This window comes from Pseudooceanicola sp. (assembly GCF_029213205.1).
Taxonomy (GTDB): Bacteria; Pseudomonadota; Alphaproteobacteria; order Rhodobacterales; family Rhodobacteraceae; genus Pseudooceanicola.
This window is the reverse complement of the sequence record NZ_JARGNH010000012.1, coordinates 57,672-113,264: the sequence shown is the minus strand read 5'-3', so window position 1 is coordinate 113,264 and position 55,593 is coordinate 57,672. Positions and strand designations below refer to the sequence as shown.

The 55,593-nt window shown below is 64.2% G+C and carries 53 protein-coding genes and 6 pseudogenes (2 of these 59 running past the window's edge); 36 read left to right on the top strand and 23 right to left on the bottom strand.

Features of this window, described 5'->3' with window-relative positions; genetic code table 11:
- Positions 1-296 (top strand): annotated as a pseudogene (locus P1U48_RS11075) (IS481 family transposase) (it extends 723 nt beyond the left edge of the window).
- Positions 297-372: 76 nt separating this feature from the next.
- Here P1U48_RS11075 and P1U48_RS11070 read toward each other — a convergent pair.
- A pseudogene (locus P1U48_RS11070) lies at positions 373-546 on the bottom strand (transposase); the annotation flags it as partial.
- Positions 547-833: 287 nt separating this feature from the next.
- Between P1U48_RS11070 and rpmG the strand changes: the two are divergent.
- Together rpmG and P1U48_RS11060 are read left to right on the top strand one after the other, a co-directional pair.
- Entirely contained in the window at positions 834-1,001 is a 168-nt protein-coding gene (rpmG, locus tag P1U48_RS11065) for a 50S ribosomal protein L33 (protein ID WP_301069042.1), read from the top strand.
- Positions 1,002-1,106: 105 nt separating this feature from the next.
- The gene (locus P1U48_RS11060; RefSeq protein ID WP_301069041.1) at positions 1,107-1,616 is read left to right on the top strand and encodes a GNAT family N-acetyltransferase; all 510 of its coding nucleotides are present in this window, start codon (positions 1,107-1,109) and stop codon (positions 1,614-1,616) included.
- Between the two features lie 56 nt (positions 1,617-1,672).
- Here P1U48_RS11060 and P1U48_RS11055 read toward each other — a convergent pair whose 3' ends face one another.
- From P1U48_RS11055 to dgcN, 3 genes are all read right to left on the bottom strand, one after another.
- The gene (locus P1U48_RS11055; RefSeq protein WP_301069040.1) at positions 1,673-2,536 is read right to left on the bottom strand and encodes a D-amino-acid transaminase; all 864 of its coding nucleotides are present in this window, start codon (positions 2,534-2,536) and stop codon (positions 1,673-1,675) included.
- 15 nt (positions 2,537-2,551) lie between these two features.
- Complete coding sequence (dgcA, locus tag P1U48_RS11050; RefSeq protein WP_301069039.1) at positions 2,552-3,517, bottom strand: N-acetyl-D-Glu racemase DgcA; 966 nt, start codon at positions 3,515-3,517, stop codon at positions 2,552-2,554.
- 128 nt (positions 3,518-3,645) lie between these two features.
- Positions 3,646-4,647 carry an N-acetyltransferase DgcN gene (gene dgcN, locus P1U48_RS11045; protein ID WP_301069038.1) on the bottom strand — a complete coding sequence of 334 codons (1,002 nt, stop codon included), beginning with the start codon at positions 4,645-4,647 and terminating at the stop codon, positions 3,646-3,648.
- Between the two features lie 247 nt (positions 4,648-4,894).
- Between dgcN and P1U48_RS11040 the strand changes: the two genes are divergently transcribed.
- Positions 4,895-5,857, top strand: a complete 963-nt coding sequence (locus P1U48_RS11040) for an L-malyl-CoA/beta-methylmalyl-CoA lyase (RefSeq protein ID WP_301069037.1) — start codon at positions 4,895-4,897, stop codon at positions 5,855-5,857.
- A 60-nt stretch (positions 5,858-5,917) separates the two neighbouring features.
- Here the strand turns inward: P1U48_RS11040 and P1U48_RS11035 are convergent, their stop codons facing one another.
- The gene (locus tag P1U48_RS11035) at positions 5,918-6,520 is read right to left on the bottom strand and encodes a hypothetical protein (protein ID WP_301069036.1); all 603 of its coding nucleotides are present in this window, start codon (positions 6,518-6,520) and stop codon (positions 5,918-5,920) included.
- An 80-nt stretch (positions 6,521-6,600) separates the two neighbouring features.
- Entirely contained in the window at positions 6,601-7,029 is a 429-nt protein-coding gene (locus P1U48_RS11030; RefSeq protein ID WP_301069035.1) for a peptidylprolyl isomerase, read from the bottom strand.
- Between the two features lie 166 nt (positions 7,030-7,195).
- On the opposite strand from P1U48_RS11030, the gene P1U48_RS11025 reads away from it, so the two are divergent.
- The 17 genes and pseudogenes from P1U48_RS11025 to P1U48_RS10945 all read left to right on the top strand — a co-directional run bounded on the left by P1U48_RS11025 (position 7,196) and on the right by P1U48_RS10945 (position 19,851).
- On the top strand, positions 7,196-7,882 hold the full coding sequence (locus tag P1U48_RS11025) for a haloacid dehalogenase type II (protein WP_301069034.1): 687 nt from the start codon (positions 7,196-7,198) through the stop codon (positions 7,880-7,882).
- Positions 7,882-8,709: an alpha/beta hydrolase gene (locus P1U48_RS11020; RefSeq protein ID WP_301069033.1), complete on the top strand. Its 828-nt coding sequence runs from the start codon at positions 7,882-7,884 to the stop codon at positions 8,707-8,709. The genes P1U48_RS11025 and P1U48_RS11020 overlap by 1 nt, the downstream gene beginning before the upstream one ends.
- Positions 8,706-9,689 carry a threonine/serine dehydratase gene (locus P1U48_RS11015; protein ID WP_301069032.1) on the top strand — a complete coding sequence of 328 codons (984 nt, stop codon included), beginning with the start codon at positions 8,706-8,708 and terminating at the stop codon, positions 9,687-9,689. The genes P1U48_RS11020 and P1U48_RS11015 overlap by 4 nt, the downstream gene beginning before the upstream one ends.
- A 9-nt stretch (positions 9,690-9,698) precedes the next feature.
- Positions 9,699-10,136 (top strand): MaoC family dehydratase, encoded by a 438-nt coding sequence (locus P1U48_RS11010; protein ID WP_301069031.1) that lies wholly within the window; start codon positions 9,699-9,701, stop codon positions 10,134-10,136.
- A 95-nt stretch (positions 10,137-10,231) separates the two neighbouring features.
- Complete coding sequence (gene pobA / locus P1U48_RS11005; RefSeq protein WP_301069030.1) at positions 10,232-11,401, top strand: 4-hydroxybenzoate 3-monooxygenase; 1,170 nt, start codon at positions 10,232-10,234, stop codon at positions 11,399-11,401.
- Complete coding sequence (gene pcaD / locus P1U48_RS11000) at positions 11,401-12,189, top strand: 3-oxoadipate enol-lactonase (protein WP_301069029.1); 789 nt, start codon at positions 11,401-11,403, stop codon at positions 12,187-12,189. Before pobA ends, pcaD begins: the two co-directional genes overlap by 1 nt.
- A complete protein-coding gene (pcaC, locus tag P1U48_RS10995) occupies positions 12,182-12,571 on the top strand; it encodes a 4-carboxymuconolactone decarboxylase (protein WP_301069027.1) in 390 nt (129 codons plus the stop codon). Before pcaD ends, pcaC begins: the two co-directional genes overlap by 8 nt.
- On the top strand, positions 12,561-13,292 hold the full coding sequence (gene pcaH / locus P1U48_RS10990; protein WP_301069026.1) for a protocatechuate 3,4-dioxygenase subunit beta: 732 nt from the start codon (positions 12,561-12,563) through the stop codon (positions 13,290-13,292). Before pcaC ends, pcaH begins: the two co-directional genes overlap by 11 nt.
- A 1-nt stretch (position 13,293) precedes the next feature.
- Positions 13,294-13,893, top strand: a complete 600-nt coding sequence (gene pcaG / locus P1U48_RS10985; RefSeq protein WP_301069025.1) for a protocatechuate 3,4-dioxygenase subunit alpha — start codon at positions 13,294-13,296, stop codon at positions 13,891-13,893.
- On the top strand, positions 13,890-14,600 hold the full coding sequence (locus tag P1U48_RS10980; protein WP_301069024.1) for an alpha/beta fold hydrolase: 711 nt from the start codon (positions 13,890-13,892) through the stop codon (positions 14,598-14,600). Before pcaG ends, P1U48_RS10980 begins: the two co-directional genes overlap by 4 nt.
- Entirely contained in the window at positions 14,600-15,931 is a 1,332-nt protein-coding gene (locus P1U48_RS10975; RefSeq protein ID WP_301069023.1) for a lyase family protein, read from the top strand. Before P1U48_RS10980 ends, P1U48_RS10975 begins: the two co-directional genes overlap by 1 nt.
- A gap of 136 nt (positions 15,932-16,067) precedes the next feature.
- Positions 16,068-16,370 (top strand): hypothetical protein, encoded by a 303-nt coding sequence (locus tag P1U48_RS10970; protein WP_301069022.1) that lies wholly within the window; start codon positions 16,068-16,070, stop codon positions 16,368-16,370.
- Positions 16,371-16,462: 92 nt separating this feature from the next.
- On the top strand, positions 16,463-17,548 hold the full coding sequence (locus P1U48_RS10965; protein ID WP_301069021.1) for a zinc-binding dehydrogenase: 1,086 nt from the start codon (positions 16,463-16,465) through the stop codon (positions 17,546-17,548).
- Positions 17,545-18,333 (top strand): annotated as a pseudogene (locus P1U48_RS10960) (mandelate racemase/muconate lactonizing enzyme family protein); the annotation flags it as partial. The gene P1U48_RS10965 and the pseudogene P1U48_RS10960, both read left to right, overlap by 4 nt.
- 2 nt (positions 18,334-18,335) lie before the next feature.
- Positions 18,336-18,437 (top strand): annotated as a pseudogene (locus P1U48_RS10955) (transposase); the annotation flags it as partial.
- Positions 18,438-18,616: 179 nt separating this feature from the next.
- A pseudogene (locus P1U48_RS10950) lies at positions 18,617-18,775 on the top strand (transposase); the annotation flags it as partial.
- A gap of 248 nt (positions 18,776-19,023) precedes the next feature.
- Positions 19,024-19,851: a universal stress protein gene (locus P1U48_RS10945; protein WP_301069020.1), complete on the top strand. Its 828-nt coding sequence runs from the start codon at positions 19,024-19,026 to the stop codon at positions 19,849-19,851.
- 59 nt (positions 19,852-19,910) lie between these two features.
- On the opposite strand, the gene P1U48_RS10940 is transcribed toward P1U48_RS10945, so the two are convergent.
- Positions 19,911-21,059 (bottom strand): cytochrome C, encoded by a 1,149-nt coding sequence (locus tag P1U48_RS10940; RefSeq protein ID WP_301069019.1) that lies wholly within the window; start codon positions 21,057-21,059, stop codon positions 19,911-19,913.
- A gap of 243 nt (positions 21,060-21,302) precedes the next feature.
- Here P1U48_RS10940 and P1U48_RS10935 point away from each other — a divergent pair, with 243 nt between their 5' ends.
- Genes P1U48_RS10935 through P1U48_RS10895 form a run of 9 tightly spaced genes read left to right on the top strand, consistent with a single transcriptional unit; the run spans position 21,303 to position 28,131 of the window.
- Positions 21,303-22,505: a Na(+)-translocating NADH-quinone reductase subunit A gene (locus P1U48_RS10935; RefSeq protein WP_301069018.1), complete on the top strand. Its 1,203-nt coding sequence runs from the start codon at positions 21,303-21,305 to the stop codon at positions 22,503-22,505.
- An 8-nt stretch (positions 22,506-22,513) separates the two neighbouring features.
- Complete coding sequence (locus P1U48_RS10930; protein WP_301069017.1) at positions 22,514-23,284, top strand: RnfABCDGE type electron transport complex subunit D; 771 nt, start codon at positions 22,514-22,516, stop codon at positions 23,282-23,284.
- A complete protein-coding gene (locus P1U48_RS10925; RefSeq protein ID WP_301069016.1) occupies positions 23,277-24,077 on the top strand; it encodes an FMN-binding protein in 801 nt (266 codons plus the stop codon). The genes P1U48_RS10930 and P1U48_RS10925 overlap by 8 nt, the downstream gene beginning before the upstream one ends.
- Position 24,078: 1 nt before the next feature.
- Entirely contained in the window at positions 24,079-24,741 is a 663-nt protein-coding gene (locus P1U48_RS10920; protein ID WP_301069015.1) for an NADH:ubiquinone reductase (Na(+)-transporting) subunit D, read from the top strand.
- Positions 24,738-25,349, top strand: coding sequence for an NADH:ubiquinone reductase (Na(+)-transporting) subunit E (gene nqrE, locus P1U48_RS10915; RefSeq protein ID WP_301069014.1), 612 nt, complete (start codon positions 24,738-24,740; stop codon positions 25,347-25,349). The genes P1U48_RS10920 and nqrE overlap by 4 nt, the downstream gene beginning before the upstream one ends.
- The gene (gene nqrF, locus P1U48_RS10910) at positions 25,346-26,566 is read left to right on the top strand and encodes an NADH:ubiquinone reductase (Na(+)-transporting) subunit F (RefSeq protein ID WP_301069013.1); all 1,221 of its coding nucleotides are present in this window, start codon (positions 25,346-25,348) and stop codon (positions 26,564-26,566) included. The genes nqrE and nqrF overlap by 4 nt, the downstream gene beginning before the upstream one ends.
- A 4-nt stretch (positions 26,567-26,570) precedes the next feature.
- Positions 26,571-27,578, top strand: coding sequence for an FAD:protein FMN transferase (locus P1U48_RS10905; protein WP_301069012.1), 1,008 nt, complete (start codon positions 26,571-26,573; stop codon positions 27,576-27,578).
- 3 nt (positions 27,579-27,581) lie between these two features.
- Positions 27,582-27,746 (top strand): hypothetical protein, encoded by a 165-nt coding sequence (locus P1U48_RS10900; RefSeq protein ID WP_301069011.1) that lies wholly within the window; start codon positions 27,582-27,584, stop codon positions 27,744-27,746.
- Positions 27,739-28,131 carry a CBS domain-containing protein gene (locus P1U48_RS10895; RefSeq protein ID WP_301069010.1) on the top strand — a complete coding sequence of 131 codons (393 nt, stop codon included), beginning with the start codon at positions 27,739-27,741 and terminating at the stop codon, positions 28,129-28,131. Before P1U48_RS10900 ends, P1U48_RS10895 begins: the two co-directional genes overlap by 8 nt.
- A 525-nt stretch (positions 28,132-28,656) precedes the next feature.
- On the opposite strand, the gene gyrB is transcribed toward P1U48_RS10895, so the two are convergent.
- The 7 genes from gyrB to rpsT all read right to left on the bottom strand — a co-directional run bounded on the left by gyrB (position 28,657) and on the right by rpsT (position 38,869).
- The gene (gyrB, locus tag P1U48_RS10890; RefSeq protein ID WP_301069009.1) at positions 28,657-31,074 is read right to left on the bottom strand and encodes a DNA topoisomerase (ATP-hydrolyzing) subunit B; all 2,418 of its coding nucleotides are present in this window, start codon (positions 31,072-31,074) and stop codon (positions 28,657-28,659) included.
- Between the two features lie 81 nt (positions 31,075-31,155).
- Positions 31,156-33,630: a caspase family protein gene (locus P1U48_RS10885; protein ID WP_301069008.1), complete on the bottom strand. Its 2,475-nt coding sequence runs from the start codon at positions 33,628-33,630 to the stop codon at positions 31,156-31,158.
- A gap of 79 nt (positions 33,631-33,709) precedes the next feature.
- Entirely contained in the window at positions 33,710-34,141 is a 432-nt protein-coding gene (locus P1U48_RS10880; protein WP_301069007.1) for a VOC family protein, read from the bottom strand.
- A complete protein-coding gene (gene recF, locus P1U48_RS10875; RefSeq protein ID WP_301069006.1) occupies positions 34,138-35,250 on the bottom strand; it encodes a DNA replication/repair protein RecF in 1,113 nt (370 codons plus the stop codon). The genes P1U48_RS10880 and recF overlap by 4 nt, the downstream gene beginning before the upstream one ends.
- A gap of 81 nt (positions 35,251-35,331) precedes the next feature.
- On the bottom strand, positions 35,332-36,450 hold the full coding sequence (dnaN, locus tag P1U48_RS10870) for a DNA polymerase III subunit beta (protein ID WP_301069005.1): 1,119 nt from the start codon (positions 36,448-36,450) through the stop codon (positions 35,332-35,334).
- A gap of 238 nt (positions 36,451-36,688) precedes the next feature.
- The gene (dnaA, locus tag P1U48_RS10865) at positions 36,689-38,074 is read right to left on the bottom strand and encodes a chromosomal replication initiator protein DnaA (protein WP_301069004.1); all 1,386 of its coding nucleotides are present in this window, start codon (positions 38,072-38,074) and stop codon (positions 36,689-36,691) included.
- Between the two features lie 531 nt (positions 38,075-38,605).
- Entirely contained in the window at positions 38,606-38,869 is a 264-nt protein-coding gene (gene rpsT, locus P1U48_RS10860; RefSeq protein WP_301069003.1) for a 30S ribosomal protein S20, read from the bottom strand.
- Between the two features lie 196 nt (positions 38,870-39,065).
- On the opposite strand from rpsT, the gene P1U48_RS10855 reads away from it, so the two are divergent.
- The gene (locus tag P1U48_RS10855; RefSeq protein ID WP_301069002.1) at positions 39,066-39,581 is read left to right on the top strand and encodes a winged helix DNA-binding protein; all 516 of its coding nucleotides are present in this window, start codon (positions 39,066-39,068) and stop codon (positions 39,579-39,581) included.
- A gap of 114 nt (positions 39,582-39,695) precedes the next feature.
- On the opposite strand, the gene P1U48_RS10850 is transcribed toward P1U48_RS10855, so the two are convergent.
- From P1U48_RS10850 to P1U48_RS10840, 3 genes are all read right to left on the bottom strand, one after another.
- Positions 39,696-40,994 (bottom strand): TRAP transporter large permease subunit, encoded by a 1,299-nt coding sequence (locus tag P1U48_RS10850; RefSeq protein WP_301069001.1) that lies wholly within the window; start codon positions 40,992-40,994, stop codon positions 39,696-39,698.
- 2 nt (positions 40,995-40,996) lie between these two features.
- Complete coding sequence (locus tag P1U48_RS10845; RefSeq protein WP_301069000.1) at positions 40,997-41,521, bottom strand: TRAP transporter small permease; 525 nt, start codon at positions 41,519-41,521, stop codon at positions 40,997-40,999.
- A gap of 101 nt (positions 41,522-41,622) precedes the next feature.
- Positions 41,623-42,582, bottom strand: coding sequence for a TRAP transporter substrate-binding protein (locus P1U48_RS10840; RefSeq protein ID WP_301068998.1), 960 nt, complete (start codon positions 42,580-42,582; stop codon positions 41,623-41,625).
- 105 nt (positions 42,583-42,687) lie between these two features.
- Here P1U48_RS10840 and P1U48_RS10835 point away from each other — a divergent pair, with 105 nt between their 5' ends.
- Complete coding sequence (locus tag P1U48_RS10835) at positions 42,688-46,293, top strand: hydantoinase B/oxoprolinase family protein (protein WP_301068997.1); 3,606 nt, start codon at positions 42,688-42,690, stop codon at positions 46,291-46,293.
- Positions 46,294-46,368: 75 nt separating this feature from the next.
- Here P1U48_RS10835 and P1U48_RS10830 read toward each other — a convergent pair whose 3' ends face one another.
- Together P1U48_RS10830 and P1U48_RS10825 are read right to left on the bottom strand one after the other, a co-directional pair.
- The gene (locus P1U48_RS10830) at positions 46,369-47,181 is read right to left on the bottom strand and encodes a hypothetical protein (RefSeq protein ID WP_301068996.1); all 813 of its coding nucleotides are present in this window, start codon (positions 47,179-47,181) and stop codon (positions 46,369-46,371) included.
- Positions 47,182-47,470: 289 nt separating this feature from the next.
- Positions 47,471-47,752: pseudogene (locus P1U48_RS10825) on the bottom strand (LOG family protein); the annotation flags it as partial.
- Between P1U48_RS10825 and P1U48_RS10820 the strand changes: the two are divergent.
- A complete protein-coding gene (locus tag P1U48_RS10820; RefSeq protein WP_301069045.1) occupies positions 47,715-48,002 on the top strand; it encodes a hypothetical protein in 288 nt (95 codons plus the stop codon). The pseudogene P1U48_RS10825 and the gene P1U48_RS10820 overlap by 38 nt on opposite strands.
- Before the next feature lie 27 nt (positions 48,003-48,029).
- On the opposite strand, the gene P1U48_RS10815 is transcribed toward P1U48_RS10820, so the two are convergent.
- Complete coding sequence (locus tag P1U48_RS10815) at positions 48,030-48,893, bottom strand: amidohydrolase family protein (RefSeq protein WP_301068995.1); 864 nt, start codon at positions 48,891-48,893, stop codon at positions 48,030-48,032.
- A 285-nt stretch (positions 48,894-49,178) separates the two neighbouring features.
- Between P1U48_RS10815 and P1U48_RS10810 the strand changes: the two genes are divergently transcribed.
- From P1U48_RS10810 to P1U48_RS10800, 3 genes are read left to right on the top strand one after another with little or no spacing between them, the layout of a single operon-like run.
- The gene (locus P1U48_RS10810; protein ID WP_301068994.1) at positions 49,179-49,628 is read left to right on the top strand and encodes a tripartite tricarboxylate transporter TctB family protein; all 450 of its coding nucleotides are present in this window, start codon (positions 49,179-49,181) and stop codon (positions 49,626-49,628) included.
- Positions 49,628-51,145, top strand: a complete 1,518-nt coding sequence (locus tag P1U48_RS10805; RefSeq protein WP_301068993.1) for a tripartite tricarboxylate transporter permease — start codon at positions 49,628-49,630, stop codon at positions 51,143-51,145. The genes P1U48_RS10810 and P1U48_RS10805 overlap by 1 nt, the downstream gene beginning before the upstream one ends.
- Before the next feature lie 23 nt (positions 51,146-51,168).
- The gene (locus tag P1U48_RS10800) at positions 51,169-52,119 is read left to right on the top strand and encodes a tripartite tricarboxylate transporter substrate-binding protein (protein WP_301068992.1); all 951 of its coding nucleotides are present in this window, start codon (positions 51,169-51,171) and stop codon (positions 52,117-52,119) included.
- Between the two features lie 57 nt (positions 52,120-52,176).
- On the opposite strand, the gene P1U48_RS10795 is transcribed toward P1U48_RS10800, so the two are convergent.
- The 3 genes in view from P1U48_RS10795 to P1U48_RS10785 are tightly spaced (each overlapping or abutting the next) and all read right to left on the bottom strand, a layout consistent with a single transcriptional unit that may run on beyond the window.
- Positions 52,177-54,291, bottom strand: coding sequence for an acetate--CoA ligase family protein (locus tag P1U48_RS10795; RefSeq protein ID WP_301068991.1), 2,115 nt, complete (start codon positions 54,289-54,291; stop codon positions 52,177-52,179).
- Entirely contained in the window at positions 54,291-55,361 is a 1,071-nt protein-coding gene (locus P1U48_RS10790) for an acyl-CoA dehydrogenase family protein (protein WP_301068990.1), read from the bottom strand. The genes P1U48_RS10795 and P1U48_RS10790 overlap by 1 nt, the downstream gene beginning before the upstream one ends.
- A protein-coding gene (locus P1U48_RS10785) for an acyl-CoA dehydrogenase family protein (RefSeq protein WP_301068989.1) crosses the window boundary here: on the bottom strand, positions 55,358-55,593 show its 3' end. It continues 967 nt past the right edge of the window; the window shows 236 of its 1,203 coding nt (coding positions 968-1,203); the start codon falls outside the window, past its right edge — the gene reads right to left on this strand; the stop codon is at positions 55,358-55,360. Before P1U48_RS10785 ends, P1U48_RS10790 begins: the two co-directional genes overlap by 4 nt.

The window sequence follows — 55,593 nt, the reverse complement described above, 5'->3', positions numbered from 1 at the left end:
ACTTCCAGCTCTTCCTGGCCATCAATGACATCGACCACACCAAGACCAAGGTGAAATCGCCTCAAACGAACGGCATTTGCGAGCGGTTCCACAAAACGATCCTGCAGGAGTTTTACCAGGTCGCGTTCCGCAAAAAGCTCTACGACAGCATTGATACGCTTCAGGCCGATCTGGATGAGTGGCTGCATCATTACAACCACGAGCGTACGCATCAGGGCAAAATGTGTTGCGGCAGAACGCCCATCGAAACTATGATCGAGGGTAAAACAATCTGGAAGGAAAAGTTCGTGAACTGAACTTGACCTGACAGACGCCGCCAGAAAAATGGCCAACTGTCAGATCACATCTGAACCACTACACTTCATGTCGATCGCCGAACACCCCGGCCGCGCCCTCAAGCAGCTGGTCGCACCACTGCTTGATCTGCTTCGGATGGCTGTCGAACTCCTGCGCCAGCTCGATCGGGGTCGTCTTGCCCTTGATCGCGACCACCGCCACTTTCGCCTTGAATGCCGGGCTGTGGTTCCGGCGCGGCCGTCTTGCCATGGTCTTCTCCCTGCTCGCAGCATCCTGCCGCTGTTGCACGGAAAATCCACTTGTCCCGACCGTTCAGATGTCCGGAACCACCTCTGCAAAACCTGAATTCTTACCGCTTCTTCTGGTCCAAAATACCTCGGTGGGGGGCGGCCGGAGGCCGACGAGGAGATGCCCCCCCCCAACCGGTTTCGGTATTTTCCCCTTCCTTTGCAGTTGACTCCCCCCCGCCTATCGCTAAAAGGCAGGCTTCGTGAGATTTCGCGGGCCGCAGCTGGCCCCACCGCAGGAGAAGACCAATGGCGAAGCCGACCACCATCAAGATCCGCCTGAACTCGTCCGCGGGCACTGGCCATTTTTATGTGACCAAGAAAAACGCACGAACCATGACCGAAAAGATGGCGGTGCGTAAATACGACCCCGTGGTGCGCAAGCATGTCGAATACAAGGAAGGCAAGATCAAGTAACGATCGCCCCCTTGCAAAGACCAAGCCGAGCCGCGCCATCCCAGCGCGGCTCTTGTCTTTTTCAGGGTCGCGCGCCTCTCCCTTCTCGGGATCAGGACCACGACCATGTGCCAGAGCATCACCATCCGTCCGACCATCCCCGCCGATGCGGCGCGGGTCACCACCCTGCTGGGACGCTCCTACCGCGCCCTGCTGGCCTCTGACTACCCGACCACCGTACTCGCCGCCGCCCTGCCGCTGATGACCCAGTCACGCCCGCGGCTGCTGCGCTGTGGCACCTATTTCCTCAGCGAGGATGACACCGGTCGCACCCTGGCTGTCGGCGGCTGGACCGACAGCTCGCCGCATGGCCGCGCCGGTCGCCGAGGTCAGGGCCATATCCGCCATGTCGCCACCGACCCCGAGCATATCGGCCAGGGCCATGCCCGCCGATTGATGACCGAGGTGCTGCGCTCTGCCGCCGCCGCCGGGCTGACCCGGCTGCATTGCCAAAGCACGCTCACCGCCGAGCCGTTCTATGAGAGGTTGGGATTTACCCGCAGTGGCGGCATCGAAATCCGCCTGGCCCCCGGGGTGCTGTTCCCGGCGGTGCAGATGTGTGCGCAGCTGGACTGACCCTGAGCGCCCCGCCTATGCGGCGGGGCGCGGCCCTTGCTCGCCAGCGGTCAGTATCAGCGCGCCGCCTTGCGGCTTTCCTCAAGATAAATCTCGCGCAGCCGCAGCGCCACCCGCCCCGGTGTGCCGCTGCCGACCTTGGCGCCGTCGATCTCGACCACCGGCATCACGAAACTCGAGGCCGAGGTGATAAAGGCCTCATCCGCCGCCTGCGCCTCGTCGATGGAAAACGACCGCTCCTCGACCTCCATCTGCGCCTCACGGGCAAAGCGCAGCACCGCAGCGCGGGTGATCCCGTGCAGGATGTCATGGCTCAGCGCCCGGGTAATGATCTTGTTGCCCTTGACGATATAGGCGTTGTTGCTGGTGCCCTCGGTCACCGCCCCCTCCTCGACCATCCAGGCGTCATCCGCCCCGGCGGCTTTGGCCATCATCTTGCCCATCGACGGATAGAGCAGCTGCACCGTCTTGATGTCGCGCCGACCCCAGCGGATATCCTCGATCGAGATCACCGAAATCCCCTTGGCCACCTTCGGATCCTCGGCCAACCCGGGTTTGGACTGGGTGAACAGAACCAGGGTCGAGGGCACCTGTTCGGGATCGGGAAAGGCAAAATCCCGGTCCCCGGCGGCGCCACGGGTGACCTGCAGATAGATCATCCCGTCGACGAGCGCGTTCTTTTCGACAAGTGCCCGGTGAATGTCCAGCAGCTCCTCAGTGGAACAGGGCGTCGCCATATCCAGTTCGCCCAGCGAGCGTTGCAGCCGCTTGGCATGGCCGTCGAAATCGATCAGCTTGCCGCCCAACACGCTGGTCACCTCATAGACGCCATCCGCCATCAGGAAGCCACGATCAAAGATCGAAATCTTCGCCTCTTCCTCAGGCAGGTAATTTCCATTCACATAGACGGTGCGGCTCATCTCAACTCTCCCAACTCAGCCCCAGAGCGCAGGCTCGGGCGGATACACGCCTTTTTCGTCGTAAAACAGCGGCGTGGCGCGGTCTTCGGCCAACAGAAGCGGCCCGTCAAGGTCTGTCACCATCGCCCCCTGCGCCACCAGCACCGCCGGCGCCATTGCCAGCGAGGTGCCGACCATGCAGCCAACCATCACCCGATAACCCTCGGCCAGCGCCGCTGTACGCAGGCGCAGCGCCTCACTGAGCCCGCCGGTCTTGTCCAGCTTGATGTTCACCACGTCATATTTGCCCGCCAGCCCGGCCAGGCTAGCGCGATCATGGCAGCTTTCATCGGCGCAGACCGGCACCGGGCGCGCCATGCCGATCAGCGCCTCATCCGCACCCGCTGGCAAGGGCTGTTCGACCAGCGCCACCCCCAGCCGCACCAGATGCGGAGCCAGATCGGCATAGACCGCCGCGCTCCAGCCCTCATTGGCATCAACAATAATCACCGATTTCGGCGCCCCGCGCCGCACCGCCTCCAATCGCGGCATGTCATCCGGGGTGCCAAGCTTGATCTTCAGGATCGGCCGATGCGCGTTCTTTTCCGCCTGGGCCTGCATCTCGTCCGGTTCGGCCAGCGACAGGGTATAGGCGGTCACCTCCGGCCCTGGCACCGGCAGCCCGGCCAGTTCCCAAGCCCGTTTGCCCGCCCGCTTGCTTTCCAGGTCCCAGAGCGCGCAATCAACCGCATTGCGCGCCGCCCCGGCAGGCAGCAGATCGGCAAGCGCAGCCCGGTCGAACCGGTCCGGCAGGCCGCGAATCTCGGCGCTCACGCTCTCCAGGGTCTCGCCATAGCGCGCATAGGGCACACATTCGCCCTGGCCGCTGAAACCGCCCTCCTTGATCTGCACCCGCAACACCTGCGCCTCGGTCCGGCTGCCGCGCGAAATGGTGAACACCTGCGCCAGCCGGAATGTTTCGGCCGTGACCTCAATCTGCATCGCCACCCCTTTCCTGCTCTGGTTATCTTCTTCTGGTCACAACTATCTTGGGAGAGCGCGAGGGGGCAACGCCCCCTCGTCAACCCTCAAGAAAGGCGCGCGCGCCGCGCAGATTTTCCTCAGATCGCTCAAACCGCCGCCAGCGCATCCACCAGCCGGGCCGCACCATGGCGGAACGGATCGACGCAGGGCAGACCCATCCGCGCCTCGACCTTGGCGCAATAATCGGCGGCCTCGGCCTCACCCATCTGCTGGCTGTTGATCGAGATGCCGACCACTGTGCAGGCCGGGTTGGCCACCTGCGCCAATCGCAGACCGATGTCGCGCAGGTCTTCCAGGCTCGGCAATTTGTATCCCGGCAACCCGCGCATATGGGTCCGCGTCGGCTCATGACAAAGAATCAGCGCGTCCGGCTGTCCGCCATGCACCAGCGCCATCGTCACCCCGGAATAGGAAACATGGAACAGACTGCCCTGCCCCTCGATCATGTCCCAATGATCGGCATCATTGTCCGGGGTCAGCCATTCGATTGACCCGGCCATGAAATCGGCCACCACCGCATCCAGCGGCACGCCGTTGCCGGTGATCAGGATGCCGGTCTGGCCGGTGGCGCGGAAATTCGACTTCATCCCGCGCGCCTTCATCTCCAGATCCATTGCCAGCGCGGTATACATCTTGCCGACCGAACAATCGGTGCCGATCGCCAGACAGCGCTTGCCGGTCCGCTTTTCACCATTGGCGATCGGGTATTTCACGCTCGGCACCCGCACGTCATGCAGCTGGCGCCCGGTCGCCTCGGCCACCGCCTTCAAGTCCGGCTCCTCGCGCAGCAGGTTGTGCAGCCCCGAGGCCAGATCGAACCCCTCTTCCAGCGCTTCGATCAGCACCTTTTTCCAGGCCGGGCTGATCAACCCGCCCCGGTTGGCGACGCCGATCACCAGGGTCTTGGCCCCCGCCGCCCTGGCCTCGGCCAGGCTCATGTCAGGCAATTTCATATCGGCCAGGCAGCCTGCCATCCGGAACTGGCCGACGGCATTGTCGGGTCGCCAGTCGCGGATGCCCTGGGCCACCTTGGCCGCCAACGGATCGGGCGCATCGCCCAAAAACAAGAGATATGGAGTGTCGATCATGGCTTTGCCCCGGCATAAGTGTTCCGGTCCATTCAAACGGGTGCGACACACAAATGCTTTGCAAGTCTGCGGCTGCCGCCGGCTCTGGTGCAAGTTTTTCCGCGACTGGCCGCTTTTGTGCGAAGATTCTGCGCAATGCGGCCGGGCCTGCCTCACCACAGAGCAAAATGGAGCTTGCGAGGCCGGGCGCAATTTCATACCCCTCGACCCCATCATAACGAAATTTCATTGCCCGCAAGGAGCACCCATGTCCTTCCGCATCCAGCCTCAGCCCCCCGCCCGTCCCAATCGCTGCCAGCTGTTCGGCCCCGCCTCGAATCCCAAACTGCCACCGAAAATGGCCACCAGCGCCGCCGATGTGATCAATCTGGACCTTGAGGACGCCGTCGCCCCCGACGACAAGGAAATGGCGCGGCAAATGGCCGTCGATGCGATTGGCGATATCGACTGGGGCGCCAAGACGCTGTCGGTGCGGATCAACGGGCTGGATACGCCCTATTGGTATCGCGACGTGGTCGATCTGCTGGAAAAATCCTCGGACCGGCTCGACATGATCATGATCCCCAAGGTCGGCTGCGCCGAGGATATCTATGCCGTCGATGCGCTGGTCACCGCCATCGAGCGCGCCAAGGGCCGCACCAAGCCGATCAAATTCGAAGTGATCATCGAAAGCGCGGCTGGCATCGCCCATGTCGAAGAAATCGCCGCCGCCTCGCCCCGCCTGGAGGCGATGAGCCTCGGCGCGGCAGATTTCGCCGCCTCGATGGGGATGCAGACCACCGGCATCGGTGGCACCCAGGAAGATTACTATATGCTGCGCGAGGGGCAGAAATACTGGTCCGACCCCTGGCATTGGGCGCAGACCGCGATTGTCGCCGCCTGCCGCACCCATGGGCTGCTGCCGGTGGACGGCCCCTTTGGCGATTTCAGCGACGATGATGGCTTCCGCGCCCAGGCGCTGCGTTCGGCCACACTCGGCATGGTCGGCAAATGGGCGATCCACCCCAAGCAGATCGCCCTCTCGAACGAGGTGTTCACCCCGTCGGATGCCAAGGTCGCCGAGGCCCGCGAAATCCTCGCCGCGATGGACGAGGCGCAGAAAAATGGCGCAGGGGCAGTGGTTTACAAGGGCCGTTTGGTCGACATCGCCTCAATCAAACAGGCCGAGGTGATCGTCAAGCAATCCGAGCTGATCGCCGCCAACACCTGACCGACCCGGCACCGGGCGCGCGGCCAAAGCCCGCGCCCGGGACACACATGGGCGAGAGGCTCACGCTTCCGGCTTGTCTTTGCCGCTTCTGACGGTTTCCCGGGATTGGGCGAGCCCCTCGGCAAAACCTTCGGCATCGCCGTAATCGACAAAATCCTGATAATGGCCATGCCGCCCGGCGACCCGTTCCGCATGTTTGATCGGGCACCAGAAAGCCTCGGTCCGGCCGGCGACTTCACGGATATAGGCAATCAGCCCGTTCACATAGCCGCAGTAGACGCAGTTCAGCTTTTGCAGCCAGTTGAGATAGGCCAGCCGGTGCCGGTCGATGCGGATGTAATCTCCGCGTTTGGCCTTTTCGATGCCATAGACCGGGAAACAGATCGCCTGATACAGCGAGACCCAGATATCGACGATGACAAAGGGCACGATCAGCGAATAGATCACCGGCGCGACCATAACCACGCTGGGTCGGGTCCGGGCGAGAAAGCTGGCCCAGCCCTCGCGCAGTTCTTTCTGGCGTTCATGCACCCCGGCCTCGAACCGGACCTTGCCGTTTTCGACCCGGTAGCGAAACTTCTCGCGTTGTTGCGCCAGTTCCACCTCCAGATCTTCCTGGAGCGAGGCGATGCGTTTGCGAATGGAGTCAAGTGGTTTGGTCATGGTGAATTCCCGGCCTGTGGCACATAAACTTACGCGCTTCTGGCCGGAAATCCAGAGATCAATCCCGAAGGCGCCAGGCCTCAGGCGATTGCGATCAATTCAATGGCGAAATTCAAATCCTTGCCCGCCAGCGGGTGGTTGGCGTCAAGCGTCACCTCGGTGTCAGTGACCGCGGTCACGGTCACCGGCAGGGTCTGACCATCCGGAGTCTGGACCTGCAATTGCAGCCCTTCCTCGACCGGGATTTCCGCCGGAATCTGATCGCGCGGCACCACCTGTTTGGCATCGGCGTTGTGTTCGCCATAGGCCTCGGTGCAGGGCACGGCGACGGTCTTGCTGTCGCCCACCACCATGCCGGGGATCGCCTGATCAAGGCCGGGAATGATCTGGCCCGAACCGACGACGAATTCCAGCGGGTCGCGCCCGGCTGAGCTGTCGAATTCGGTCCCGTCATTCAGGGTGCCGGTATAGTGAATTCGGACAGTATCGCCCGCTTTGGCCTGTGTCATGAAGGCTCCTGTCATTTTCAGCTGTGTTGGGATGGGTTTGTCGGGGCCGCTGTCTGCGGGTGCCCGAACGGATGCGGAATTCTAGGCCAGAGGCCCGGGCGATGCAAACACCCCTTCCGCCGCCGGTTTCAACATGGCAGGCTCAACCCGAAACAAGGAGCTTGGGATGCCTGTCACCACCTGCATTTTCGATGCCTACGGCACCCTGTTCGACGTCGCCGCCGCCGCCCGTGTCGCCGCCGCCGAACCGGGGCGCGAGGCGCTGGCCGCCTGTTGGCCGAAACTCGCCGAGGATTGGCGGATCAAGCAATTGTCCTATTCCTGGCTGCGCGCCGTGGCCGGGCAATATTGCGATTTCTGGGTCGTCACCCAGGACGCGCTGGACTGGGCGCTGGAGGCGCAGGGGCTGGCCGGAGATGCCGCCCTGCGCACCCGACTACTGGCGCTGTACCGTGAGCTTGCGGCCTATGCCGAGGTGCCCGCGATGCTGCGGGCGCTGCAGGATCGCGGCCTGACCTGCGCGATTCTGTCGAATGGCTCGCCGGGAATGCTGGCCGATGCGGTCGCCTCGGCTGGGATCGGCGAATTGCTCGACTCCTGCCTCTCGGTGGACAGCGTCGGCATCTTCAAACCGGCGCGGGTCGTCTATGACCTGGTTGGCCAGCGCTACGGCTGCGCCCCCGGCGAGGTTCTGTTCGTGTCCTCAAATGGCTGGGACGCGGCAGCAGCGGCGGATTACGGATTCGTCACCGCCTGGGTGAACCGGCGCGGCGAGCCCATCGACCGGCTGCCCGGCCGCCCCGCCCATATTCTGACCGATCTGTCCGACCTGCCGAACCTGGAGATTTTCTGATGCCACATTTCATCGCCCCTGACGGGATATCGCTCTACTACGAAGACGCCGGCACCGGTCTACCGTTGCTCTGCCTTTCTGGCCTCACCCGCAACGCCCGGGATTACGACTATGTCGCGCCGCATCTCAGCGGGGTGCGGATGATTCGGATGGATTACCGGGGCCGGGGTCATTCCGACTGGGCCGACCCGGCCACCTATGACGTCAAGGTCGAGATGGCCGATGCGCTGGCGCTGCTCGACCTGCTGGGGATCGAAAAGGCGGCGGTGCTGGGCGCCTCGCGCGGCGGGCTCATCGGGATGCTGATGGCGGTCAAGGCCAAGGACCGGATGCTCGGCCTGGCGCTGAACGATATCGGTGCGGAGTTGAATAGCGCCGGGCTGGAGGTGATCCGCGGCTATGTCGGCAAACACCCGGAGCAAAAGACCGTGGAAGAGGCGGCCAAGGCACGGATGGCGTTGAATGCGGAGAAATTTCCCGGCGTGCCGCTGGAGCGTTGGCGCAAGGAGGTGACCAACACCGCGGTGCTGACCGACGAGGGGCTGCGCCTGAATTACGACCCCCGCCTCGCCGATGCGCTGGGCAATGGCGAGGCAGCCGCGGTCACCCTGGATCTCTGGCCGCTGTTCGAGAAGGTGGCGCCGCTGCCCTGCGCGGTTATCCACGGCGAAAATTCGGACCTGCTGTCCCGGGAAACCGTCGATGAAATGGCCCGGCGCAATCCTGATCTGATCACCGCCCATGTGCCGGACCGCGCCCATATCCCGTTTCTGGACGAGGCGGAATCGCTGGCGGCGTTGAACCTTTGGCTGGGCCAAATGCAATGACCGGCTTTGCCCTCGACATGTCTGATATCGACGCCGCCGCCGCCCGTCTGGCCGGGCATGTCCGGCGCACGCCGCTGTTGTCCTCGCCGTTTCTGGACCAGATCGCCGGGCGCCGGGTTCTGGTGAAACCGGAATGCCTGCAACACACCGGCAGCTTCAAGGCGCGCGGCGCCTGGTCAGCGATTTCCGCCCTGCCCGCCGATGTCCGGACCCGTGGCGTGATCGCGTTTTCCTCGGGCAACCACGCCCAGGGCGTCGCCTGGGCGGCGGCGGCGCATGGCGCGCCTTCGGTGATCATTATGCCCAGCGACGCCCCGGCGCTGAAGATCGCCAACACCCGGGCGCTGGGTGCCGAGGTGGTGCTCTATGACCGCGAAACCGAAGACCGCGATGTGATCGGCGACACCCTGGCCAGTGAACGCGGCCTCTCGCTGATCAAGCCCTTTGACAATCCGGTGGTGATCGCCGGTCAGGCCTCGGTCGGGCTGGAGATCGCCGAACAGGCGGCGGACCTGGGCGTGGACAGCGCCGAGGTGCTGGTCTGCTGCGGCGGCGGTGGGCTGACCTCGGGCGTGGCGATGGCGCTGGCCGATCGGGCGCCGGGGCTGACCACCCATCCGGTCGAACCGGCGGGGTTTGACGATGTCGCCCGCTCACTCTCCACCGGCGCAATCCAGCGCAATGCCCGGCTGTCCGGATCGATCTGCGACGCGGTGGTGACGCCGCAACCGGGCGAATTGACCTTTCCGATCATGGCCGCGCTCTGCGGTCCCGGAATCACGGTCAGCGACGATCAGGCACTGGCGGCGATGGCACAGGCGTTCCTGCGGTTGAAGCTGGTGGCCGAGCCCGGCGGCGCGGTGGCGCTGGCCGCAGCGCTCTATCGGGGCGACGTCCTTGCCGGCGACACGGTGATCGCAGTGATATCAGGCGGCAATGTCGACCCGGCGATGTTCTCCCGGGCGTTGGCGACGCTGTGAGGATCACCGATGTATTTTGACGACTTTGCCGCCGGTCAGGCCTTCCACACGCCCAGACATACGCTGAGCGAGGAGGAGATCCTGGCCTATGCCCGCCAATATGACCCGCAGCCCTTTCACATCGACCCCCAGGCCGCCGCCGCGTCAATCTATGGTGGCATCATAGCCAGCGGCCTGCAGACCTGCGCCATTGCCTTTCGCCTGACCCTCGACGCGGATCTGTTCAACGAATCGTCGATGGGCTCGCCCGGTATGGATCGTATCCGCTGGCTGCGGCCTGTCCGTCCCGGTGACACCCTCGGCGTTCTGGCCGAGGTCACGGCGGTTACCCCCTCCGGGTCACGCCCGGACCGGGGCCGGATCGATGTCGATTATTCCGTGCGAAATCAATCGGGTGAAATCGTTCTGACCTATGCGATCACGCATCTGCTGAAACGCCGAGGCTGATCCACTGACGCGCCCGGCGGCCGGTACGCCACAAAATTAATTGATGTCGACAATTAAAATACTGAATGTTCTCCCCGAACGGGGAGAGGACATGCATGCGCACACAGGTCGCCATCATTGGCGGCGGGCCATCCGGCTTGCTGCTGTCCCAGCTTCTGCACAGGGCAGGAATCGACAGTGTCGTGCTGGAGCGCAAGACCCGCGACTATGTGCTGTCGCGGATCCGGGCCGGGGTGCTGGAGCAGGGCTTTGTCGGGCTGATGCGCCAGGCCGGTGTGGCCGAGCGGATGGACAGGGAAAGCTTTATCCATGACGGCACCCTGATCGCCAATGGCAACGAACAATTTCGCGTTGATTTCGTCAAACACACTGGCAAACCGGTGGTGGTCTATGGCCAGACCGAGGTCACCCGCGACCTCTATGATGCCCGCGCCGCAAGTGACGGCAAGATCGTGTTCAACGCCGAGGCGGTGGAAATCCACGGCGCCGACAGCGATGCGCCCTATCTGACCTATTCGGTCGATGGCAGCGAACAACGGCTTGAGTGCGATTTCGTGGCCGGTTGCGATGGGTTCCATGGGGTGTCACGGCAAAGCATTCCGGCGAATGTCCGGCGCGACTATGAAAAGGTCTATCCGTTCGGCTGGCTTGGCATCCTGTCGGAAACCCCGCCGGCGGATGATGAATTGATCTATTCAAAATCTGAACGCGGTTTCGCACTCTGTTCGATGCGCAATGCCAACCTGTCACGCTATTACGTCCAATGTTCGTTATCCGACTCTGTCGAGAACTGGAGCGATGCCGCCTTTTGGGACGAGTTGAGGCGCCGGATCCCCGAAGCGGTGGCCGAAAAGCTGATCACCGGCCCTTCGATCGAGAAATCCATCGCGCCGCTGCGCTCTTTCGTGACCGAGCCGATGCGCTGGGGCCGCCTGTTCCTCTGCGGTGACGCCGCCCATATCGTGCCGCCGACCGGGGCCAAGGGGCTGAACACCGCCGCCTCGGATATCCATTACCTGTTTCAAGGGTTGAAGGCGCAGTATCACGACACCGAGGCCGAAGGGCTGGACCTCTATTCTGAAAGGGCGTTGTTGCGGATCTGGAAGGCGGAACGCTTCAGCTGGTGGATGACCAACCTCTTGCATCGCTTCCCTGACCAGCCGGAATTCGACCTCAAGATGCAACAGGCCGAAATCAACTTCTTGCGCGACAATGACGCGGCGCAGAAGGTGATGGCGGAAAATTATGTAGGGCTACCATTCTGATGCATATCGCGAAACTCGACGACATCCATATCCACTATGCCGACGAAGGCGACCCGGCGGGCGCGCCGATTGTCTTTGCCAACTCGCTGGGCACCGATTTCCGGCTCTGGGACAAGCTGCTGCCGCTGTTGCCCGCCGGGCTGCGGATCATCCGCTATGACAAGCGCGGTCATGGGCTGAGCGAGGTGACAGCGGCGCCCTATTCGATGGGCATGCTGGTGCGCGACGTGGAGCGGCTGATGGACCACCTCGGCGTCAAGGACGCGCTGTTTGTCGGATTGTCGATCGGCGGCATGATCGCCCAGGGGCTGGCGGCCAAGCGGCCCGATCTGGTGCGCGCTGTGGTGATCTCGAATTCAGGGGCCAAGATCGGCACCCGCGAGATGTGGGCCGACCGGATCGCGGCGGCCCGCGCCACCGGGATCGCACCGATGGCCGACGGGGTGATGGAGCGCTGGTTCTCTGCCGGGTTTCGCGCCACGGACGAGTTGACCGGCTGGCGCAACATGCTGGTCCAGCAGAATATCGACGGCTATGCCGGGTGCTGCGCCGCAATCTCGGGCACGGATTTCTATACCACCACCGCCGCCCTGCGGATTCCCGCGCTTGGCATCGCCGGGTCCGAGGATGGATCGACACCGCCGGATCTGGTGCGCGAAACCATTGACCTGATCCCCGGGTCCCGGTTCGCGCTGATCCGAGGCGCCGGTCACCTGCCCTGTGTCGAAAAGCCCGAAGACTATGCCCGGGTCCTGAACGATTTCATCACCGGCACCGGCCATGTCTGACAAGCGCGCACAGGGCGAGGCGACCCGCCGCGCGGTTCTGGGCGACGCCCATGTGAACCGCTCTAAAGGCGGGTCGAGCGATTTCGACGCGGGCTTTATCGAGCTGATCACCGAAGGCGCCTGGGGATCGATCTGGTCATCGGAGGCGATCAGCAAACGCGAACGCTCGATGCTGACGCTGGCGCTTTTGGCGGGCTTGGGGAATTTCGAGGAATTCCAGCTGCATCTGCGCGCCACGGTCAACACCGGCGCGAGCAAGGTCGATATCCGCGAGGTGCTACACCACGTCGCGATCTACGCCGGGGTGCCGCGCGCCAATCACGCGTTCAAGCTGGCCAAGGACATCTATGCCGAACTGGAGGAGCAAGGCGATGACCATTGACCTTGGGCCACTCGTGCCCCGCGACCGGACCGCGCATCCGGTGGCCTACGACGTCGATTACAAGACCAGCGTGCCGCGCAGCCCGCAATGGCCGCTGCTGTCGATGGAATCGACCCCCTCCGAGGAAACCGGCCCGCGCTTTGGCCAGTCCCTGCTGGGGCCGCTCGACAACAACCTGATCCTGAACTGGACCGGCGGCACGGCGGCGGCGGTGGGCGAGCGGATCCTTGTGCATGGGCGGGTGCTGGATGAATTCGGCCGCCCGGTGCCGCAGACCCTGGTCGAGATCTGGCAAGCCAATGCGGGCGGGCGTTATCGCCATGTGAAAGATACCTATTTCGCCCCGATCGACCCGAATTTCGGCGGCTGCGGGCGCACCATCACCGATGAAAACGGCTATTACGAATTCCTGACCATCCGCCCCGGCGCCTATCCCTGGCCGAACCGCGCCAATGACTGGCGGCCGATGCATATCCATTATTCGGTTTTCGGGCATTCCTTTGGCCAACGGCTGATCAGCCAGATGTATTTCCAGGGTGACCCGCTGATCGACATCTGCCCGATTGCCGCGACGATCAAGGATCGCAGCCAGCTGGATCGGCTGGTCGCGCCACTGGATATGGCGAAATCCCGACCTTTGGATTTCCTGGCCTACAAGATGGATATCGTGCTGCGTGGACGCCGCCAGACGATGTTCGAAAACAAGATCGAGGGGATGTGAGATGGTTCAGTCACTCAACAACCTGCGCGAAACCCCGTCGCAAACCGGCGGGCCTTATGTCCATATCGGCTGTATGCCGACCTTCGCGGGCAATGCCGGGGCCTATGCGACCGAGATCGGCACCACCCCGATTGCCGACGGGGCCAAGGGCGAGATCATAACAATTCGCGGCCAGGTCATCGACGGCACCGGCTGGGCGCTGCGCGATGCGATGGTGGAGAGCTGGCAAGCCGATGCCGCAGGAAAATTTCCCGGCCAGCCGGGCGCCGATCCGGCAGTCAGCGGCTTTTGCCGCTTTGCCGCCGATGGTGAAAGTGGTGAATTCCAATTGCGCACGGTGAAGCCGGGGGCGACTCCGGCCCGCGGCGGTGGCCTGCAAGCGCCGCATATCGCCCTTTGGGTCGTGGCGCGGGGCATCAATGTCGGGTTGCAGACCCGGATCTATTTCGAGGATGAGAACAACAGCACCGATCCGCTGCTGGCCCGCATCGAACAGCGCAACCGGGTTGAGACGCTGATCGCCAAAAAGACCGGCTATGGGGGCTATCGCTTCGACATCCGCTTGCAGGGCGCCGGGGAAACTGTTTTCCTTGACCTATGACACAGATCCTACTGATACACGGCGCCTGCCACGGTTCCTGGTGCTGGCGCGACGTGATCCCGGCGCTGGAAGCGCGGGGACATGAGGTGCAAGCCCTCGACATGCCCGGCCGCGCAGGCGACACCCGTGACCCGGCTGGCCTGACCCTGGCCGATCAGGCGCAGACGATCCTGGACGTCGCCCGTGACGGCGCCGTGCTGGTCGGCCATTCGGCGGGCGGGTTTTCCATTGCCGCCGCCGCCGAGGCCGCGCCGGACAAGGTGCAGCACCTGGTGTTTGTCGCAGCGCTGCTGCCGCAGGACGGCGCCGCGCTGGGCAAGACCATGGCCGGGTTCGCCCGCGACACGCCGCCGGCGAAGATGGTGGTCAGCCCGGATCGCGCCAGCTTCAGCTTTGATCCGGTCAGCGCCGCGCCGCTGCTTTACAACGGTGTCAGCCCGGAAGATGCGGCCTGGGCTGCCGCGCAGATCTGCTATGAACCTTCGGCGCCGCATCGTGAGGCGATCCACCTGGGCGCGGGCTTTGCCGGGGTTCCGAAAAGCTTTATCCGTTGCACCGAAGATCTGATGATCCCGCCGGAAGATCAGGCCCGAATGGCGCGCGCAGCTGGCGCGGCGCTGATCGACATGGCCACCGGCCATTCGCCGTTCCTGTCACAGCCGGAAGAACTGGCCGAACATATCCACCGCATCGCGACTCCGCGCTGATGGCCGGATCACTGCACGACAGCCAGCTTTACAGTAAGCTGTTTCCGACCGGCGAGATCGGACGGCTGTTCAGCGACAGCGCCGAACTCCGCGCGATGCTGCTGGTCGAGGGCACCCTGGCCAAGGTCCAGGGCGCGGCCGGGGTGATCCCCGAGCTTTCGGGCACCTTCATCCACCGCGCGGCGCTGGAACTGCCGCTCGACCCCGGCGGCATGGCCGCAGCGACGGGCCAGAACGGGGTGCCGGTGCCAGCCCTGGTTGCCGCCTTTCGCGCGGCGATGCAGGCGCCGGAGCATGCGCAATATCTGCATTGGGGCGCCACCAGCCAGGACATCATGGACACCGCGCTGATGCTGCGGCTGCGCCAGGTTCTGGCGCTGATCGACACCGGGCTGGGCGGGCTGCTGACCGATCTGGCCAATCTGGCGGAAACCCATGCCGATCTGCCCATGGCCGGGCGCACCTATGGCCAGCTGGCGGCGCCGGTGAGCTTTGGCGCTGTGGTGGCGCAATGGGGTTGGCCGCTGCTCGATCTGCGCGGCGAATTGGCCAATATCCGCGCCGACGGCCTGCTGGTTTCGCTGTCGGGTGCGGCGGGCACCGGATCCAAGCTGGGCCCGGATCCGGCCGCGCTGCGGCGGGCCCTGGCCGAGGCGCTGGGGCTGCGCGATCCGGGCCGGTCCTGGCATGCCGACCGGGGGCCGGTGCTGCGCATCGCTGCCTGGTTGGCGCGGCTGGCGGCGGCCCTGGGCAAGATTGGCGAGGATCTGATCCTGGCGGTGCAAAGCGGCATCGGCGAGGTCGCCCTGGCCGCGGTGGGCGCCTCGTCGACCATGCCGCAGAAACAGAACCCGGTGGCGGCCTCGGTGCTGGTGGCGCTGGCGCATCAGGTGGCGGCGCTGAACGGCGCGCTGCTGCTGGCCGGCAGCCCAAGGCAACAACGCGACGGCGCCGATTGGTTCACCGAATGGCTGAGCCTGCCGGGGCTGGTGCTGGCCAGCGCCTCGGCGCTGGAAACCGCCCGGGCTTTGGTGCCGGGCATCGTGCCGATCCCCGTCGCAATGGCCGCAGCGCTGACCGCCAGTCGCGGGATGATCCATGCCGAGGCGCTGAGTTTCCGCCTGGCCGCGCATATGCCGCGCCCCGAGGCGCAGGCGGCGGTGAAACAGGCCTGTCAGAACGCGATGAGCCAGGGACGGCATCTGGCCGAGGTCGCCGCCGAGACCTGGCCAGAGATCGACACCGACGATGTGTTCGATCCCGCCCGGCAGATGGGCAGCGCCCCGGCCGAGGCGCGGGCGTTTGTGGCGCAGGCCCGAGGGCACGGCTGAGGCCCCTGCCCGGCGACAGCGCGATCCGGTGCTGTGGGAGCCTCCGGCGGGAATATTTCTGGCAAGATGAAGCCGGGGACGTTGACAGCCCGGAGGCAGTGACCAGTATCTGGCGGGATTTTGCCGCTGGTCGCTGATGCCGAAAAGACTGCCCTTTGCGTTTATCATCATCACCGTGGCGCTGGACGCAATGGGGATCGGGCTGATCTTTGCGGTGGCGCCCGACGTTTCCCAAGTCGCGCTGCAGGGGGTGCTGTCAGCACTGATGGCGCTGACCATGGTCGGCGCGCCGATCCTGTTCACCGCCACCTTTCGCCTGTTCACCGCCGAGACGGCGCCACTCAATCTGCCTGACGCACCATTTGCGTTATCGGTCCTGATCCTGCTGCCCGCATTGGCGGTGTTTGCCCTGGCCCGATCGGAGCGGGTGGCACCGTGACACAGGTTGGTTTCGATCAATGGAATTGAATTTCGGCTTGCATGATATCGGTTCCCCCGACAGGGTTAATCCTTCAATTGCCGGAGGAAATAATGCAAACCATCAAAGCCGCAGTCTGTCACGAGCACGGAAAACCGCTGATCATCGAAGAAATTCGGCTTGCCGAACCGAAAATGGGCGAAGTGATGGTTGAGGTCGACGCGGTTGCGATCTGCCATTCCGATATCTCGTTCCAGCAGGGTGGCTTTGGCGGCCCGGTGCCGGCGGTGTTCGGCCATGAGGCCGCTGGCCGTGTCATCGGCCTGGGCGAGGGCGTGCAAGGCGTGGCGATTGGCGATCACGTTTGCGTCACCCTGATCCGCGCCTGCGGCCATTGCATTTCCTGCGGCTCTGGCCAACCGACGATCTGCGAAACCCCCTATGACGGCTCAAAAGGGCCGCTCAGCACCATCGACGGCGCGCCGGTCTATCAGGCAATGGCCTCGGGCGCCTTTGCCGAAAAGGTGGTCGTGGATCAGAGCCAGATCTGCAAGATCCCCGCCGATCTGTCGAAAGAGGTCGCGGCGCTGATCTCTTGCGGGGTGATCACCGGGGTGGGCGCCGCCGCTCTGGCCGCCGACATTCGGGTCGGACAGGACGTTGTGGTGATCGGCGCTGGCGGCGTCGGGCTGAACGCCATTCAGGGCGCGGTGATCGCCGGGGCACGGCGCGTCGTGGCGGTGGACATGCTGGATGAAAAGCTGGAGATCGCCCGCGAATTCGGCGCCACCGATGTGGTCTCGGCCACCGGCGAAAAGCCCTGGAAAGCGGTGAAGAACATCCTCGGCCGGGGCGCCGATGCGGTGCTGGTCACCGTCGGTGTCGATGCCGTTTACACCCAGGCACCGCAGTATCTGGCGGCGGGCGGTCATGTGGTGATGGTCGGGATGCCGCATGGCGACAAGACCGCCTCTTATTCGCCGCTGATCATGGCCAATCAGGGCCAGGGCTTCATCGGGTCGAAAATGGGCGACGTGGTGATCAAGCGCGACATCCCCTGGATCGTCGACCTTTACCATCAGGGCCGGCTGAAGCTGGATGAGCTGATTTCCGGGCGTTACAGCTTCGATCAGATCAACGAGGCAATCGAAAACACCAAGACCGGCACCGCCCGACGCAATGTCATCGTAATGCGGTGAGGCTCGACTCACTCGATATCATCGTGACCGCCCCGCCCGCTCCGGGCTGGGGCGGGCGCTACTGGCTCCTGGTGAAGGTGACCACCGACACCGGGATCATTGGCTGGGGCGAATGCTATGCCGCCGCTGTCGGACCGGACGCGCAATCGGCGGTGATCCGGGATGTGTTTGACCGGCACATGGCCGGAGAGAACCCCGAGAACATCGAGATGATGTTCCGCCGGGCCTATTCCAGCGGCTTTACCCAGCGTCCTGATCCCACCGTAATGGGGGCGTTTTCCGGGCTGGAGATCGCCTGTTGGGACATTCTGGGCAAAGACCGCGACCGCCCGGTGCATGCGCTGATCGGCGGGCGGATGAACGAAAGGCTGCGCGCCTATTCCTACCTCTACCCCCTGCCCCATCACACCCTGGCCGAGTTCTGGATCAGCGCCGAGCAGACCGCCGAAAGCGCGCTGGATCTGGTTGGGCGCGGCTATACGGCGGTGAAGTTCGACCCGGCTGGCCCTTATACGATGCGCGGCGGCCACATGCCCGCGATGCGCGACATTACCCGCTCCGCCGAATTCTGCCGGGCGATCCGGGCGGCGGTGGGCGACCGCGCCGATCTGCTGTTCGGCACCCATGGCCAGTTTTCCACCGGCGGCGCCGTTCGATTGGCCGAGGCCATCGCGCCCTATGCGCCGCTCTGGTTCGAGGAGCCGGTGCCGCCGGACAATCTGGACAGCATGGCTGAGGTCGCCCGCGCCACCTCGATCCCGGTTGCGACGGACAACCGGCTTTCCTGTGGCTGGCGCGAACGGCGTCGCCGTGGCGAGATTTACCGCCCGAGCCGGGCAACTGGCGAACGGTGCATTGCCGAGTCCGGCGCTGGACGCTGTCAGGCGTTCGGGAGAGTTCTTTTCAGAACGTTAAAGCAGTTCAAACTCAAACCTGAGTCACATAACACGGCCTGAAAGTCATATATTTCAACGCGTTACATGATGGGACATGTTTCAAGTTGAAGTCGAAACGCTATACGCCAAGACCCAGACTTCGAATACGCCCATCGTCGATGCAAGCATTTGCAAGGCCCATGCCGCCGTCGATGCGCTCGGGCTGCCGATCCGCTTCACCATCACCCCCGGTCAATGGGGTGATTGTCCGCAGGCCCCCGACTTGATCGAAGGGTTGGAAGGCGTCGGGCATGTGATGGCGGACGCGGCTTACCACGCTGATCACCTGAGACGTCTCATCCTTCCGAGCCTTTGTGTCTCGCGCATGCGCAATGACCTGGCTTGCTTAAATGAAGACGCCGCCTAGACCATCAGTCGTTGCAGCGTTGAAGTCGGTCAAATCTGACGCGGCTTTATCATGTATATCATGTATAACTTGGAATGCCCGCTGAGAGGTACCTCAGCGCCACATCATTGATGCGAGGCCACAGCTGCCCGCCGACCTTGCTGCCGAGGTCCCAGCCCAGGAGAGGTAGAACAATGCACATCAAGTCCATTCTGATTGCGTCGGATCTTTCAGCACGGTCCGATCGCGCCCTGCAGCGGGGCTTCCTTCTGGCCCATGAACTGGACGCCCAGGTACAGGTGGTGTCGATCATTGACGACAGTGTTCCCGAGTCCTTGGCCCTCGAACTCGTCGACAAATTTCGGGCTCATCTGGAAGCCTCGGCAAAGAGCATAGCCGAAAACCTGCCCTACACGATCCACATCGAAACGGGCGATCCCATCGCGCGGCTGGTCGAGTTTGTGAATTCCGCAGAGGTCGACCTGGTTGTCATGGGCCGGCACCGTGCCAGGCGCGTTTTCGACGGGTTGAGAAAGACGACCGTGGAGAGTGTCGTGTCCCAATCCCTGACGCCGGTGCTGCTCGTCACCGACCCGGTTCAGCATGGCTATGCCCGGGTTCTGGCACCCGTGGCGTTCTCTGCCGCGTGCCGCCAGGCCGTCACCACCGCGCTCAGCGTGGCACCCGAAGCAACCTATCGGGTCTTCCATGCCTGGATGGCGCCGTTTGAGGGGCTGACAGGTGGGAAAACATCGGATTATGCGCGTGCCGTGCAACGCGAAACTGCCGAGCAATCCGCCACGTGGAGCGCAGGCCTTCCCACGAAGCTGCCGAAAGTCGACCTCGTCCAGAATGGTGTCGGAACGAGCTGCTACAATGAGATAAAGACCTTTGCGCCGGACCTGATCGCCGTAGGTGCCACCACCCGCACCCTGTCGTTCACCGGCCTCGGCTCGTTCGCGGCGGAACTCCTGCGGGATCCCCCCGCAGATCTTCTGATCGCGCGCGGGGCCGAGTATTAAGACGGCGTCACGTGCCCGCGAAGGTGCCCGAGGTCAGGTGCCGTCTGTCGGCAGGGCCATCACCGCATCAGTCCGAATGCGGCAAAGTCCTTTCCCTGCGCCTTGGCAAGGGATTCGATCGAATCATGGATCAGTTCAAGCGCGTAATGCGGGTTGTGCACATGGATGCCCGGATCGCTCGTGACCACTTTCCAATTATAGGCCGCCCGCAGCAGCGTCGGCGTCCAGCCTTTGAACGTGACAGGCCGCCCGTCGGTCTGGTCGACAACGCCGTCGCGGTTCGCGTCGGCAAAGAAATAGGGATATCGACCGCTGTCGTAGATCAGCCCGGTCTTGGCAACCTGCGACGCATAGTCCAGCATTTCACGCATAAGCAGGTCACTGTTGGCGCGGATGTCCACCGCGATCCCCTGTGCGGTATCGCCACTGCCATCATAGCTCTGGCGCGAGATTCGGATATCCTGCGCCGCACCGGTCTCGTGACATGTCAGGCAGATCGCCTCGTTCACCGTCAGCGCATGAGGCTCGTGGCAGGACAGGCAGCTTGCGACCGGCTTGGCGTGAAGGAAGCGGCCGGAATAGGTCTTGCCGGGATAATGATATCCGATGCCGCCATAACCGCCGAGCCATGTGGCCCCGGCCACCTTGTAATGCGGGTTCACGAAAGACAATTCCGGGTTCACCGTATCCTCGGCCATGTTGGCGGTCACCTTTGCCACGTTCGCGCCCGAGGACCGACCGGTGTGGCAGGTCAGGCAGGGCACCAGGGCAGTCTCCGTCGGGTGGACAACACCGGAGGGCAAGGTAACGCTGTCGATCTCGGCAAGTCCCGGCTTGTGGCAGGTTTCGCAATCCACGACGCCGCCGGTCGGAATCGGGGATTGCAGGGGCCCGGGCGCGCTCCCGTCCAGGCCGTGGAAGGCGCGGAACCCCTGGCCGGAATGGCAAACGGCACAGGCGCCGGGAATCTCGCCATCGGCATTCCAATGGGCAAAGGCTTCGGCGGCAGAGTTGGCATGGGCCGATCGCGCCCAGCTTTCGATTTGGCGCGCATTCCCGATCACGATTGCTTCCGGCGTGTAGGGGCCAGTTTTCGGGAAGACGTAGGTCGACAATTCCCGGGCAATCTCTTCGATCTCAGAGGGTTTATCGCTCTGAGCAAGGACCGGCCCGGTCGTGGCGATCACGATACCGGCGAAGCCCGCCATCAAGTAAATTGCCCTCAAAGTATTCATGTGCGGCAGATTCATGAATTTTTCCCGTCAAATTAAAAGCTTACGCTTCCAAAACCCTACAGGAAATTTGGATTCGCCACAAATCTTGGATAGCATCACGTTACGACGGTCGATGAAAAGGAACTCGAAGTGGTGTCGCGACATGCCATCGGTCTGACGGTGCCCACGAGCGACCGTTCAAGAGGCCTCCGTCCGTCGGACGCTGGCGCAAACGCCATGACCGAAACACGGATCACCAACGAAGCGCTGATCCGTTCGCCGTTCCGTGGCGACTTTCGGGTCGAGCTTCTGGTCAAGCCCGGCGATCTGGTCGCGCAGGGTCAGCCGGTGCTGCGAGCGACCAAAGCGCATGCCTTCACCATGACCGCCCCGATGTCGGCCCGTGTGGCCTCGGTCGACATGGACCGAGGCCACCGTTTGAATTCGATCCTGTTTTATTACGAACCCGATGCAGGGCGGCATGCCTTCGAGGTGCCGGACAGCCCGAGCGGCGCCGAGATATGGACGCTGCTGGCCAACACCGGGTTATGGCGCGCCTTTCGGCAACGCCCCGGTTTCGCCCCCGCTTTCGGCGAGGTGCGCCCGTCGGCGATTGTGGTGATGGCCCATGACACCCGCCCCGGTGCTGGGTGCCCGCTGGACTGGGTGCAGGAGAGAGGCGCCGAGATCAAGGCCGGGCTGGCGGCGCTATCCACTCTGACACAGGGGCCGATATTTCTGGTCAAACCGCGCGGCGCCGAGATCGACATGCGCAGCGCCGGCGGCCGGGTGAGAACCATCGAGGCTCCCGCAACCCATCCCTGGGGGCTGGCTGGTATTCATATACTGCGCCACGCGCCCGCAAGTTTCACCCATCCGGTCTGGGATATCCACATTGAGGCGCTCGCGGATATCGGCGCGCTCATGCGCACCGGCCACATCCCCGAGACCAGGCATGTCGCCCTGAGCGGACCGGGGATGCGCAATCCGCTTCTGCTCAAGGTGCAGCCCGGTGCGGATATTCGTGAGCTTCTCCTTGGCAAAGTTGTGCCCGGGAAACATCTGGTCCTGTCGGGATCCCCGATCGACGGCACGCCTGCGCGCTGGCTGAGTTGGGGCAGTCGTCAGATCACCGTGCTCACCGAGCCCGAGCCCGCCGGACGGCGTCACTGGCTTCGCGCGGCGCTTGGCCGTTCGTCGCGCCCGCTGCCTGTCATTCCGACCGCCGGGCTGGATCAGGCGCTTGGCGGGACAGTTCCCGTCATGCCGCTCATCCGCGCGATCTCTTCGGGCGATACGGAGAGCGCGATCGCGCTCGGGGCGCTGTCTCTGGTTGAGGAAGACCTCGCGCTGGTCGATTACATCACCCAAGCCGATCCGCCGATCGCAGCGCAATTGCGCCTGCTGATCGATCAGGTCGCGGAAGAGGGGGGGATATGACAAGGGGCATGTGGTCGCGGGAAACAGTGGCGCTTTTTCTGGTCATCGCGATGCTGCCGCTGGCAGTGGTCTGGCTGACGGGCGCAGGCTGGGACGGCGCTATCCGCCTGCTTGCCGCGCTTGCCATTACCTACGGCTGGCAGTTGGCCTTCCTGCTGCTGCGCGCACAGCCGCCATCGCTCGCCGGTGTGGTGACCGCATTCGCGATCGCGGTTCTGGCCCCGACCGGCCTCGGCGCTTTCGCCTTCGTGCTGGGCGTCAGCTTTGGCGTGGTCATTGGCGAGCTGGCGTTTGGCGGGTGGGGCCGCAACATCCTGCATCCGGCCACGGTCGCCATTGCCTTTCTGGGGTTCGGCTATCCGGCCGCGCCATGGCCTGAGCTGTCGATCCTGATAACCTGGGGCGCATGCGGCACGCTGGCTCTGGCCGTGGCGTTCGGCCTCTACGCCATCCGCCTGGTCGCCGGGACGGCCATCGCGCTTTCGCTGGCCGCGCTGGTGGGGCTGCCGGTCACCGACCCGTTCACTGCCCCGGCCATACTCGCCAGCTTCGCGCTGCTGGTCTGCGATCCGGTGACGTCGGCCAATACGCAGACCGGCCGCTGGATGCAGGGGCTGTTCTACGGTGCCCTCATCGCCCTCTTTCTGGCGGTCTGGGACGGGGCCGCGACCACGCAGCTCGCCCTCAGTGCGGCGCTGCTGGCGAATCTCGCCGCCCCGCTTCTGGACGAAATCGCGCTGCTTCTTTGGCAGGCAACACGGAGAAACCGCCATGGCTGACTGGTCCCCGCTCGCGCTGTGGAAACGCTTCCTCGCCCAACCGAACGACAACCGCGGCAAGACCATCTTCGTCGCGGTTCTGGTCGCCGCGACCTGCTCTGCCTTCGTGACCGGGGCCACGGTCTTGCTGCGTCCGATCCAGGCCGCCAACCGCGCCGCCGAAACCCAGCTTCGGCTGGAGGCGCTGATCAGCGCGATCCCGGGCATGCAGGAGCTGCTGGCCGCGGATGCCAGCGCCAAGCTCTCGACCGTCGTTGTCGACCTCGACACCGGGATGGCGGCGCGTGAGGTGACGCCGGCAACGCTCGACGCCGCGCTTCAGGAAGCCGACAATTACAGGCCGCTGGACGCCGCCGCCGACATCGCCGGGATCGGGACGCGCCCGCGCTATGTGCAGATCTATATCCTGCGCCGCGACGACCAGGTGCAGACCGCGATCTTTCCGGTGATCGGGTCGGGCTATAATGGCCCGATTGAGGCGATGATCGCCCTGACCGGCGACATGAACACGATCGCGGGCCTGGCGGTCACGCAGCAATCCGAAACCCCCGGTCTGGGCGCGCGGATCGAGGAACCGACCTGGCAGGCGGGATTTCAGGGCACCGTGATTCGCGACCCGTCCGGCGCGATGAAATTCGCCGTTGCCCGCGGCCCGGCGGTGTCCTCCTACGAGGTCGATGGCATCACCGGTGCCAGCCGCACCGGGCGCGGGGTCACGCAGATGGTGCGGTTCTGGCTCGGCCCGGACGGTTATGGCCCGGTGATCGAGGCTATCCGGCGGCAGGAGTTCTGAGATGGCCCGGCCCGCACTCCGCCAGACGTTCCTGTCGCCGTTGATCCGGGAAAATCCGATCACGCTCCAGATCCTCGGCATCTGTTCGGCGCTGGCGGTGACCACATCGCTCGACACCGCGCTGACGATGTCGGTTTCCCTGACCGTGGTGCTGGTGCTGTCGGCAGCGATCATCAGCATGATCCGGCGACATATCCCGGTCAGCATCCGCCTGATCCTCCAGATCCTCATTGTTGCCTCGTTGGTCATCGTCATCGACCAGGTGCTTCAGGCCTATTTCTTTGGCATCAGCCAGAGGCTGTCGGTCTTTGTCAGCCTGATCACCACCAATTGCCTTGTTCTGGGGCGGACCGAGTCCTTTGCCCGCAGCAATCCGGTGATCCCCTCGGTGGTCGACGCTGCGGGCAACGGGCTGGGCTATTCGCTGATCCTGATCGTGATCGGTACAATCCGCGAAGTCCTGGGCAAGGGCACTCTTATGGGCCAACCGGTTCTGCGGAGTGTCGAGGATGGCGGCTGGTTCGTTCCGCTGAACCTGATGCTGCTGGCTCCGAGCGCCTTCTTCCTGCTGGGACTCCTGGTCTGGGCGATCCGCTCTGCCCTGCCGGAGCAGGTCGAGCCGCCGGCCCATACGCCGCCGCGGCGGCGGGAGGCCGGGGAATGACCGAGCTGGGCAGCCTCTTTCTCAGGGCCATGTTCGTCGAGAACATGCCGCTGACCTTCTTCCTGGGCCTCTGCACCTTTCTGGCCCTGTCGCGCCGGGTCGAAGCTGCTCTCGGGCTGGGTGTCACGATGATGTTCGTCCTCGGCCTGACGGTCCCACTCAACCGGCTGGTTTACGATCTGTTTCTCGCGCCCGGGGCCTGGGGCTGGGCTGGCCATCCCGAGATCGACCTCAGCTATCTGGCGCTGCTGGCCTTCATCGGAGTAATCGCCGCCACGGTCCAGCTTCTCGAAATTCTGCTGCAAAGGTTTGTGCCGGCGATCCATGCCGCCTTCGGGTCGTTCCTGCCGCTGCTGACGGTGCAATGCGCCATCCTTGCCGGCAGCCTGTTCATGGTCGAACGGCGCTACGACCTCGCCGAAAGCGCGGTCTTCGGATTTGGCTCCGGCGCCGGGTTCGCGCTGGCGGTCATCATGCTGGCCGCGATCCGCAAGCGGCTGGCCTATGCCGACCTTCCGGCGGGCCTGCGCGGCCTTGGCGTGGCGTTTCTGCTGACCGGGATGCTCTCGCTCGGGTTCTCGGCCTTCGCCCAGATGGTGACCTCATGACCGAGATTCTTGTCGGCTCCGGCATCATGATCACGCTGGTCCTGGTTCTCAGCCTGGGTCTGCTGGCTGCCCGCTCATTGTGGCTACCGCGCGGAGAAAGCCAGGTGACAGTCAACGACGGCCCGCCGATCATCGCCAAACAGGGCGAGACGCTACTGTCCACGCTGCATGGCGCGGGAGTTCCGATTCCGGCGGGCTGCGGGGGCAGCGGCACCTGCGGCCTGTGCCGGGTCCAGGCCACCGGGCCGGGCTGCGCGCCGCTGCGTCCGACCGAAATCAGCCTGCTGTCCGCGGCGGAACGGCGGGCGAATACCCGGCTCGCCTGCCAGCTTGTCCTGGGTGGCGATGTCGCGGTCACCGTGCCCGGCGACATTCTCGCCGCCGAAACCTTCACTTGCGAAGTGGTTTCGAACCGGATGATGGCCCCGCTCATCCGCGAACTGGTTCTGCGTCCGAAGGTGCCACGCGACATTCCCTTCCGCGCGGGCGGCTTCATGCAGCTGACTGCCCCAGCCTATACGCTCGACTTCTCGGATGTCGCCATCGAGCCGGCCCATGCGCTGGCCTGGGACCATGCCGGCTGGGCCCGCCTCACAAGCCGGTCTGACGCGCCCGTGACCCGTGCCTATTCGGTGGCAAACCGACCGGAAGACGCCGGAACGCTGGTCTTCAACATCCGTCTGGCCGCGCCGCCCGCCGGGAAAGAGGCGGAGATACCGCCCGGCGTCGTCTCCTCCTGGCTGTTTTCGCGTCGGCGCGGCGACCCGGTCGAAGTCTCCGGCCCCTTCGGAGAGTTCCATGTGCAGGACACGGCCAACGACATCGTTCTGGTCGGCGGCGGCGTGGGCATGGCACCGCTCAGGTCCATGGTGCACGAACAGGTCGCGCGCGGCACGGATCGCCGCATCACCTATTTCTATGGCGCCCGGACCAAGGCCGACCTTTTCTATGTCGAGGAGTTCGAGGCCATCCACGCGGCGCACAAGAGCTTCGAATGGATTGCCGCCCTGTCCGATCCCGGACCCGGCGACCGCTGGCAGGGGCCGACCGGGTTCATTCACACGATCCTGGAACGTCACATGGCCCGGCACCCGGCGCCGGAAAGCTGCGAATATTACCTCTGCGGTCCGCCGCTGATGATTTCCGCAGTGCTCGCGACCCTGCGCAAGCTCGGCGTCGAACGGCATATGATCTTCAATGACGATTTCGGAGGATAGAGCGATGCATCAATGCGGCAGACTGCACAGGCGCGGTGTCCTGGCCATCGGCGGCGGGCTGGCCGCCCTGGCCTCCGGCCTTGCGGCCGTTCCAGTGATCGGGCGCACGCCGCCGCTGCGCGCGGTCTCGGGCGCCGCTTTCGGCACAAGCTGGCACGCCCTCCTGCCCGACAGCCTGCCGCTCGCCGAATTCGCAAACCGGGCCGAAACACGCCTGTCCGCGCTCGATGCGGCGCTGTCACCGTGGCGCAGAGACAGTGTCGTGACCGCATTCAACAGGGCACAGGCCGGCGCGACCGCCCGGGGGGATGATCTGCTACTGGTGGCCAGGCAGTCGCTTGCCATTGCAGGCGCCAGCGGGGGGCAGTTTGACCCGACCGTTGGCCCGCTGGTCGCACGCTTCGGCTTCGGCCCGATCAGCGACGGCTCGGACAGGCCGGACTGGCGGCAGATCGAGGTCGCGGGCAGCCGCATCGTCAAGACCACCGATGGCACCACTTTTGATCCCTGCGGCATCGCCAAGGGCCATGCGCTCGACCGGCTGGCGGCGCTGGCGCGCGGGGTGGGGGCCGAGGCCGGCTTTATCGAGTTCGGCGGAGAAATCATCGCCTGGGGCGCACATCCGGACGGGCGCGCCTGGCGGGCTGGTGTCGAAGATCCGCGGGTCGGCCAAACGGGCCTCGTCGCGACTCTCGCGCTTGGCGACGCCGCGCTCGCGACCTCTGGCAACAAGGTGAACGGCTATGACTTCGCCGGACAGAGCTATGGCCATATCATCGCGCCGGACCGGCAAGGCCCCCGGCGGTCATCGCTTCTCTCGGTCACGGTTCTGGCCGAAACGGCGATTGTGGCGGATGGCTGGGCAACGGCATTGATGGCGGCAGGGCCGGAACTGGGCCAGCAGCTCGCAAAGCGGAATGACCTGAGCGCCCTCTTTGTCCTGAACCGGGCGAACAGCGCGCCGGACCTTGTCACGACCGGCACCCTGTCGGACGGTCTGGAAAGGATCTGATCCATGGAATTCATCCTGGTCTTTGGCATCATTCTGATCACCGCCGGGGGGCTCGGCCTCGGGTTGATGCTGACCGGACGACCGCCAAGCGACAGCTGCGGAGCTGCCGCCTGTGCGGGGCATTGCGACATCTGTCCGCGCCGCAGGGAGGCCCAGAGACATGGCTGAACGAGAAGTCACCACCATCATGTCGCGCGAATTTCTTCTGCTCGATGAAGGCTGCCCCATGCGCGACGCCATTGCCCGACTGCTCGCCGCCGCGCAGCCCCTCGCCTGCATCTGCGGCGAGGCGGGCGAGCTCCTGGGCGTCCTGACCCCCAAGGATTGCTTCCGGTCGGCCCTCAATGCCAGCTATTACCAGCAATGGTCAGATACGGTCGGGAATCACATGTCGCGCAGTGTCGTGACGCTTCAGGCCGATATCGACATCATTGCCGCGGCAGAGGTCTTTCAGGAAAAGCCGTATCGCGCCTACCCGGTGACAGAAGGCACCGCGCTTGTCGGGGTTCTCACACGCGAGAACCTGCTTCGCGCGTTTCTCGAGCTTGGGTAGCCGCAGCCCATCGCGGACCCGTCTTGTGACAAGGTGGGGATCTACGGGCTCTTGGATCACGAAGGGCAGCTGCGCTACATCGGCTCGACCAATGTTCCCGCTGAGAATTTTCTGAAGCGCATCCATCACTGTCACCGCACCGGCTCGGAGAACCGTAGTCGCTACTTCTCCAAGCTCTACAATACCAGACGCATGTGGCGCGATTATGTTTCCTACTGCGATAGCGCGGACGCCAAAATCGCAAAGGATTTACGCAGCGCCGTCATTACCGGGCATTGCCGTGCTGTCTGGATCGCTCTTCAGGCCACGAAGAACAAAATCGAAAGGCTGGAGCGAGCGGTCATTGCCGTGGCTCCTCACGACTGCCACCGTTGGAATGCAAATCCCGGCATCCGCTATGTTGAGCCGTGCGTTTGGTGGACGAATTGCTGGTTTCGCCTGAGTATGACACGCGCAAGCGAGCGACCGATACCGCGAAAAAATTGCGCGCGCTCAACGAAAAAATGCGCGCGTTCCCGCACCGTCTCAGAAGTCCAGGTTTTCGACGTTCAGCGCGTTCTGCTGGATGAATTCGCGGCGCGGTTCGACCACGTCACCCATCAGCTTGGTGAACAGATCGTCGGCCTCGGCCATGTCTTCGACCTTGACCTGCAACAGCGTCCGCGCCTCGGGGTCCAGCGTGGTTTCCCACAGCTGTTCCGGGTTCATCTCGCCCAGCCCCTTGTAGCGTTGCAATTGCAGGCCGCGCTCGCCCTCTTCCAGAATTGCGTTCAGCAGGTCGAGCGGCCCGTGGATCAGCTGGGTGCGGTCGCGCCGCACCAGATCGGCGGGGCTGGTGTAGATGTCGCGCAGGCTCTGCGTCATCTGGCCCAGCCGCCGCGCCTCGCCCGAGCGCAGGACAGCCCCATCCAGCGTGCGCAGTTCTTCGACGCCGCGCAGCACCCGGCTCAGCCGGATACCGTGGTCCTGGGTCGGGCGCCCTTGCCAGCCACGTTCGTATTCCACCGCGATCTGATCCAGACGCTTGGCGACGGCATCGCCGACGCCCTGCAGATCCGCATCGGCCTGACCCTGCACAAAGGCCCCGGCAATCGCGGCCTGTTCCAGGATGTGGCGTGGATAATGGGTCGGGAACGCCTCAAGGATACGCTTCACCTGCCGCGCGCCTTCGACCACCCGCACCAGGTCCGGGCCGGTCAGTTCCTCGCCCGACTTCAGCCGCAGCACCGCGCCTTCGGAGCCCTGCGCGATCAGATAATCCTCAAGCGCGGTCTGATCCTTGAGATAGACCTCAGAACGCCCCCGGCTGACCTTGAACAGCGGCGGCTGCGCGATGTAGAGGAACCCGCCCTCGATCAATTGCGGCATCTGCCGATAGAAAAAGGTCAAAAGCAGGGTGCGGATATGGGCGCCGTCGACATCGGCGTCGGTCATGATGACGATCTTGTGGTAGCGCAGTTTCGAAATGTCGAATTCGTCGCGCCCGATCCCGGTGCCCAGAGCGACAACCAGATTGCCGATCTCCTGGCTGCTCAGCATCCGGTCAAACCGCGCCCGTTCCACATTCAGGATCTTACCACGCAACGGCAGAACTGCCTGGGTTTTCCGATCCCGTCCGGTCTGCGCCGAGCCGCCGGCGCTGTCGCCTTCGACCAGGAAGACTTCGGTCAGGCTCGGGTCTTTTTCCGAACAATCCTTGAGCTTGCCGGCCAGATAGTTCACATCCATTGCCGTCTTGCGCCGGGTCAGTTCGCGCGCCTTGCGGGCGGCCTCACGGGCCAGCGCCGCCTCGACGATCTTGCCGACCACCGCACGCCCCTCGTTCGGGTTCTCCTCGAACCATTCGGCCAGCTTTTCCGCCACCAGGCTTTCAACCGCCGGGCGCACCTCTGAGCTGACCAGCTTGTCCTTGGTCTGGCTGGAAAACTTGGGATCGGGCACTTTGACCGACAGCACGCAGGTCAGCCCCTCGCGCGCGTCATCCCCGGTGAAGTTCACCTTTTCCTTTTTGGCGATGCCGCTTTCCTGGGCGTATTTCGTCAAGGTCCGGGTCAGCGCGCCGCGAAAGCCCGCCATATGGGTGCCGCCGTCCCGCTGCGGGATGTTGTTGGTAAAGGGCAGCACCGTCTCGTGATAGCTGTCGTTCCACCACATCGCGACTTCGACGCCGATGTCGTCGCGCTCACCAGAGATATAGATCGGGTCCGGGAACATCGGGACTTTTGACCGGTCGAGGTATTTGACAAATTCCTTGACGCCGCCGTCATAGAACAGTTCCGAGCGCACCGGCTCGGCCGGGCGCTCGTCCTCCAGGATGACGCGCACGCCGGAGTTCAGAAACGCCAGTTCGCGCAGGCGTTTTTCCAGGGTGGCGAAATCGTATTCGAGGTTCGAAAACGTCTTGGTCGAGGCCAGGAACCGCACCTCGGTGCCCTTTTCGCCATTCGCATCGCCCACCACCTTGAGCGGCGCGACGGTTTGCGAATCCTCGAACCGAACGAAATGTTCGCGGTCATTGCGCCAGATCCGCAATTCCAGCCAATCCGACAGCGCGTTCACGACCGAGATCCCGACCCCGTGCAGACCGCCGGAGACCTTATAGGAATTCTGGTCGAATTTGCCGCCCGCATGCAGTTGGGTCATGATCACCTCGGCGGCGCTGACCCCCTCTTCGCTGTGCATATCGACCGGAATGCCGCGGCCGTTGTCGCGCACCGAGACCGAATTGTCGGCGTGTATTTTCACCCGGACATAATTGGCATGACCGGCCAGCGCCTCGTCGATGCCATTGTCCACCGCCTCATAGATCATATGATGCAGGCCAGAGCCGTCGTCAGTGTCGCCGATATACATGCCGGGGCGCTTGCGAACAGCATCCAAGCCCTTGAGAACCTTAATGGAATCCGCACCATAATCGGCTTCGTGTTGCAGCGGTTCGGACATCGTTTGGGGACCCCTTTTCAATTGCGCGATTTATAGCGCTCCGTGGGGGGAATGTCACGTCGCAGACACAAGATTTAGGGGTCAGGGGGAACCCGGCGGCAGCGCGTCGAGTTTCTTGCGCAGCAGGCCGGGCAGGAACGCATCCGGCGGTGCGAGAATGCCTTTCTCGATCATGCTTTCCACGACCTCCAGGGCCCGGGAATAATGCGCGCGCGGCGTCGGGCCAACCAGCGCCAGGTTGTAATGGGACACCACCAGATCGCGCTGCCAGGTCGCTTGGCTCGGGTCGCGATCGGCAAATCTCTGGACGGTCGCCAGTGAGGCCTGAAAGGCGGCATAGGCCGCCGTCGCGTCGCCCTGTTTCCGTTTGATCCCGCCGATCTTGTTATAGGTCACCGACAGGTCGCGCCCCCATACCCCATTACTGGGGTCTTGCGCGACAAGGCGTTCCTGGATTGCCTTGCTCGCCTGATAGGCTCTCAGAGCACCCGGCAGATCGCTCTGCGCCTCAAGCACCTGCCCGATCAGGCCTTGTCCGACTGCGCTTTCGCTCTGCAACCCGGTGTTGCTGGGGTCCTTCGTCAGAAGTTGTTCGATGATGTCGAAGGAATCCTGATAGGCCCCCAATGCCGCCGGAAGGTCACCCAGAGCCTGGTAGGCCACGCCCACTCGACCATGGTTCACGGACACATCCCGCTGGCGCGCGGCATCCGCCGGATCGAGTGCGGCCAAGGCCTCAGAGATTTCCAGAGCCGCGCGAAATGCGCCCAGCGCCGCGATCCCTTCACCCAGGGCAATATTCACATCGCCGATCCGGGTATGGTTTGCCGCAATGTCCCGCTGAAGCGCGGCGTCCTCGGGCGCCAACGCCGCGCGCCTCTGGCTGTGCTCCAAGCCTTGCGAATAAGCGGTCAAGGCGCCTTGCAGATCGCCCTGCCAGAAGCGGACCTCACCGGCCCGGAAGAACGACACGCCAAGACCGCGCTGCCATTTCTGATTGTCGGGTTCCAGCGCCACCAACCGCGCGGTGATTTCGTAGGCCTTTGCATACCACGATTGCGCGGCGGGCAGATCGCCTTGCAGCACTTCGACCTCGCCAATCCGGTCATAGGTCGCGGCGAGGTCATATTCGGCCTCGTGGGTGTCGGGCGCTGCCGCAAGCCGGGCCAGGGCGGCCGCCTGCATCTCGGAATAGCTTTGCATTGCCGCGTCTGTCGCCCCGAGGCGGCGGTGAATTTCCCCCAGATCGGCCAGCAGCCAGGTCCGCTTTCTGCGGTCCGCATCCGCCACATCCAACCCGGCGATCCCGGCATGCAGCGCCGCCGCCTGGGTCAGCGCCGCCACCGCCACCGGATAATCCAGCGCCGTCTTGGCGACACCGGCCTTCAGCGTCAGGCTCTCGGCCTCGGACAATCGGCGCGCCACCAGATTCGCCTCAAGCTGCGTGCCTGAGTCCCGGTCCCGCGCCGCCGCCAGATCCAGCGCCGCCATCGCACCGCTGAAATCACCGAGGTCCAGCCGCTCGGCCGCCGTATCGCGCAGCCGCGACACCTCGGCATCCTGCGCCGCCAGGTTGCTCAGCCGCTCGCGGGTCTCGGTATAGGCGCGGGCGGCATCAATCAGCATCCTGGCCCGGTCGTCGGCGGATTCCCTTGCCAACCCGGCGCCAATCAGCGCGCCATAGAGCGGCGCCAGCGGCATGTTCGCCGCCGCGGCCGCCTTTTCGACCTCAGCCCGCAGGTCCGGGTTCAGCCCGGCCATCGCCAGCAGCAGCCGCTCACGCTCGGGCAGCTGATCCTGCGCCTGCGCCGCAAAGAACAGCCTCGGCAGGGCGCTTTCGACATAGGGCAGCTGATCGCCACGGGTGCGGTCATAGACCTCTTGCTGCACCAGCGTCAGGACCGAACGCACCTCAAGCCCCGGGGTCGCCAGATGCCGGATCAGCGCGCTGGCAAAGGGCGAATGGCCATCCACCCCGTCCAAGGCGGTATCCCCCGGCGCGGTGGCAAAGCCGACCAGGGTGCCTTCGGCCTTGTCGACCGCCGCAAAGCCGGGACGCGTCTGCGCCCCGTTCAGCGCGACGCCACTGCGCCCGGCACCGCTGGCGACAAAGGGATCCTCGCGACAGGCATCGACCAGCACGATCCCGACCTTGGCGATCCGGGCGACCAGCGTGCGGATATCGTTCAGCGACAGGCTGCCCTCGATCAGCGTCTCGATGCTGCCGGTCACCGCGTCCACCGGCAGCAGCCGGTTGTCGCCCGCCACTTCAAACCCGTGCCCGGCGAAATAGACCAGCACCACCTCGGCGTCCTGGCCATCATATTCCAGATCCTCCAGCGCCCGCCGCATCCGGCGCAGATCGCGGTCGCGCTCGCGCAGCACCTCGAACCCCAGGGCTTCCAGCGTGTCGGCGACCGCATCGGCATCCGCCCCGGCATTGGCCAGCGGCCGCAGGTGGTCATAGCGGTCGTTGCCGAACACCAGCGCCAGACGCCCATCGGCAAGCCCGGCAGCCGGGGCCAGCACCAGCCATATGAGAACAAGCCATTTCATCCCGGCGAGGTTAGCAATCGCGCCGGGATCAATCCAATGACAAAACCACTTAGATATCCGCGCGCCGTTGCGGCAGGTGTCATTCAGGCAGGGGGATGGTCAGCCGCCCGGTCGAATCCAGCGTCCAGAACGGGTTCATCGCCAATTCCCAGACATGGCCGTCCGGATCGGCGTAATAGCCGGAATAGCCGCCCCAGAACACCTTCTCGGGGCGTTTCAGCGCAACGGCACCCGCCGCGATGGCGGCGTCGAACGCCGCGTCGACCTCAGCCTCGCTCGCAAAATTCTGCGCCAAGGTCATCGCCCCGGTGCCCAGGGCTGCGCCCGGACGGCCCTGATCCGCGGCCAGCGGGCCGCGCCCGAACAGGCCCAGCGCCATTCCATCCATCTGATAGAACACCACCCCTGGCGGCCCCGGCACCGGTTCCCAGCCCAGCGCTCCATAAAAGGCGCGGGCGCGATCCAGATCGTTGACCCCGAGGGTGATCAGCGTAACCCGTTGCGATTTCATAGGCTCTCCCTGGGTGTCACCTGGCTGGCGCCCGCCTCCTCCGTCACTTCCAGAAATTGCGCCCGCCCGGCGAGATCAGCAAACAGCTCCGGCCCGGTGCCGGTCATCCAGGCCTGCGCGCCCAGCCTGACGACCTCATCATAAAGCGCGGCGCGCCGATTGGCGTCAAGATGCGCCGCCACCTCGTCGAGCAACAGGATCGGCGGGGCGCCGAAATCCTGGGCCAGCGCCCGGGCATTGGCCAGGATCAGCGAGATCAACAGCGCTTTCTGCTCGCCGGTCGAGGCCTCTTTCGCGGCAATCCCCTTGGCGGCCCACTGCGCCTCCAGATCAACCCGGTGCGGCCCGATCAGGCTGCGCCCGGCGGCGATGTCGCGGCCCCGCCCCTCCGACAGCGCGTCGCGCAGTTCCGCTGCGCCCTCCGGCAACACCCCCTCGGCATGGGTCAGCGTCAGATCGGCGGCGGGAAATTCCGCGCTCGCCGCCCCCTGCGCCGCCGCGATCAGCGCCAGCGCCTGGCGCCGGTTCGCCATGATCTGCGCCCCGGTCTCAGCCATCTGGCGTTCCAGCGCCACATACCAATGGCCATCGCGCACCATGTCTTTCAACAACCGGTTGCGATCGCGCATCGCTTTGCCATAGGTCAACGACACCTCGGCATGGCCGGGCAGGAATGACAGCGTCATCCGGTCGAGAAACCGCCGCCGTCCGTCCGCGCCCTCGATCCACAGCCGATCCATGCTCGGCACCAGCCACAGCACCCGGGCGATCCGGCCCAGCACCGCCTGGGTCGCCGCCTTGCCATCGATGCGCAGCTGGCGTGCCGCGCCCGGCTCGGCGGAAATCTCGATCTCATGCAGCTGGCTGGTCGAGCGTAGCAGCCCGCGCAGCTGCCAGCCCAGCGCCTCGGGGCGCCGCGCCATCTCTTCGGCCGCCGCCCGGCGCAGCCCGCGGCCCGGCGAAAACAGGCTGACCGCTTCAATCAGATTGGTCTTGCCAGCCCCGTTCGGGCCCCAGATCGCCACCGGACGCCCATCCAGTGCAATCTCTGCCCGCCGATGCGAGCGGAAATGCGACAGGGCCAGCTCGGTCAGATACAAACCCGCCAAACCGGCCCCCTCTTCATCTTTCGCTAAATACTCCCGCCGGCGGCAACGCCGCGTCAGCGGCGTCCCGGCGCGCAGCCTGACTTACACCCGCATCGGCATCACGACATAGACCGCGCTGGTGTCATTGCCTTCGCGCATCATTGTCGGATCACCGGCCGAATTGAACAGGAACACCGCGTTCTCGCGGTCCACCTGGCTGGCGATTTCCAGCAGGTATTTGGCGTTGAAGCCGATTTCCAGCGGCTCGTCGCCATAGGCCACTGCCAGTTCTTCCTCGGCGGCCCCGGTGTCGGGCGCATTGACGCTCAGCACCAGCCGGTCCTCGTCCAGCGACAGCTTGACGGCGCGTGAGCGCTCGGAGCTGACCGTCGCCACCCGATCCACCGCCCGGGCGAAATCGGCGGCATCGACCTCCATCCGCTTCGGATTGTTCTGCGGGATGACCCGGGTGTAATCCGGGAATGTGCCGTCGATCACTTTCGAGGTCAGGGTGATGCCGGGGGTGGCAAAGCGCACCTTGGTTTCACTCACCGACACCGCGATGGTCGCGTCATCGTCATCCAGCAGCTTGCGCATCTCGCCCACGGTCTTGCGCGGCACGATGACGCCCGGCATCGTCTCGGCCCCGGCGGGCAGATCCGCGTCGATCCGGGCCAGCCTGTGTCCGTCGGTGGCCACACAGCGCAGCACCCGCCCGCCATCGGATTCAGCGACATGCATATAGACGCCGTTCAGATAATACCTTGTTTCCTCGGTCGAAATCGCGAATTTGGACTTGTCGAACAACCGCCGCAGTACCGGCGCCTTGGCCGAGAAATTGGCGGTGTATTCCGACGAGGTCATCTGCGGAAAATCTTCTTTCGGCAGCGTCGCCAGGGCAAAATTCGATCGCCCGGCCTCGACCACCAGCCGCCCCGAGGCACCATCGTCGGACAGCGACACCAATGCGCCATCGGGCAATTTGCGCACGATTTCATGCAGGGTCACCGCATTGACCGTGGTCGCCCCCGCCCGCTCGACCTTGGCCGGGACGGTATCGACCACCTCGATATCCAGATCGGTGGCCCGGAACCGGACGGCATCGCCCTCGGCCTCGATCAGCACATTGGCGAGGATCGGAATCGTGTTGCGCCGTTCGACAACCGACTGCGCCTGTGCCACCGCCTTGAGCAGCGTGCCGCGTTCGATGCTGAGTTTCATACCCTCGCTCCTGTCCTTTGACGGGCCCATACCGGTTTCATCCGGGATGGACACGCTACCGGTTTCAGCCCCCGGCTCAAGCGTTTTCTGCGTTTTTCGGGGCAGTTACGGCCGCAAGCTGCGATCCACCGCGCAATCGGGCACCTGCCCGCACCCGCCAGCTGGACATCACCCCCTGCAAAACGTGAAAACCCGTCGCAAGGCGACGGGCTTCAAACGCGACACTGTGGGACCAAATTCAGGCCTCGAGCGTGCGGCGCAGCATTTCCAGGTCTTCCGCGATCTGGCCGTCCTGGCCCTTCAGCTCTTCGATCCGCTTCACCCCGTGAATTACCGTGGTGTGGTCGCGGCCACCAAAGCGGCGCCCGATTTCCGGCAGCGAGCGCGAGGTCATCTGCTTGCACAGATACATCGCCACCTGCCGTGGCCGGGCGAAGGAGCGCAGGCGCTTTGGCCCCAGCATATCCGACAATCGAATGTTGTAATGTTCGCTGACCTTGCGCTGGATTTCCTCAACGGTGATCTTGCGTTCAGAGGCGCGCAGGATGTCCGCCAGGCAATCCTGTGCCAATTCCAGGGTAATCTCGCGGCCCACCAGGCTGGCAAAGGCGAACAGCCGGGTCAGCGCGCCTTCCAGCACCCGCACATTGGTGCTGATCCGATGCGCCAGAAATTCCAGCACCCCGTCGGCGATCACCAGATCCGGCTGTTGTTTGCGGAAGGTTTCGGTTTTCGACAGCAGGATGCCGAGGCGCAGCTCATAATCGGTCGGGTGCAGATCGACCACCAGCCCGCATTGCAACCGCGACCTGATCCGTTCCTCCATATCCGCGATCTCGCCCGGGGCACGGTCGGCAGAGATGATGATCTGCCGGTTCTGGTCGATCAGCGCGTTGAAGGTGTGAAAGAACTCTTCCTGAGTGCTGTCCTTGCCGGCGATGAATTGCACATCGTCCACCATCAGCACATCGACCGAACGGAACAGCAGCTTGAAATCCATGATCTTGCGATCCCGCAGCGCCTGGACAAAGCGATACATGAATTGTTCGGCGCTCAGGTAGACCACGTTCAAATCGGGGCGCGCGGTCTGCAATTCCCAGGCAATGGCATGCATCAGATGGGTCTTGCCCAACCCGACGCCGCCATAAAGGAACAGCGGGTTGAAGGTGACTGGGCCGCCTTCGGCGACGCGGCGGGCGGCAGCATGGGCGAGTTCGTTGGGCTTGCCGACCACGAATGTGTCAAAGGTGAAGCGCTGATCCAGCGGCGCCGGGGGCAACATGCCGTCGCGGCGCGCCGTCGGAGCGGCGGCGGCGGCGGCGGGCTGTGCTGGGGCCGCTTCGGACTGGGCGACAGGCCGAGCGGCCCGCATTGCCCGGTTGGCCCGGGAGGCGGAAAATTCGATCCGGCGCACATCGGGTTTCACCGCCGCGATCTTTTGCAGGATGATATCGCCGAAATTGCGCGACACATAGGTGCCGGCAAAATTGGTCGGGGCAGCAATCTGCGCGACGCCATTGGCGGCGCTGGTGAATTGCAACGGCTCGATCCAGTTACGGTAGTTGCTCTCTCCGACGGTGGCCTGAAGCTGTCGCTTCAATTCACCCCATTGTCCGGTTTTCATGTTCTCGGTCGCCCCCAAAAGTCGCAGTCCCATGGCCATTCGCGAACCCGCGGCCAGCAGGTACCCTACACTTCCAGCTCGGGGGAGAGAGCATGGCATGACAAACGCGCAAACGCGGTTGCATCAAGATCCGACTCCACAGGCCCCGTGCGGCGCCGATGGCGCGCAGTCATATTTCGGGTGCCCGGCAGAGGCGGCCCGTAAAACTGTTGCATGCCCGAAGGCAGACCTGCAGACCTGCGCGTGCCGTCTTTTCGACAGTTAGCGACCGGAAATCCCGGTCACCGACACGCGCTGAACCGAACCCGGTTCATCATGTCCCCCAAGCGAAGTGACTCGCAGGTATCAAGGTAGCAACCTCGTCTGCGAAGCGGCAAGCCTACATATCGCTTGACTCGCACGATGCCGAAAAAGAATCTCCGCCCCCCTTGAAAGCCAAGCATATATGCAAAAAGGCACCCCTGTGGGGTGCCTTTTCTTTCACTGGTCGATTGGCCTGCAGGCAGGAAAACCTGCCCTGGATCAGGTCACTCAGGCGAGGGATTTGACCCGCGACGCCAGCCGCGAGACTTTCCGCGACGCCGTATTCTTGTGATACACACCCTTGGTCACGCCGCGCATCAGCTCCGGCTGCGCAACCCGCAGGGCGGTGGCAGCGGCGGATTTGTCACCCGAGGCAATCGCCTCTTCCACCTTTTTCAGGAAGGTGCGGATCCGTGACCGGCGCGCTTTGTTGACGATCTCGCGGCGGTCCGCTTGACGTGCGCGTTTCTTGGATTGCGGCGAATTGGCCATATGTGCTTGGTCCCGTAGCTTCGGTTCGGTTTATTCAGAAGTCGCGTCTTTAGGCCCGAGTCGGCAGCAAGTCAACAGGGCGGAGAGGGATTTCGTCTGACCGCGCGATCCACCCTGATATGAACCCGGCTTGATCCAGGCGCGATCCTTTCGCATGAGCTATGCCAGTGCTAGGCTGAGGATCACAGGAGGCCCCATGGCAGAACCGGAAAAGCGTCGCATCGTGTCATCCCGCCACCTCGCCGAGGGTGATGGCTGGGAGGCATCAGAGTTCGAATACGGGCTGATCATCGCCTATAACGCCTTTGCCCGCTGGATGGTCAAATGCATGTCCGCCGCCAGCCCCGGCGAATTCAGCCCGCTGGAGATCCTGGTGCTGCACAATGTCAATTCGCGGGGCCGCGACAAGCGGCTGAGCGACATCTGTTTCCTGCTGAACATCGAAGACACCCACACGGTGAATTACGCCCTGCGTAAATTGCTGAAAGCCGAGCTTCTGGAGGGCGAGAAGCGTGGCAAAGAGGTGTTCTATCGCGCCTCATCCAAAGGCGCCGAGGTCTGCGAGGCCTATCGCGAAGTGCGCGCCCAATGCCTGCTGGAGGGGCTGGGGCATATGGAAATGACCGGCGACGAGCTGCGAGAGATGGCCACCCGGCTCAGGGCGCTGTCGGGGCAATATGATCAGGCCAGCCGGGCGGCGGCCTCTCTCTGAGGGGGGCTGCGGTCTGAGGGCTCCAAAGGCGCGCGGCGCGCCTGCCCTTTGTTTGATTGGGGCTCTGCCCCAAACCCCGGGATATTTTTGACCAGAGGAAGCGGGGGATGCGGTCTAACGCCCCATCAGCCCGGGCAGCCAGGTCACGATTGCCGGGAAGAGGGTGATCAGGATCACCCCCAGCACCAGCAGGAAGAAGAACGGCAGCGCCGCCTTTGCCACCCGCAGGATGTCGATGCCGGTGAGTCCCTGGATGACAAACAGGTTGAAGCCGACCGGCGGGGTGATCTGGCTCATCTCGACGACAATCACCAGGTAGATGCCGAACCACAGCGGATCGATCCCGGCGGCGCTGACCATCGGCATGATGATCGAGGTGGTCAGCACCACCACTGAAATGCCGTCGAGGAAGCAGCCAAGAGCGATGAAGAAGATGGTGAGCGCCGCCAGCAGCGCGCCTTGGCTGAGCCCCAGCGACCCGATCCAGGCGGCCAGGTTGCGCGGCAGCCCGGTGAAGCCCATGGCGATTGACAGAAACGCCGCCGCCACCAGGATGAAGGCGATCATCGCGCTGGTCCGCGTGGCTGACATCAGCGCCTCGCCCAGCTTGACCCAGCTGAAGCCCCCGGTGGCGAAGGCCAGGATCACGGACAGCACCACCCCCAGCGCCGCCGCGTCGGTCGGGCTGGCAATGCCAGTGTAGATCGACCCGATCACCCCGGCGATCAACAGCGCCACCGGGATCAGCCGCCGCGAGGCGCTGATCTTTTCACGCCAATTGTGTGCCGGTTCGGCCGGGATCGACAGCGGGCGCATCCAGGCATAGCCCGCGACATAGGCGGCAAACAGCAGCACCAGCATGATCCCCGGCAGGATCCCGGCGACGAACAGCCGGGCGATGCTTTGTTCGGTGGCGACGCCATAGACGATCAGGATGATCGATGGCGGGATCAGCAGGCCCAGGGTGGCGCTGCCGGCCAGGGTGCCGAGGATCATGATTTCGGGATAGCCGCGTGCCTTGAGTTCGGGCACCGACATCCGCCCAATGGTGGCGGCGGTGGCCGCGCTCGACCCGGAGACTGCCGCAAAGATCGCACAGCCGAGGATATTGACATGCAGAAGCCGCCCGGGGAAGCGGCCGATCCAGGGCGCGATACCCGAGAACATGTCTTGTGACAGCCGCGAGCGCAGCAGGATTTCGCCCATCAGGATAAACAGCGGCAGTGCCGCCAGCGCCCAGGAATGCGAATGCCCCCAGAGCGTGGTGGCCAGCACCAGCCCGACCGGCGCATTGGAAAAGAAGACGATGGCGATCAGCGCCACCGCGATCAGCGCAAAGGCAACCCAGACGCCCAGCGCCAGCAGGCCGATCAGAACCGCCAGAAGGGTCAGCGCGACAAGCGGATCGGACATGATCATTCCTCGGCAGAGTTGGGCAAGGTCGGCGCCCCGGCGCGGAGAGTTTGCACCAGCGTGTCGAGCAGGGCGATGACCAGCAGCCCCATGCCCAGCGCCACCGCTGATTGCGGAATCCATAGCGGGATCGGCACGATTCCGGCCGAGGTGTCGCCGTAATGTCGACTCTCCTGCACCAGCGACACCAGATAGAATCCGGCGAAACCGGCGAGGCCGGTGGCCAGGGTCAGGCTCAGCACTTCGGCGGCCAGGGCGGCGCGGCGCGGCAACCGCTGGGTGACCAGCGACACCCGAACATGGCCGCCCATCCTGAGGGTATAGGCCAGCGCCAGGAACGAGGCCCCGGCCAGCATGAACCCGGCGAAATCGGCATAGGAGGGGATCGTATAGCTCCAGGCCGGGCCCATCATCCGCGAGGCGAGGTTCAGCAGGATCTGCGCCGAGATCAACAGGCAGATCGCCAGAATCAGCGCTGCTGCCAGCCCGCCGGAGACCTTGTATATCGTGTCGAGAAATCGGCGCATCGCCAGCCACCTGAATCAATAGAGCCCGAGCCTAGCACCCTGCGGGTGAGTCTGCCCGGGCCAATTGAAAAGGGCGGGTGTTGCCACCCGCCCTCGTTCGCTTACTTCTGATAGGCGGCAAGCGCCGACTTTGCGTCGTCGCTGGCCTTGGCCATCCAATTGTCGAGCATCTTGTCGCCAATCGCCTGCAGCCCGGCAACCAGGTCCGCGCTCGGCGGGTAGACGGTGATGCCGTTGTCGGCCAGTTCCTTGGTCTTGGCGTCGGTCTCGGCCATCGACATTTCAAGCCCGCGCGCCTCGGCAGCCGCAGCCGCGTCCAGAACCGCTTTTTGCGTCGCCGCATCAAGGCCATCAAAGCTGCGCTTGTTGACCACCACGATGTTCTTGGGGACCCAGGCGTTGATCGGGGTGTAATGCGACAGGAAATCCCAGGCCTTGGAGTTTGCGCCGGTCGAGGGCGAGGTGATCATCGCCTCGACCTGACCGGTCGAAAAGGCCTGCGGGATATCTGGCGCTTCGACCTGCACCGGGGCCGCCCCGGCCAGGGTCGCGAATTCCTCGAGCGCGGCGTTGTAGGCGCGGAAGCGCAGGCCATTCAGATCGTCCACCGATTTGATTTCGGCCTTGGTATAAAGCCCCTGCGCCGGCCATGGCACTGAGAACAGCGGCATCAGCCCCTGGGTCGCCAGCAGCTTTTCGACCACCGGGCGCTGTGCGGCCCAGAGCTTGGCCGCATCATCATAGGAGGTGGCGAGGAACGGCTGGCTGTCCATGCCAAAGGCCGGGTCCTCGTTCGCCAGGGTCGAGAGGAAGAATTCCCCCATTGGCACCTGGCGTGAGCGGACGGCATTCTTGATCTCGCCATGCGGAAACAGCGACCCGGCGGAATGGACGGTGACCTCCAGCCCGCCGCCGGTCACGGTTTTCACCTCATCGGCAAAGGCGCGGATATTCTGGGTGTGGAATGTGGTGTCGCCATAGGGCGTCGGCATATCCCATTTTTCGGCCAACGCAGGCGTCGCGGTCAGTAGAACCGCCAGTGGCAGAGCAAAGCGTAGCATGATCAATCTCCCTGAAGTTGGTTTGTTCACTTCGTTTTCATTACGTTGACAAATTGCCAACGTTCTGGGAGTAACGCAACAGAATTCTTGAGGGATGCAAACCGAATGACCAAACGCGCGCAAAAGTGGCAGTTCTGGGTGGATCGCGGCGGCACCTTTACCGATCTGGTTGGTCGCGCGCCGGATGGATCGCTGCACACCGCCAAGCTTTTGTCCGAGAATCCAGAGATTTACCCCGACGCCGCCATCGAGGGAATCCGGCGCCTGCTGGGAACCCACGAGTTTACCCCGGGCAGCATCGACAGTGTCAAGATGGGCACCACGGTGGCCACCAACGCCCTGTTGGAACGCAAGGGCACCCCGACCCTGCTGCTGATCACTGCGGGTTTTGCCGACCTGCTGCGAATCGGAACCCAGGCGCGGCCCCGGCTGTTTGACCTGCACATCCGGCTGCCCGATCCGATCTATGCAAGGGTTGCCGAACTGCCCGAGCGCATCGCCGCCGATGGCCGTATTCTGAAACCGCTGGACGAGGATGCCACCCGCGCCATCCTGCGCGCCGCCTATGCCGACGGCCTGCGCTCGGTCGCGATTGCCTGCATGCACGGCTATCTCAACCCCGCCCACGAACAGCGCATTGCCGCGATTGCGCGCGAGGTCGGGTTCACCCAGATCACCCCCTCGCATCAGGCCAGCGCCCTGATCAAACTGGTGTCACGCGGCGACACCGCCGTGGTTGACGCCTATCTGTCGCCGGTGCTGCGGCGCTATGTCGAGCAAGTGGCCGATGCGCTGGACCTCGGCCCGGCCGGCGCCTGCGAACGGCTGTTTTTCATGCAATCCTCTGGCGGGCTGACCGATGCGCGGATGTTCCAGGGCAAGGACGCGATCCTGTCCGGGCCCGCGGGCGGCGTCGTCGGTATGGTCCGCACCGCCGAGGCGGCGGGGTTCACCCGGCTGATCGGCTTTGACATGGGCGGCACCTCGACCGACGTCTGCCATTACGCGGGCAGTTATGAACGCAGCTTTGAAACCGAAGTGGCGGGCACCAGGATGCGCGCGCCGATGATGCATATCCATACGGTTGCGGCGGGTGGCGGCTCGCTGCTGGCGTTCCGCGAGGGGCGCTATCAGGTTGGCCCGGAAAGTGCCGGCGCCGATCCCGGCCCGGCCTGCTATCGGCGCGGCGGGCCGCTGACCGTCACCGATTGCAACGTGATGCTGGGCAAGCTGTCGCCAGCGCATTTCCCTGCGGTGTTCGGCCCCAAGGGCGATCAACCGCTGGATGCCGATGTGGTGCGGCAGAAATTCGTGATATTGGCCGATGATATCGCCGCCGCCACCGGCCAGCCGCCGCTCTCGCCCGAGGCAACCGCCGAGGGGTTTCTGAAAATTGCGGTGCAGAACATGGCACAGGCGATCAAGAAGATCAGCGTCGAGCGCGGCTATGACGTGACCCGCTACACCCTCAACTGCTTTGGCGGCGCCGGCGGGCAACACGCCTGCCTGGTCGCCGATGCCTTGGGGATGACCTCGATCTTCGTCCATCCCTACGCTGGCGTTTTGTCGGCTTTCGGCATGGGTCTGGCCGATATCCGCGCCAGCCGCGAGATGCAGGTCGACAAGCCGATGACGGCACTCGCGGCGCTGGAATCGCAGGTCGCGGATATGGAAGCGACCACCCGCGATGAGGTCGCCGCCCAGGGCATCGCCGCCGCCGATATCCGCACCGAGGCCCGCGCGCACCTGCGTTATGAAGGCTCTCACCAGACGCTGGAGGTGCCCTTCGCCGAGGCCCCTGCGATGCAGGCCGCGTTCCACGCGCAGCATCAGGCACGCTTTGGCTTTGCCGCGCCGGACCGGCCCTTGCTGATCGAAATGCTGGCGGTCGAGGCGATTGGCGCCACCGACGACGCCATCGCACCGGTGCCAACCGGCAGCGACGACCCGATGGACAGCGGCCGGATCCCGGTGGTCATGGACGGCACCGCGCACCAGGTGCCGCTCTATGAGCGCGAGAGCCTGGCGGCGGGGGCCGAGATCACCGGCCCGGCGATCATCACCGAGGCGACCGGCACCAACGCCATCGAACCGGGCTGGTCGGCGCGGATTGACACCGTCGGCAACCTGATCCTGACCCGGACCGAGGCGCGGCACTCCCAGCACGCCCTGGGCACCGAGGCCGACCCGATCCTGCTGGAAGTGTTCAACAACCTGTTCATGTCGATTGCCGAACAGATGGGCGCGACGCTGAAAAACACCGCCTATTCGGTGAATATCAAGGAACGGCTGGATTTCTCCTGCGCGTTGTTCGACAGCGATGGCAATCTGGTCGCCAATGCGCCGCATGTGCCGGTCCACCTCGGCTCAATGTCGGATTCGGTGCGCACCGTGGCGCGGCTCAACGCCGGGCGGATCCAGCCCGGCGATGCCTATATGCTGAACGCGCCGTTCAATGGCGGCACCCATCTGCCGGATGTCACCGTGATCACACCGGTATTTGACCAGGCCGGGGCCGAGATCCTGTTCTGGGTCGGCTCGCGCGGCCACCATGCCGATATCGGCGGCCGGACCCCGGGATCGGCGCCCCCCGACAGCACCCATATCGAGGAAGAAGGGGTGGTGATCGACAATTTCCTGCTGGTTCGCGACGGCAAACTGCGCGAGGCCGAGACTCGCGCCCTGCTCGCCTCTGGCCGCTATCCCTGCCGCAACCCCGATGACAACCTCGCCGATCTTGAGGCGCAGGTCGCCGCCAATGCCACCGGCATCGCCGAGGTCACCCGGATGATCGACAATTTCGGCCATGCCACCGTGCTCGCCTACATGGGCCATGTGCAGGCCAATGCCGAAGCCTCGGTCCGGCAGGTGATCGGATCGTTGAAGGATGGCGCCTGCACCTATCCGCTGGATGACGGATCGCAGATCAAGGTCAGGATCACCGTCGATCGCCAGGCGGGCGAGGCGGTGCTGGATTTCACCGGCACCTCACCCCAGCACGGCACCAATTACAACGCGCCGAAATCGATCACCATGGCGGTGACGCTCTATGTGTTCCGCACCCTGGTTGGCCGTGACATCCCGATGAACGAGGGCTGCCTGAAACCGCTGCAGCTGATCCTGCCGGACGGGTCGATGATCAACCCGGTGCACCCGGCGGCGGTGATCGCCGGCAATACCGAGGTCAGCCAGGCGATTGCCGATTGCCTGTTCGGCGCGCTCGGGGTGATCGCCGGATCGCAGGGCACGATGAACAATTTCGTCTGGGGCAATGACCGCTTTCAGAATTACGAGACCATCGCCGGGGGCAGCGGCGCCGGGCCGGGGTTCGACGGCGCCTCGGGCGTGCATTCGCATATGACCAACACCCTGATGACCGACCCGGAAGTGCTGGAAACAAGGTTCCCGGTGCGGGTGGAGACGATGGCGCTGCGCCAGGGATCGGGCGGCGCCGGGCGCTGGCAGGGCGGCAATGGCATCCACCGGGTGGTGCGGTTCCTCGACGATGTGACGGTCACCACGCTGTCGTCACACCGCCTGGTGCCACCGCCGGGCGGCGACGGCGGCGCGCCGGGAGCGGTGGGCGAGAACGCGGTGCTGCGCGGAGATGGACGCCGCGAGGTGGTGCCGGGGAATTCCGAATCCAGCCTGAGCGCCGGGGATGCCTTCGAGATGCTGACGCCGGGTGGGGGCGGTTGGGGGGAGAGGTGAGGTTGGTCTATGGCTGGCGTTTGCGCGAAACACGTCTAGTGACCGTTCTCAGCCTGTAGCGGACGACTTCAAAGCCTATCCTTTGTTTTGGGTAACCTGGTTCATGACGACACCATTCGCTTGAGCATACGAAATCGCCGAATTCGTGATCGTTTTCGCCTCTTTTGCAAGAAACCAGCAGATCTCGGCTAGGTCGCGTGGCGAAAGAGAGAGCATGGTACCGAGGTCGAAAGTTCGACTGCGCTCGACAAACTCGACTCCTACGAAGCCTCCATTCTCCAACAGCAAACCGCCCTCTGGAATTTCGCCCAAGTCGGACTTAGTGCCATCCGGCTCCTCGACAAACAGGTCCAAACCGCGCCATGCTACGGTGAATTTTGGTTGATCCCTGATATCCTCCAGCCCAACCAGTCCTTTTCGATGCGTTAGACAGTTTCGCGCTCTATTGATGAGAGAAAGGTTGCCGCTATGCGCCGACGTGACCCCAAAGCGCTGTTCAAGAATGTTGAGCTTGTTGGGCAAACCTTCTTTCGCGAACTTGCTTTGCTTTTCAGAAACTTCTTCCATAGAGCCATTGCCTTTGACGGCGTGAATGACACTGCAGGCACGATGCAACTCGTCAAGGAATAACGCGAATGACTCAGTTGCTTCGCGCAAGGCGCAGGCCTCGATCCATATTTTGAACTCTTCCTTGAAGTGCTCGAGAGCCTCTTGGGGGGCATCGTCGGGGATGACTTGGATCCGAGTAATGTGAGAGAGTTGGTAGTTGCTGTTGCTCGGATCCAATGCTGCGTTCACACCGAGCCCCATGAAGACTGATGATCTCCGCACACCTTTGAGTGCAATCTCTAGGATGCCATCGAAATCCAAATTATACTCGTTCGCCATTCTCCATCCCCTTCGGACCTACCATCGGGTATCGCGAGCCGCCCTTTACCTTCTCTCGATAGCTGCAGCATTCCACAGCAGGGGTTCCAAACTCACGCTTGCAACAAATGGCACGAGGGTCTGCTTTCTGCAATTTGAGATAACTTTTCAAAGCCCGCTCCCTGCGCTTTCCTGACCTTCGTGCTCGGCCCCGCGAAAGTCCGCTTACCGCCCTTAGGACAAATCACAACGAACGCCCGTTCCCTGCCGCCCGCCCCGACACAAACATCCGCTCACTGCCTCCCCCCCATCACCGCCCCGGGATCTCCCCCCGCTTCTCACCTGCGCCCGGCCAGGTCTCGATGGCTTCCATCGCCTCTTCCACCGTCTCGACGAAGCGGAACAGCTCCAGATCCTCCGCCGAAATCGTCCCGGCCTCGGCCAGCGCCTCCCAGTTGATGATCTTTTCCCAGAATTTCCGGCCAAACAGCAGGAACGGCACCCGCTCCATCCGTCCGGTCTGGATCAGGGTCAGCGCCTCGAAAGTCTCGTCCATGGCGCCAAAGCCGCCGGGAAACACGCAGACCGCCCGCGTCGGGTTGAGCGAGGCGACGATGGCGGCGATCCGCGCGGGCCGCACCCCCGATCTGGACACCGAGCGCGAAAGGGCGGTGCATGCGGCGACGGCGGCGATGCTGACCGCGCGACCGGCGCCAAAGGCGGTCTATGACCAGGCCATCGCAGCGCTGGGAATCGAGGCGGTCTGCGACTTGTCCGGCCTGATGGGGTTCTATTGCTCCTGCGCCTTCATCCTGACCTTTCACGACGCCGAGGTCGGCTGACCCCGGCGCCACCCGCCAGGCGCCGGATCAGTCAAAACCGTAGAGCCGCTTCGGATTGTCGATCAGAATCTGCCGACGGGTGGAGTCGTCCGGCACGCATTCCATCAGGATCGCCAGCAGGTCCGTCATCTCTGGGACCGTCTCTGGCGTATGGCCGACATGCGGCCAGTCGCTGCCCCAGACCACCTGCTTCGGCGCGGCGGCGACGATTGCCTGCATGAAGCTGCGGGTGTCGGCATAGGGCCGCCCGATCCGGGTGTTGCGGTCGGCGCCGGAAATCTTGGTCCAGTAGCGGCCGCTGCGCAGCCGGTCGAGAAACGCCAGGTAATCGGGATGATCGGCGCCCTTGTCGGCCATGGTGCGGCACATGTGATCGACCACATAGGTCAGCGGCAGGCGATCCAGCTCCGGCGCGGCCTCGGCCAGGTCCGAACATTCGACCCAGAGCTGCGCATGCCAGCCGCGTTCGGCGATCCGTGGCGCCAGCTTGCGCAGATCATCGAGGCTGGTGCCCCGGTTCGACATAACCTGTCCGTCCTGGCGGATCAGGTTGATCCGCACCCCCCGGAACCCGGCATCGGTTAACTCGTCAAGGCGCCGGTCGCTGACCCCGGGGTCAAGCACGGCAACGGCGCGCAGGCGGTCGGGATAGCGTTTCAGCGCCTCGAATGTGACGGCATTATCCTCGCCCGCCGTGGAAGCATGGACAATGACGCCCCGGCTGACACCCATCCGCTCCCACAGCGCAAAGGCATCTGCCAGCGTGGCATCGCCCCGGGGCGAATAGCGCTCGCCGGTAACATAGGGAAATCGGTCAGCCGGGCCATAGATGTGAAAATGACAATCGGTGCTGCCCTCCGGCAGGCGAATGGCTGGGCTGGTCTCAGACATGCTGTTTCCTCTCGATCAGGGCTTTGGCTTGGCGGCAAAGACGGATTCGGGCAACACCTCTGGCTGCGGCCCTTGCCGAGAACGCCAAGTTTGCGCGGGCGATCTGCGGGTGTCCAGCGGCCAGACCCGCACGCCGCCCAGATCGACAACCGAAGCTTGTATAGCATCAAGAATGTGGGAACTTTGGCAGAGCTTTGGCAGCGTTCCGGTTTCCGGGGTAAGCAAGCCTTTCTGCGGAGGGCTGAGAGTGGATCTGCCCGGTCCGCTCAGGCAACGGAGGTCCAAGTGCTACGTTTCGATCTGAAGGATTTCATCGGCGGTTTCATCCTCTTCGCCATCGGTCTGACCGCCGCCGGCTATGCGGCAACGGAGTATTCGCTCGGTTCGCTCCGCCGAATGGGCCCGGGGATGTTTCCGGTGGGGATCGCCGGCATTCTCGCCGGGCTCGGTCTGGTGGTGATGGTGCAATCGCTGTTCCGCCCGCCGGAGCGGGCCGACATCCGGATCTGGTCGCCGCTGTTCGTGCTCAGCAGCATCGCGATCTTTGCCCTTACCATTCCGCATTTCGGGCTGATCCCGGCGATCATCGGCATCACGGTGGTGTCTTCGATGGCCGAGCTCAAGGTTCGCCCCGCCAACCTCGCGCTGCTCTGCCTGGCGCTGTCGTTGCTCACCCCTTTCGTTTTCCGCGTCTGCCTCGGCTTGCAGATCGCCATGTTTGACTGGCCCTTCTGATGGAACTTCTCGGCAATCTCGGCATGGGGCTCGGTGTCGCGCTCAGCCTCACCAATGTGTTCTACTGCTTTCTCGGCGCGCTGCTGGGCACCCTGGTCGGGGTGATCCCCGGGGTCGGGGTGCTGGCTGCAATCTCGATGCTGTTTCCGCTGACCTTCACGCTGGAGCCGACCACCGCGCTGATCATGTTGGCGGGGATCTGGTATGGCACCACCTACGGCGGCAGCACCGCCTCGATCCTGCTGAACATCCCCGGCACCCCGGCGAATGCGGTGACCTGCCTTGATGGCTATCCGATGGCGCAGCAGGGCCGCGGCGGGGTGGCGCTGTTCATGACCACGGTGGCGTCGTTCTTTGGTGCTTCGGTCGGGGTCATCCTGCTGATGCTGTTCACCCCGGTGATTGCCTCATACGCGCTGAAATTCGGCTCGGCTGAATATTTCTCGCTGATGCTGATGGGGCTGGTCGCCGCCTCGACGATCTCGGACGGGTCGGCGATCAAGGGGCTGGCGATGGTGGCGCTTGGCATCCTGTTCGGCCTGGTCGGGATGGACACGCAGAGCGCGGCCGCGCGGTTTACCTTTGGCTCGCTTGGGCTGCTGGACGGGATCAGCCTGATTGCGCTGGCGATGGGGGTCTTTGGCGTCGCCGAAGTGATCATGAGCATTCGCCGCGTCGGCACCTCAAGCATTGACCCCGAAAGCGTCAAGCTGAAGGCGATCAAGCCGACCCGCGACGATGTCCGCCGCTCGTGGATGCCGATGGTGCGCGGGTCTACGATGGGATCATTCTTTGGCACCCTACCGGGCACCGGGCCGTCGATTGCCGCGTTTCTATCCTATGCGGTGGAAAAGCGGATCTCAAAGACCCCGGAACGCTTCGGCAAGGGGGCGATCGAGGGGATCATGGCGCCCGAGGCTGCCAACAACGCCGCTGACCAGACCGCATTCATTCCGACCCTGTCCCTTGGGGTGCCCGGCAGTGCCACCATGGCGCTGATGCTGGGCGCGCTGATGATCCACGGCATTGCGCCGGGGCCGACGCTGATCACCAGCCAACCACAGCTGTTCTGGGGCCTGATCATGAGCTTTTGGGTCGGCAATGTGATCCTGCTGATCCTGAATATCCCGCTGATCGGGGTCTGGGTCAGGATGCTGATGATCCCCTATCACCTGCTGTTCCCCTCGGTTCTGCTGTTCATCTGCATCGGCGCCTATTCGACCACCTACAACGCGCTCTCGGTCTGGCAGGTCTGCTTTTTCGGTGTCGCAGGTTACGCGATGCGGATCTTTGGTTTTCCGGGGGCACCGCTGTTGCTGGGTTTTGTCCTCGGCCCGTTGATGGAGGAACATTTTCGCCGCGCCATGGTCCTGTCACGCGGCGATTTCGCCACCTTCTTTGAGCGCCCGGTCAGCGCGGCGATCATGGCGATCACGGGCGGCATCCTGATCTGGGGGATCTGGACCAGCAACAAGTTACGAAAACGACGCGCCGAAGAATTGGCGAGAGAGACCTGATTTTCACCAAAGGAGGAAGAAAAATGAGAAAGTTACTTACGGCTGCGGCACTGATGCTCGGCCTCACCCAGGGGGCACTGGCGGCGGATTATCCGTCGGGCACTGTCACGCTTGTTGTGCCCTATTCGCCCGGTGGCAACACTGATATTTTCGCCCGCCATCTGGCAACCGCCCTGTCAGAGAAATGGGGACAGGCCGTTGTGGTCGAGAACAAGCCCGGCGGCGGCTCGATGGTCGGCACTGCCTATGTCAGCCAAGCCCAGCCCGACGGGCACACCATCCTGCTGACGACATCGGCCTTTGCCACCGCCCCGGCGGTCTACAAGGATCTGCCGTTCGATCCGGTGACCGAGATGAAACCGATCGGGATTGTTGGCTATGTCGCCTATATCCTGATCGTGAATGCTGATACCGGCATCAAGACCCTGGCGGAATTTGTCGAAAAGGCCAAGGGCAGCGACATGTTCGCAGCGACGGCCGGTCTGGGCACCACCACCCATTTCGGGATGGAAAAGTTCCTGTCCGATGCCGGGCTTGACCTTGACATCGTGCATTACAAGGGCGGCGGCCCCGCCATGGTCGCGGTTCTCAGCAAAGAGGCCGATGTCTTTGACACCTCGGTCCCCACCGCTGCCGATCAGATCCGCGCAGGCAAGTTGAACGCGTTGGCGGTGATGGATGATCGTCGGGTGACGGCGCTGCCCGATGTGCCGACCACCACCGAGGCGGGCTATCCCGATGTGCAGGTCCGCCAGTGGATCGGATTGTTCGTGCCTTCCGCGGTGCCTGACGAACTTGTCGAGTTCATCAATACCGAGGTCAACGAACTGGTGTTGAGCCCGGAGTTCCAGGCCGTGGTTGCACCGATCGATATCAATATCGAAACCAGCTCGGTTGCCGAGGTGAACGTGCGCCTGTCCAACGAGATGGCGAAATGGAAAAAGCTGGCCGAAGAGCGCGGCATTTCCAACTAAGCAATGTCCGCCGCCCCGGATTGTTCCGGGGCGGCGACACGGGCGCGCAAATGGCGCTTACCCGGCGGGCAGGATCAGCGCATCCACCGCGACACAGCCCTCGGGCAGCACCAACATTGGATTGATCTCGGCCCCCGACAGGGTCTCGCCTTGGGCGGCGGCAAAGCGCGACAGCGTCACCAGCGCATCGGCCAGCGCGCCGATATCGGCTGCCGCTTCGCCCCGGGCGCCGTCGAGGATCGCAAACCCCTTCAGGCTCTTGATCATCGCCAGCGCGGCGGTGCGTGACACCGGCGCAGGCCGCATCACCGTATCCTTCAGCACCTCGGTAAAGATCCCGCCGAGCCCAACCATTACCATCGGGCCAAAGGTCGGATCGCGGTGCACCCCAAGGATGGTCTGCACCCCGCCGCTGACCATCTGCGACACGGTCACCCCCAGGATTTCCGCCTCTGGGGCGGCCTTTTTCGCATTGGCCGTGACCTGATCAAAGGCTTGCTGCACGGCAGCGGCATCCGCCAGGCCGACCTTGACGCCGCCGACCTCGGATTTATGGGCGATATCGGGCGAGCGGATCTTGAGCACCACCGGAAATCCGATGTCCTGGGCCAGAGCGATCGCCGCCTCGGCCGTCGCAGCCGTGCCGGTGCGGGCAAACGGGAGTCCGGCAGATGCCAGCAACTCCGAAGCGCCTGCTTCGTCAATCCGCGCTGGCAGTGCCATTTGCGCGGGCAAGGCAGAGGTATCGGCGGCATCGCTGTTCGCGAAAATTCCGGGCAGCCGGCTGAGGGCGGCAAAGGCCCTGACGCAGGCTTCGGGGTCAAGGAACACCATGAAGCCGAGCGCCTCAAGCGCGCGGGCGTTTTCTGGCGTGCTCTGGGTGCAGATCGCGAAATTGGTGTCGGGAAAGCGCGCGCGCAGGGCGCTGAGGCTGTCGCTCATCGCCGCGATGTCGCGGGTGTTCATCCCGGCATTGGCCATAAAGAACATCGCCGAACCATAGGGCTGCGAGTCCAGCATGGTTTCGACCGCGCCCATGAACAGGGTCCGGTCGCCGATGGTCGCGGCTGTGGTGTCCAGCGGATTGCGTCCGACCGCCAATGGCAGGGTCTGACGCACTATGTCAAAGGCGGCTTCGGACATCGGCGGCATTGTCATGCCCTGTTCCATCGCCGCATCCGTCGCCATCACCCCGGCGCCGCCGGAAACGGTGACGATGGCCAGTGTGTTATCCTTGGGCAACTGCCCGTTGGCACAGACATAGGCCATGTCCACCAGATCCGGCATCGAGCGGGCGACGAGCGCGCCCTTGGCCTGCAGCACCGATTCGAACACCGCCGCCGAGCCAGCCATCGCGCCGGTGTGGCTGGCTGCCACCGATTGCCCGGCATCGGTGCGACCGGCCTTGAGCACGATCATCGGCTTGCGGTTGCGCCGCGCGGTGTCGAGCGCGCGCATCAACCCCGGCCCGTCGCGGCCGGTTTCCAGATAGACCACCACCACATCGGTTTCCGGGTCATTGGCCATCCATTCGGCGCATTCGGCAGCCTCGACATCGGCCTCGTTGCCGGTGGCGACAAATTTCGACAGGGCAACGCCGCGCTTGGTCAGAAGGTTGTGGATATAAGACCCGACCGCGCCGCTCTGGCTGACCACGCCGACCCGGCCAACCGCCTGTTCGCCGCGGTCCATGGCGCTGGAAAAGGTCGAATAGATCCGGTCCTTCATGTTCAGCAGGCCCATGGCGTTCGGCCCCAGCAGCCGGGCACCACCGGCGCGGATGGTGGCGACCAGCTTTTCCTGCGCCACGATCCCCTCGGGCCCGGCCTCGGCGAAACCGGCGGTAAACATCACGAAACTTCGCACCCCGGCCGCCAGCCCGTCGGCCACCGCTGCCTCGGCGCGGGACGCGGGCACCGCCAGGATCACCTGATCGACCTGTTCGGGAATCGCGCCGATGCTGGGATAGGCCTTGTGGCCCTGAACCTCGTCCCGGGTCGGGTTGACCGGATAGATTTTCACATCGGATTTGCCATCGGTCATATAGCGCAACGGCCGCCCGCCGATCTTGAAGGGATCATCTGATGCCCCGACCAGCGCAATGGCGCGGGGCCGGAACAGGGCCATCAGATCGGCTTTACCCGAAACCTCGGGCGGGGAAGTGCGGCTCATTATGTTGTGACCTTTCTGTCCTGGTTGCGCGTCGCCACCCGGCCCAGGGCGGCGTAGCGTGCCCGGTATTGGGCTGAGGTGCCTAGCCAGCCACAGAGACGGACCACCCTCTTGATATGCGGGCCAAGCGGGCTTTCATCCGTGGTGCCAAAGGCGCCGAGCAATTGCATCGACAGCCGGACATGTTGCATCGCGGTATCGTTGAGCCGGGCGCGGGCGCGAAACGCCAGCCGGTCGAGATCGTCAGCCGACAGATCCTCGGCCGCTTTGGTTATGGCGTGATCGAGGACCGAGCGTGACAGCAGGGCGCCGAGATACATATCAACTGCCTTGTGTTGCAGCGCCTGAAATCCGCCCAGGCTTTGACCGAACTGGCGGCGGGTGCGCAGATGCTCCAGCGTCAATTCGCGCAGGCTATCGCAATGGGCCAGCAACTCGGCGGCGATCACCAGCCCGGTTTCCGCCAACGCCTGGCGCAGAGCTTGCGGCACGATGTCACCGCTGGCAATGATCGTCCCCTTGGCGCCATCGAAACTGATTTCGGTCAGGGCGCCGCCGTCGATCCGCCGTGCATGCCGGGCGTCGACACCGGGCGCAGTTGCGTCAAGCTCGACCAATACTGGCTGAGTGTCGCGGGTCGCGGTCACGATCAGCCGGGCAGCGGCTTCGGCCCCGGCGACGCGGCGCTTGGTGCCGGTCAGCACGCCGTCAGCATTGGCCAGGACGGGGGCCGCGCCCGCCTCATCAAAGGCCAGCGCCGACAAAACGCCGGCATCGGCCAGTGCCTTGGCGCTGTCGGAACCCGGTGCCGCCAGCCCCAGCACCCGCGCCGCCAGAAACGTCGCGGTGAAGGGCTCGCCGATCTGGCCACGCGCCAACCCGCCGGCGATGATCGCCGCCGCATCGACGCCAAAGCCCATGCCGCCACTGGCCTCGGGCAGCGCGGCGGCAAGCCAGCCCTGCTCATGCAGCGCGGCAAGGTGATCCTCGGGTGAACCCGCCGGTCGCCCGGCATAGATCGCTACCGATTGCGCCAGTAGGGCAGCGCTGTCCCGGTCAAGCACGCTCATGCCTTGTCCTCACGTCCAAGTCCCAGGGCGCGGCGCGCCAGGATATTGCGGTGGATTTCATTGGTGCCGGAAAAGATTGTCGGCGCCCGGCTTTCGAAAAAGGTGTAGAGCGGCTGTGCCGAGCGCGCGTCGCTGTCGAGATCGGTCGCCAGCGCGCCCTCGGCGCCCGCCGCCTCCAGCGTCCATTCGCTGATCCGCTGAAAGGTCTCGGTCGAAAAGATCTTGAGCGCCG

Bases quoted from the DNA above. Each gene is read 5' to 3' on its own strand.
- rpmG (WP_301069042.1), top strand. From the start codon at position 834: ATGGCGAAGCCGACCACCATCAAGATCCGCCTGAACTCGTCCGCGGGC.
- P1U48_RS11060 (WP_301069041.1), top strand. From the start codon at position 1,107: ATGTGCCAGAGCATCACCATCCGTCCGACCATCCCCGCCGATGCGGCG.
- P1U48_RS11055 (WP_301069040.1), bottom strand. From the start codon at position 2,536: ATGAGCCGCACCGTCTATGTGAATGGAAATTACCTGCCTGAGGAAGAG.
- dgcA (WP_301069039.1), bottom strand. From the start codon at position 3,517: ATGCAGATTGAGGTCACGGCCGAAACATTCCGGCTGGCGCAGGTGTTC.
- dgcN (WP_301069038.1), bottom strand. From the start codon at position 4,647: ATGATCGACACTCCATATCTCTTGTTTTTGGGCGATGCGCCCGATCCG.
- P1U48_RS11040 (WP_301069037.1), top strand. From the start codon at position 4,895: ATGTCCTTCCGCATCCAGCCTCAGCCCCCCGCCCGTCCCAATCGCTGC.
- P1U48_RS11035 (WP_301069036.1), bottom strand. From the start codon at position 6,520: ATGACCAAACCACTTGACTCCATTCGCAAACGCATCGCCTCGCTCCAG.
- P1U48_RS11030 (WP_301069035.1), bottom strand. From the start codon at position 7,029: ATGACACAGGCCAAAGCGGGCGATACTGTCCGAATTCACTATACCGGC.
- P1U48_RS11025 (WP_301069034.1), top strand. From the start codon at position 7,196: ATGCCTGTCACCACCTGCATTTTCGATGCCTACGGCACCCTGTTCGAC.
- P1U48_RS11020 (WP_301069033.1), top strand. From the start codon at position 7,882: ATGCCACATTTCATCGCCCCTGACGGGATATCGCTCTACTACGAAGAC.
- P1U48_RS11015 (WP_301069032.1), top strand. From the start codon at position 8,706: ATGACCGGCTTTGCCCTCGACATGTCTGATATCGACGCCGCCGCCGCC.
- P1U48_RS11010 (WP_301069031.1), top strand. From the start codon at position 9,699: ATGTATTTTGACGACTTTGCCGCCGGTCAGGCCTTCCACACGCCCAGA.
- pobA (WP_301069030.1), top strand. From the start codon at position 10,232: ATGCGCACACAGGTCGCCATCATTGGCGGCGGGCCATCCGGCTTGCTG.
- pcaD (WP_301069029.1), top strand. From the start codon at position 11,401: ATGCATATCGCGAAACTCGACGACATCCATATCCACTATGCCGACGAA.
- pcaC (WP_301069027.1), top strand. From the start codon at position 12,182: ATGTCTGACAAGCGCGCACAGGGCGAGGCGACCCGCCGCGCGGTTCTG.
- pcaH (WP_301069026.1), top strand. From the start codon at position 12,561: ATGACCATTGACCTTGGGCCACTCGTGCCCCGCGACCGGACCGCGCAT.
- pcaG (WP_301069025.1), top strand. From the start codon at position 13,294: ATGGTTCAGTCACTCAACAACCTGCGCGAAACCCCGTCGCAAACCGGC.
- P1U48_RS10980 (WP_301069024.1), top strand. From the start codon at position 13,890: ATGACACAGATCCTACTGATACACGGCGCCTGCCACGGTTCCTGGTGC.
- P1U48_RS10975 (WP_301069023.1), top strand. From the start codon at position 14,600: ATGGCCGGATCACTGCACGACAGCCAGCTTTACAGTAAGCTGTTTCCG.
- P1U48_RS10970 (WP_301069022.1), top strand. From the start codon at position 16,068: ATGCCGAAAAGACTGCCCTTTGCGTTTATCATCATCACCGTGGCGCTG.
- P1U48_RS10965 (WP_301069021.1), top strand. From the start codon at position 16,463: ATGCAAACCATCAAAGCCGCAGTCTGTCACGAGCACGGAAAACCGCTG.
- P1U48_RS10945 (WP_301069020.1), top strand. From the start codon at position 19,024: ATGCACATCAAGTCCATTCTGATTGCGTCGGATCTTTCAGCACGGTCC.
- P1U48_RS10940 (WP_301069019.1), bottom strand. From the start codon at position 21,059: ATGGCGGGCTTCGCCGGTATCGTGATCGCCACGACCGGGCCGGTCCTT.
- P1U48_RS10935 (WP_301069018.1), top strand. From the start codon at position 21,303: ATGACCGAAACACGGATCACCAACGAAGCGCTGATCCGTTCGCCGTTC.
- P1U48_RS10930 (WP_301069017.1), top strand. From the start codon at position 22,514: ATGTGGTCGCGGGAAACAGTGGCGCTTTTTCTGGTCATCGCGATGCTG.
- P1U48_RS10925 (WP_301069016.1), top strand. From the start codon at position 23,277: ATGGCTGACTGGTCCCCGCTCGCGCTGTGGAAACGCTTCCTCGCCCAA.
- P1U48_RS10920 (WP_301069015.1), top strand. From the start codon at position 24,079: ATGGCCCGGCCCGCACTCCGCCAGACGTTCCTGTCGCCGTTGATCCGG.
- nqrE (WP_301069014.1), top strand. From the start codon at position 24,738: ATGACCGAGCTGGGCAGCCTCTTTCTCAGGGCCATGTTCGTCGAGAAC.
- nqrF (WP_301069013.1), top strand. From the start codon at position 25,346: ATGACCGAGATTCTTGTCGGCTCCGGCATCATGATCACGCTGGTCCTG.
- P1U48_RS10905 (WP_301069012.1), top strand. From the start codon at position 26,571: ATGCATCAATGCGGCAGACTGCACAGGCGCGGTGTCCTGGCCATCGGC.
- P1U48_RS10900 (WP_301069011.1), top strand. From the start codon at position 27,582: ATGGAATTCATCCTGGTCTTTGGCATCATTCTGATCACCGCCGGGGGG.
- P1U48_RS10895 (WP_301069010.1), top strand. From the start codon at position 27,739: ATGGCTGAACGAGAAGTCACCACCATCATGTCGCGCGAATTTCTTCTG.
- gyrB (WP_301069009.1), bottom strand. From the start codon at position 31,074: ATGTCCGAACCGCTGCAACACGAAGCCGATTATGGTGCGGATTCCATT.
- P1U48_RS10885 (WP_301069008.1), bottom strand. From the start codon at position 33,630: ATGAAATGGCTTGTTCTCATATGGCTGGTGCTGGCCCCGGCTGCCGGG.
- P1U48_RS10880 (WP_301069007.1), bottom strand. From the start codon at position 34,141: ATGAAATCGCAACGGGTTACGCTGATCACCCTCGGGGTCAACGATCTG.
- dnaN (WP_301069005.1), bottom strand. From the start codon at position 36,450: ATGAAACTCAGCATCGAACGCGGCACGCTGCTCAAGGCGGTGGCACAG.
- dnaA (WP_301069004.1), bottom strand. From the start codon at position 38,074: ATGAAAACCGGACAATGGGGTGAATTGAAGCGACAGCTTCAGGCCACC.
- rpsT (WP_301069003.1), bottom strand. From the start codon at position 38,869: ATGGCCAATTCGCCGCAATCCAAGAAACGCGCACGTCAAGCGGACCGC.
- P1U48_RS10855 (WP_301069002.1), top strand. From the start codon at position 39,066: ATGGCAGAACCGGAAAAGCGTCGCATCGTGTCATCCCGCCACCTCGCC.
- P1U48_RS10850 (WP_301069001.1), bottom strand. From the start codon at position 40,994: ATGTCCGATCCGCTTGTCGCGCTGACCCTTCTGGCGGTTCTGATCGGC.
- P1U48_RS10845 (WP_301069000.1), bottom strand. From the start codon at position 41,521: ATGCGCCGATTTCTCGACACGATATACAAGGTCTCCGGCGGGCTGGCA.
- P1U48_RS10840 (WP_301068998.1), bottom strand. From the start codon at position 42,582: ATGCTACGCTTTGCTCTGCCACTGGCGGTTCTACTGACCGCGACGCCT.
- P1U48_RS10835 (WP_301068997.1), top strand. From the start codon at position 42,688: ATGACCAAACGCGCGCAAAAGTGGCAGTTCTGGGTGGATCGCGGCGGC.
- P1U48_RS10830 (WP_301068996.1), bottom strand. From the start codon at position 47,181: ATGGCGAACGAGTATAATTTGGATTTCGATGGCATCCTAGAGATTGCA.
- P1U48_RS10820 (WP_301069045.1), top strand. From the start codon at position 47,715: ATGGCGCCAAAGCCGCCGGGAAACACGCAGACCGCCCGCGTCGGGTTG.
- P1U48_RS10815 (WP_301068995.1), bottom strand. From the start codon at position 48,893: ATGTCTGAGACCAGCCCAGCCATTCGCCTGCCGGAGGGCAGCACCGAT.
- P1U48_RS10805 (WP_301068993.1), top strand. From the start codon at position 49,628: ATGGAACTTCTCGGCAATCTCGGCATGGGGCTCGGTGTCGCGCTCAGC.
- P1U48_RS10800 (WP_301068992.1), top strand. From the start codon at position 51,169: ATGAGAAAGTTACTTACGGCTGCGGCACTGATGCTCGGCCTCACCCAG.
- P1U48_RS10795 (WP_301068991.1), bottom strand. From the start codon at position 54,291: ATGAGCCGCACTTCCCCGCCCGAGGTTTCGGGTAAAGCCGATCTGATG.
- P1U48_RS10790 (WP_301068990.1), bottom strand. From the start codon at position 55,361: ATGAGCGTGCTTGACCGGGACAGCGCTGCCCTACTGGCGCAATCGGTA.